Annotated in this window: 37 protein-coding genes and 3 pseudogenes; 26 read left to right on the top strand and 14 right to left on the bottom strand. The window is 52.3% G+C overall.

Annotated features, from left to right (window positions below; translation table 11 throughout):
* Window positions 1–162: 162 nt before the first annotated feature.
* Window positions 163–697 (bottom strand): annotated as a pseudogene (locus FVW27_RS15810) (integrase core domain-containing protein); the annotation flags it as partial.
* 298 nt (window positions 698–995) lie between these two features.
* Between FVW27_RS15810 and FVW27_RS15805 the strand changes: the two are divergent.
* The gene (locus tag FVW27_RS15805) at window positions 996–1,304 is read left to right on the top strand and encodes a hypothetical protein (RefSeq protein WP_167126947.1); all 309 of its coding nucleotides are present in this window, start codon (window positions 996–998) and stop codon (window positions 1,302–1,304) included.
* A 718-nt stretch (window positions 1,305–2,022) separates the two neighbouring features.
* On the top strand, window positions 2,023–4,188 hold the full coding sequence (locus tag FVW27_RS15800) for an AAA family ATPase (protein ID WP_243838509.1): 2,166 nt from the start codon (window positions 2,023–2,025) through the stop codon (window positions 4,186–4,188).
* 296 nt (window positions 4,189–4,484) lie between these two features.
* Here FVW27_RS15800 and FVW27_RS15795 read toward each other — a convergent pair whose 3' ends face one another.
* From FVW27_RS15795 to FVW27_RS15765, 7 genes are all read right to left on the bottom strand, one after another.
* A complete protein-coding gene (locus FVW27_RS15795; RefSeq protein ID WP_167126944.1) occupies window positions 4,485–4,667 on the bottom strand; it encodes a hypothetical protein in 183 nt (60 codons plus the stop codon).
* The gene (locus FVW27_RS15790) at window positions 4,660–4,830 is read right to left on the bottom strand and encodes a hypothetical protein (RefSeq protein WP_167126941.1); all 171 of its coding nucleotides are present in this window, start codon (window positions 4,828–4,830) and stop codon (window positions 4,660–4,662) included. Before FVW27_RS15790 ends, FVW27_RS15795 begins: the two co-directional genes overlap by 8 nt.
* Before the next feature lie 102 nt (window positions 4,831–4,932).
* Complete coding sequence (locus FVW27_RS15785) at window positions 4,933–6,528, bottom strand: cobaltochelatase CobT-related protein (RefSeq protein ID WP_167126939.1); 1,596 nt, start codon at window positions 6,526–6,528, stop codon at window positions 4,933–4,935.
* A 76-nt stretch (window positions 6,529–6,604) separates the two neighbouring features.
* Window positions 6,605–7,630, bottom strand: a complete 1,026-nt coding sequence (locus FVW27_RS15780) for a DUF3150 domain-containing protein (RefSeq protein ID WP_243838508.1) — start codon at window positions 7,628–7,630, stop codon at window positions 6,605–6,607.
* A 45-nt stretch (window positions 7,631–7,675) separates the two neighbouring features.
* The gene (locus FVW27_RS15775; protein ID WP_167126936.1) at window positions 7,676–7,963 is read right to left on the bottom strand and encodes a hypothetical protein; all 288 of its coding nucleotides are present in this window, start codon (window positions 7,961–7,963) and stop codon (window positions 7,676–7,678) included.
* Between the two features lie 76 nt (window positions 7,964–8,039).
* Entirely contained in the window at window positions 8,040–8,336 is a 297-nt protein-coding gene (locus FVW27_RS15770) for a hypothetical protein (protein WP_167126933.1), read from the bottom strand.
* A 104-nt stretch (window positions 8,337–8,440) separates the two neighbouring features.
* Window positions 8,441–9,418 carry an AAA family ATPase gene (locus FVW27_RS15765; RefSeq protein WP_167126930.1) on the bottom strand — a complete coding sequence of 326 codons (978 nt, stop codon included), beginning with the start codon at window positions 9,416–9,418 and terminating at the stop codon, window positions 8,441–8,443.
* Between the two features lie 76 nt (window positions 9,419–9,494).
* Here FVW27_RS15765 and FVW27_RS15760 point away from each other — a divergent pair, with 76 nt between their 5' ends.
* Window positions 9,495–9,734 (top strand): CopG family ribbon-helix-helix protein, encoded by a 240-nt coding sequence (locus tag FVW27_RS15760; RefSeq protein WP_167126927.1) that lies wholly within the window; start codon window positions 9,495–9,497, stop codon window positions 9,732–9,734.
* Window positions 9,724–10,005 carry a type II toxin-antitoxin system RelE/ParE family toxin gene (locus FVW27_RS15755; RefSeq protein WP_167126924.1) on the top strand — a complete coding sequence of 94 codons (282 nt, stop codon included), beginning with the start codon at window positions 9,724–9,726 and terminating at the stop codon, window positions 10,003–10,005. The genes FVW27_RS15760 and FVW27_RS15755 overlap by 11 nt, the downstream gene beginning before the upstream one ends.
* Window positions 10,006–10,008: 3 nt before the next feature.
* Here the strand turns inward: FVW27_RS15755 and FVW27_RS15750 are convergent, their stop codons facing one another.
* The 3 genes from FVW27_RS15750 to FVW27_RS15740 form a co-directional block, all read right to left on the bottom strand.
* Window positions 10,009–10,368, bottom strand: a complete 360-nt coding sequence (locus tag FVW27_RS15750; RefSeq protein ID WP_167126921.1) for a hypothetical protein — start codon at window positions 10,366–10,368, stop codon at window positions 10,009–10,011.
* 2 nt (window positions 10,369–10,370) lie between these two features.
* The gene (locus FVW27_RS15745; protein WP_167126918.1) at window positions 10,371–11,627 is read right to left on the bottom strand and encodes a hypothetical protein; all 1,257 of its coding nucleotides are present in this window, start codon (window positions 11,625–11,627) and stop codon (window positions 10,371–10,373) included.
* Window positions 11,628–11,697: 70 nt separating this feature from the next.
* Complete coding sequence (locus FVW27_RS15740; RefSeq protein WP_167126915.1) at window positions 11,698–12,411, bottom strand: ERF family protein; 714 nt, start codon at window positions 12,409–12,411, stop codon at window positions 11,698–11,700.
* 276 nt (window positions 12,412–12,687) lie between these two features.
* Between FVW27_RS15740 and FVW27_RS15735 the strand changes: the two genes are divergently transcribed.
* From FVW27_RS15735 to FVW27_RS15650, 18 genes and pseudogenes are all read left to right on the top strand, one after another.
* Complete coding sequence (locus FVW27_RS15735; protein WP_167126912.1) at window positions 12,688–13,650, top strand: glycosyltransferase family 2 protein; 963 nt, start codon at window positions 12,688–12,690, stop codon at window positions 13,648–13,650.
* Between the two features lie 30 nt (window positions 13,651–13,680).
* The gene (locus tag FVW27_RS15730; RefSeq protein ID WP_167126909.1) at window positions 13,681–14,553 is read left to right on the top strand and encodes a sugar nucleotide-binding protein; all 873 of its coding nucleotides are present in this window, start codon (window positions 13,681–13,683) and stop codon (window positions 14,551–14,553) included.
* Window positions 14,554–14,566: 13 nt separating this feature from the next.
* Window positions 14,567–15,634, top strand: a complete 1,068-nt coding sequence (locus FVW27_RS15725; RefSeq protein ID WP_167126906.1) for a polysaccharide biosynthesis protein — start codon at window positions 14,567–14,569, stop codon at window positions 15,632–15,634.
* On the top strand, window positions 15,631–16,710 hold the full coding sequence (gene wecB, locus FVW27_RS15720) for a non-hydrolyzing UDP-N-acetylglucosamine 2-epimerase (protein ID WP_167126903.1): 1,080 nt from the start codon (window positions 15,631–15,633) through the stop codon (window positions 16,708–16,710). The genes FVW27_RS15725 and wecB overlap by 4 nt, the downstream gene beginning before the upstream one ends.
* A gap of 282 nt (window positions 16,711–16,992) precedes the next feature.
* A pseudogene (locus tag FVW27_RS15715) lies at window positions 16,993–17,974 on the top strand (integrase core domain-containing protein).
* Between the two features lie 217 nt (window positions 17,975–18,191).
* Window positions 18,192–19,151: an acyltransferase gene (locus FVW27_RS15710; RefSeq protein ID WP_167126900.1), complete on the top strand. Its 960-nt coding sequence runs from the start codon at window positions 18,192–18,194 to the stop codon at window positions 19,149–19,151.
* A gap of 40 nt (window positions 19,152–19,191) precedes the next feature.
* Window positions 19,192–20,429 (top strand): IS3 family transposase gene (locus FVW27_RS15705; RefSeq protein WP_167126897.1). Its coding sequence is split into 2 segments (ribosomal slippage): window positions 19,192–19,537 and window positions 19,537–20,429, totalling 1,239 coding nucleotides; the frame shifts between segments, so codons are not numbered across the junction.
* Window positions 20,430–20,538: 109 nt separating this feature from the next.
* On the top strand, window positions 20,539–22,800 hold the full coding sequence (locus FVW27_RS15700; protein ID WP_167126894.1) for a glycosyltransferase: 2,262 nt from the start codon (window positions 20,539–20,541) through the stop codon (window positions 22,798–22,800).
* A 14-nt stretch (window positions 22,801–22,814) separates the two neighbouring features.
* Entirely contained in the window at window positions 22,815–23,591 is a 777-nt protein-coding gene (locus FVW27_RS15695; protein WP_167126891.1) for an ABC transporter permease, read from the top strand.
* Window positions 23,591–24,928, top strand: a complete 1,338-nt coding sequence (locus FVW27_RS15690) for an ABC transporter ATP-binding protein (RefSeq protein WP_167126888.1) — start codon at window positions 23,591–23,593, stop codon at window positions 24,926–24,928. The genes FVW27_RS15695 and FVW27_RS15690 overlap by 1 nt, the downstream gene beginning before the upstream one ends.
* A complete protein-coding gene (locus FVW27_RS15685; protein ID WP_167126884.1) occupies window positions 24,906–25,739 on the top strand; it encodes a methyltransferase domain-containing protein in 834 nt (277 codons plus the stop codon). Before FVW27_RS15690 ends, FVW27_RS15685 begins: the two co-directional genes overlap by 23 nt.
* A gap of 2 nt (window positions 25,740–25,741) precedes the next feature.
* Window positions 25,742–26,704 carry a glycosyltransferase gene (locus FVW27_RS15680; RefSeq protein ID WP_167126881.1) on the top strand — a complete coding sequence of 321 codons (963 nt, stop codon included), beginning with the start codon at window positions 25,742–25,744 and terminating at the stop codon, window positions 26,702–26,704.
* Window positions 26,701–29,055: a glycosyltransferase family 4 protein gene (locus FVW27_RS15675; protein WP_167126878.1), complete on the top strand. Its 2,355-nt coding sequence runs from the start codon at window positions 26,701–26,703 to the stop codon at window positions 29,053–29,055. Before FVW27_RS15680 ends, FVW27_RS15675 begins: the two co-directional genes overlap by 4 nt.
* A gap of 18 nt (window positions 29,056–29,073) precedes the next feature.
* Window positions 29,074–29,262: a DUF1156 domain-containing protein gene (locus FVW27_RS21270; RefSeq protein WP_167126952.1), complete on the top strand. Its 189-nt coding sequence runs from the start codon at window positions 29,074–29,076 to the stop codon at window positions 29,260–29,262.
* 34 nt (window positions 29,263–29,296) lie between these two features.
* Window positions 29,297–30,441, top strand: a protein-coding gene (locus FVW27_RS15665; RefSeq protein ID WP_341806162.1) for an IS3 family transposase whose coding sequence is annotated in 2 segments (ribosomal slippage) — window positions 29,297–30,380 and window positions 30,380–30,441 — 1,146 coding nt in all. Because the reading frame shifts where the segments join, the coding sequence is not laid out codon by codon here.
* Window positions 30,442–30,491: 50 nt separating this feature from the next.
* The gene (locus FVW27_RS15660; RefSeq protein WP_167126875.1) at window positions 30,492–31,889 is read left to right on the top strand and encodes a class I SAM-dependent methyltransferase; all 1,398 of its coding nucleotides are present in this window, start codon (window positions 30,492–30,494) and stop codon (window positions 31,887–31,889) included.
* The gene (locus tag FVW27_RS15655; protein WP_167126872.1) at window positions 31,890–34,007 is read left to right on the top strand and encodes a sulfatase-like hydrolase/transferase; all 2,118 of its coding nucleotides are present in this window, start codon (window positions 31,890–31,892) and stop codon (window positions 34,005–34,007) included.
* Between the two features lie 540 nt (window positions 34,008–34,547).
* Window positions 34,548–35,601: pseudogene (locus FVW27_RS15650) on the top strand (IS3 family transposase).
* Between the two features lie 23 nt (window positions 35,602–35,624).
* Here FVW27_RS15650 and FVW27_RS20995 read toward each other — a convergent pair.
* Entirely contained in the window at window positions 35,625–35,891 is a 267-nt protein-coding gene (locus FVW27_RS20995; protein WP_341806161.1) for a transposase family protein, read from the bottom strand.
* A gap of 477 nt (window positions 35,892–36,368) precedes the next feature.
* Here FVW27_RS20995 and FVW27_RS15640 point away from each other — a divergent pair, with 477 nt between their 5' ends.
* On the top strand, window positions 36,369–36,581 hold the full coding sequence (locus FVW27_RS15640; RefSeq protein WP_167126870.1) for a hypothetical protein: 213 nt from the start codon (window positions 36,369–36,371) through the stop codon (window positions 36,579–36,581).
* 198 nt (window positions 36,582–36,779) lie between these two features.
* Here the strand turns inward: FVW27_RS15640 and FVW27_RS15635 are convergent, their stop codons facing one another.
* Window positions 36,780–37,376, bottom strand: a complete 597-nt coding sequence (locus FVW27_RS15635; protein ID WP_167126867.1) for a YagK/YfjJ domain-containing protein — start codon at window positions 37,374–37,376, stop codon at window positions 36,780–36,782.
* A 572-nt stretch (window positions 37,377–37,948) separates the two neighbouring features.
* Here FVW27_RS15635 and FVW27_RS15630 point away from each other — a divergent pair.
* The 3 genes from FVW27_RS15630 (at window position 37,949) to FVW27_RS15620 (ending at window position 39,946) form a co-directional block, all read left to right on the top strand.
* Entirely contained in the window at window positions 37,949–39,136 is a 1,188-nt protein-coding gene (locus FVW27_RS15630; protein WP_167126864.1) for an IS256 family transposase, read from the top strand.
* A gap of 193 nt (window positions 39,137–39,329) precedes the next feature.
* Complete coding sequence (locus FVW27_RS15625) at window positions 39,330–39,572, top strand: type II toxin-antitoxin system Phd/YefM family antitoxin (protein WP_167126861.1); 243 nt, start codon at window positions 39,330–39,332, stop codon at window positions 39,570–39,572.
* A complete protein-coding gene (locus FVW27_RS15620) occupies window positions 39,569–39,946 on the top strand; it encodes a type II toxin-antitoxin system VapC family toxin (protein WP_167126858.1) in 378 nt (125 codons plus the stop codon). Before FVW27_RS15625 ends, FVW27_RS15620 begins: the two co-directional genes overlap by 4 nt.
* Window positions 39,947–40,340: 394 nt before the next feature.
* On the opposite strand, the gene FVW27_RS15615 is transcribed toward FVW27_RS15620, so the two are convergent.
* A complete protein-coding gene (locus tag FVW27_RS15615; RefSeq protein WP_167126855.1) occupies window positions 40,341–40,901 on the bottom strand; it encodes a tyrosine-type recombinase/integrase in 561 nt (186 codons plus the stop codon).
* Window positions 40,902–41,126: the final 225 nt, after the last annotated feature.

The raw sequence follows: 41,126 nt of genomic DNA, 5'->3' as shown, positions 1-41,126 counted from the left end.
AAGAATAAAATTACAGATTACGCTATGACTCATAATTTGCCAATGCCTCCTACGAATGTGAAGAATTTACAAGGTCAGAAGTCAAAAAGCAGTGATGCGTAGCTGTGTGAACAAGAAGTGTACAGAGTGTACAGAGATAGTATTTACCTGACACTGCCGTGCCTAGCGGGGTGCTGATCGGGCTGCCTGCTGCCCTTCGTTGTCCTTTTCCGGCTGGCCCTTGGGAAGACCATCAAGGAAGGCTTTGTAGGGTGTCCGACCGTTCATATTCCTGCCTTGGTGCGCCTGCTCGTGATTGTAGTGGTGCAGGTAGGCGTCGAGGTCCTTCTGCATTTCATCCAGGGACTCGTGCCAGTTCCTGCGCCCCTGAATTCTGAATGCTCGTCGAACAATGTCCTGTGCAGCCGCTCCGCGAAGTAGTTCCTTCGCTGGCGTCTGATGCGGGTTGCCGGTGTTCGATGTCTTTCAGTTGCAAGAAAAATTCGTAGGGATGCCTGTCGGGGCGTCCGCAGAATTCCCGGCCATTATCCGAAAGCACCGTGACGACCGGCGTGTCGTGCTCCTCGAATAAGGGCAGCACGGACTCGTTGAGCGTGTGTACCGCCGTAACCGGCAGCTTGCTGGTGTACAGCCTGCCGAAGGCGTAGCGGCTGTGGCAGTCGATGGCCGATTGCAGATAGATTTTCCCCACGCCCTTCCGTGACCTTCTTCCAGTGGTCATGTCGGCCTCCTTGCTAGTGGTTGATGAAGCTTTATGGCCTCATCGCTGCTCTAGGTGGCGCGGCATGACCTCTTTTTTGGGATTGTGCACTGTTTGTTTGTGTAGCTTGTGCTGGCAGATAATTAACGTCTCGAGTTGTTAAAGAATAAATTTTAACTATTATTGCTATGTATTCCACTTATGTGGTGAATAAATTACTTAGATTAAAATTAGTACTTTAATTTTTTAATAAATTATAATTCACTTGCTTTCATTTTTACAGGAGGAGAGCAGGATGAGTGAGATTCTTAACTCTGTGCAGATGGGCTTGCCGTCAATTTTCCCGCGATCAAGCATTGGTGAACTTACGGAGGGCATTATCCATCCCAAAACCTTGGCCAACCTAGACAGTCTTGGCTTAGGCCCCAGCAAGCGTTGGCGCGTGGGACGAAGAGTCTTCTACGAGCGGGATTCGTTCATGGAATGGTTCGCTAGTCGGGTGAAGGTGCCTGAACCCAAAACCATCCGGGGCGGCGAATCTGCCTCCCAAAGCCGGAGCGCTGAGGTGCTTGGCTATCTTACTGATGGTTTTGGAGTAGGCTAAGCGTGCCCTGTGATTGGCCGCGTTGTTCCTAGTAATGCTTTGTGTAGCGCGGCCAATAGACATATCCCAATTCATTCAGGCGAACAGAGTCGATTTTTCGTAGGCCGGTTGACTGCGTTGTCCACCAATGCGGCAGACTTCTGGCTGCAAACAGTCAACTCATGAGAGGTACATATGCATACTACAGAAGATCCTTGCGTTCCCATGGTGTCGCAGGCCGATGTCAGTGCTCTTGCCGAGCGAATCAGGGAAGCTCTCCAAACCTCGCCAGAGGATCTTGCGCAGGTCGAAGCTATCCAGATATCGCTCGTTCCTGTCATCGCAACTCGCATGGATATCACGATTATCCCGAAGCGGTAATTAGCATGGGCTGGGGGGGATACCTCCCAGCCCATGCAAAGGAGTTTGTATGAAAGATTTGAGCATGAAAGATTCGAGCATTGAAAAAATGATCGAGACAGCGTGCAAAACGAGGCAACCGGTAACCAGTTCCTGCATGCTTGGGGAGCCAGCTTTACATGGTGAGTCTCCTGTCATTGACGTTACTCCCCCACAGGCCCCTTCGTTACCGCAGCCCAGTTCGCCCCATCGATGGCAACGGGAGGCCCCATGGGCGCGGTCCCGAACATCACCGGTCCCGCATCTGTCGTATAACAAGCCGAGTTATAAAACAAATACGGATCATGACTTTCCTGTAATATCACCCAAGGTTAAGCGGATGCTGGCCGGGATTGACGGCTCGAATCTGCCGTCTGTCCTCACGGCGGATTCAAATGCGGAAGTATTCAGCTCGCTGGTCGAGTGGGAATTTGCAAAGCTCGCCGCTGACCGTCGCGAGCGCCTGCTTACGGCGCTTGGCATTGACGTTGACAGGCATTTGTTGCTTCGCCGAGGCGGGAATCCCAAGAGTAACAAGGGGGATGAGAGCATCATTTCCCTGGCGTCTTCAAGCCTGAATAGAGGCCCACTCGAAGCGGCTCAGGTCGTGGGAGGGCTGCTCGGCTTGAAGCCGGAATACTGCTTCCGTACGTTTCCGGCTGGGAGCAATACCCCTCCCCCCCTGCCAACGCGCACCAGCATCATTGAGGAGTATATCCCGAAGCAACTCAACGTTCGAGGGCGCTCCTACCAACTCGAAGATGTGGACTATCTGCATGACTTCCGCGGGTTCAAAGAGCAGGCTGTTTGCCGCTATACCAACGGCAATGATGATTTTTTTGTGCTCGCGAGCCGAGTCGAGAGAGACGGCGAACCTGCACTGCGTATCGGCGCGGCTCCGGCCTCTGCCTGGCTGTATTCACGCACGAAGATGGCGAGATATCGGAAGGCTCCCGTGCTGCTCTGCCTTGATATGCGGGTGGCCATGCACTTCCGGGAGAAGGCACGGGAGGGTAGGCTGCTTGAGCGGGCAGGCATCATTGCCTCTGGATGCTTTGGGGGGGCAACCGCATTTGACGCCCTGCACTACAAAGACCTGGCCGGGCATCCTGTCGTGATTATCCCCGACTCCACTCGCGAGGGGGTGAAGGGGGCTGAAGATTGGGCGAAACGTTGCGTAAGGGAAGGCGCCGCGAACGTGAGAGTCTACCCGTGGCCCATCATTGCCCCCGGTGTACCGGCCATTGATGAATCTTGTCCCCCTGAATCGTGGGAAAAGGAGCTGTGGGGGAGGGCGGTGTACCTTGACCGCATTGAATTGCCCTCAAAGTTTGCTCGGGACGTGTGCCATGAGGCTATCCCGCTTGCGGACTATAGGTGCAGGATGAAGTCCATGGGCCTCGTCTCCGTGCCTGCGGAGGAGAGCAATGCTCGCGACTTCTCCATGGAGTTCACCAGATTTGACAACATTGTCGATGAAGGGCGCGGCGATGTACGCGCCTTGACCCTGGGTGTCCTGATCACGCATCGGTACACAACGCTGATTTGGGCACCCACTAATGTGGGCAAGAGTTTTGTCGCTATTCAGTTGTCACTTGCCTTGGCAACTGGGGGCACAGCTTTCGGGCTCCCCGCGATGTCTCCCCGCCGAGTTTGCTACCTGGATGGCGAGGCCGGAGAAGGAGACTTCAAGGCCCGTTGCGAGCAACTCCTTCAAGAGAATTCGGATGACCGAGAGAATGTGGGGCAGAATTTGCGCGTGTTGTCCCTGCCAGGCTCGAACATACTGGAAGAGGCAACAGGGCAGACAATAATCGAACAACTCCGTAACGTGAAGGCTGATGTGCTTGTCATCGACAACCTGCTGGCGTTGGCTCCGAGCGCGGCAAAGAGCAATGCCGATGGACTGTTCAAGTTCGTCCGTGAAGTGCAGCGAGCAGGTGTTGCTGTCGTCATTGTTCATCACTCCGGCAAGGATGGAACAAACTTCAAAGGCCCATCCGATCTCGCCAGTTTGTCCCAGAACGTCATTAGACTGGAGGGGCGCGACCAGTTGGCAAGCCAGGAAGGTCGAAGTGCTGAGGTGGACGAGGCTTGCCGAGCCAGTGGCCTTGTTGTCCGACTGTTCGTCGAGAAATGCAAAGCTTTGCCTCAGCTTGAACAGACAGCCTGCACCTACCACCTTCCGGTAGGTGGTGGGTGGCGTCATATCGAGGGCTTCCTCGCAGACGTCGGGCAATCGCCTATGTCTGAAGGGTTGAGCAGCGAGCCGATGGCAATGGAGTCTCCCGTTGTTCCCACCCGGGATGTTGACATGAGTTCCCTGTCGCCAGACGAGGAAAAGGTGTTCAATGAGTTGAAAAAGCAGAAGAGCCGTAGGTCTGAACTGGAAAAACGGACCAGCCTCAAAGCGGACAAGCTTGGGGGTATACTCCGAAAGCTCAAGAACCGAGGGCTTATCGTAAAGGAAGGCAACGGCAAGGCCACCTACTACCGTTGTGTGTAGTGCTGCTTGCAAGCGATTCCGTCTTGAACGGGTGCCTCAGCATACGGGGCACCCTTCCTTTTTCTGAAATGCCCGGCCATGCGCGGTGCTTTTACCGCGATGCGCCGGGGTTGTGCCGCGAAATGCACCGGTGATTCGGTGGTTATACACCGCAAATCGGTGAAAAATTGAGAGTTAAAAAGAAAAAAATAGTAATGCCAGCATGGTGGGCTAGTGCGTCCGGGGGGGGGAGTGCGCCTGTGACGCTCCCCCTACTCGGTTGTGGGGGGATGACAGTCTCCCCCCTCCTTCATGGACTACTCCTCTTGGGGACGGCCTTCAGGCAGCGCCAACGGTTCTTCCTCGCAATCGTTCGTTTTCGTGGTGCCTGTCTCCGACAATATGGCAGCAGCGAACACGCCAGCGACACCGGCTAGGCAGCCGCCAAGAAACACCCAGACCCTGTTCATTCCCTCGTCCTCGGGTTCGTGGTCAGTCATCGATGCTCTCCTTGACGATGTTAAGTACCGCGATGGCGATGGCGAGGATTGATCCCCAGTTCATATCTTTATCCTCCTTGGGATGCGGACCTTCGGACAGTCCGCAAAGAGGACGCATTCCGCAGGCGGCAGAAGGCACCTCTTCCACGGCCAGAACCGGCACAGGTACATCCAACGCATACGACCTCCTTGTCGGGGTGTTGAAAGAGAAAGGGGAGGCGTGGTGCCTCCCCGTTGTTCGTTGCCGGTGTTTTTCGTAGTTGCATCATGTCGCGCGCCTTCCGACCAGCGCGCCTTGGAGCAGGCCGAACATCGCCGGGGCAAGTTCGGCCATGGTGTTGATCGTCCTGTGCCGTCCCGGCAGGTGCTGCAGGATGTTCACCGCGCCGATGCCGATGGCGTAGACCTCGAACCCCAGCCGTTCCGCATGCCGGATGGCTTCTAGGGCGCATGTCGGCGTATCAGGATCGCCATCGGTCAGCAGCAGAATGAGCTTGCGGGCCTCACACAGGGGCAACATTTCCTGCATCACCCACCACAGGGACTCAGCCAGTGGGGTGGTTCCCACGGCTGCCACCTTCAGTCCCGGATGTACCCGCTGCCCGTGCCGCACCAGGCGGCCCACGGTTTTCTGTTCCGTTGACGCCGGATCATGGCTGGCCGGAAAAGCGGTGATGGCCACGTTGATGCCGATGGTCTCAAGGGCCGAAGCCACGGCATGGCAGGCCGTGCAGGCCAGCCTGATGTTCGGGGTCATGGACCCGGAGCAGTCGAGAAGCAGATGCACGGCGGTGTTGATGCCGACGCGTGTTCCCTTGCGCATGAAGACGCGGGCGTCATCCGTGGCGATGCGGTGGAGCCTGCGCGGGTCGAGTCTCCCGCTCCGTGCCCCGTGGGTCCGGCTGATGGTCGCAGCCTGCAACAGGCCATGAAGCCGCGTCCGCAGGGCCGTTGATGCCCGCCTGGCCTCGACGATGTCATCAGGGTGCAGGTCCGAACTGGCCTTGTGGGTGACGGTGGCTACGCTCACGGGCAACCCTTCCCGGGCAGGACCCTCATGTTTCAGGGCCTCACCAAGGATTGCGCCGAATTCCTGCGGAAGTTCGTCCTCCTGGGCATGCAGCAGGTTCCGTATCCGTTCCCACGGTGATGCCGTGGGCTGGTTGCCATTGCCAGACCCACCCTCCGGATCGCCACCAGTTTGATTGGCGTCCGGATTCCTACCTGACGCGGGTGGCGGCGTTTGCGTGGCCTTGCCCAGTTCTGCGACAATGGCCCGCGCATGGGAAATGGCCTCGACAGTAGATGCACACGAGGTGCGTACCGCCTCGACAACGCAGGCCATGCGGGTAAGCAGGCCCGGACAGAGTTTATCGAGATGTACCGCGATGGTGTCGCGGCGCTTTCCGATGGCCGGGACGTCCCATGCCCTGACCGTAAGCAGCAGCCAGTTCAGGAACATGGCTGCAGGATCGTCCGCAGTCTTGGTCGCCTTGCCGCCGAAGAAATGGCCGATGAGCCAGTCGAAGTTGCCCCGGCAGCCGGGAAAGGCTGCGACCAGCCGGTTCTCAACCCTCCAGTCCTCTAGGGAGTTCCACACATGGTGCTCAAGCGGGGTAAGGTTTGCGGCCTTCAATGCTGCGAAGTCGGTATCCCGCAGGTGGGCGGCCTCATGGTCGATGTAGCCACGGGCCAATGCGAGGAAGGTGTCGGGCACGTCCACCGGCAGTGCGGGGAGATGGATCGCGCTACCGTCCGTGTAGGCCTCCGTCCCCCCGATGGTCACCGTGACGCCGTATTTCCTGCCGAGTACGCTCGCCACCAGCGGCAGCGAGCGCATCACGGAGCGTGTGTCCAGCATGTTGTCCTCCCGCAGGGGCGGCCCGTAGTGGTGGGTCCGTTTGATAGTACCGCCAATGGATGGGGAAATGGAATCCCTACCACAAACCGCAGTTGGGCAGGACAGGTTGCAGGTCGGGCATGACCTCGCGGGGAATGGCGCCGAGCGCAAGCTCGTCCCCAAGGTCGGGCATGTCGTCCTCTCCACCTTCAGGTTCATCCTCGGACGTTACCTGTCCATTTCCCGTATCCCCATCCTGCCGCAGCAAGGCATCCAGCAGATCGGACGGGCGATGCCCCTCGATAATCTGTTGCCCGTGCTCCATGAGCGCGAACGGATCGCGCAGCAGGGCCACCAGCCCTTGCAGCATGAGCAGGTGCGCCCCCTGTATCTTGCCCCGCTTGGGCAGGTTGGCGAAGGCCGTACCGATGAGGTCCGCCACCGGGGCCACCCTCGGTTCCACGAAGGTCAGCCCGGCCAGCTTCTGGTGGATGGTCCGCAGGGGAGATAGCGCCTTGTGGGTCACTTCGCTGCGGCCCGCATAGCACTTGTGCCAGGCCTCGGTGGCGGCTTTGGCTACCTCGTCGAACAGGGTCCGGCCAAGCCCGCTCACCTCTTCAGCAAGCCCCTGGGCCACCGGCTCCACATCGTTCTGGGTGGGCGGCACGATGCGGTAGACCTGCCAACGGAAGCCCATGCGGCTGCGCACGTAGTCCGCGCTGACGGTGGAGTCGGCGATGATGCGCTCCCACTCGCCGTGCCGGGCTATCCAGTCCCGAACGGCGTCATCGTACCGGGTGAGGAAGGTATCCCTGGCCGCCAGGAATTCGGCCCGAATGCGGTCGAGTTCTTCCACAAGAATGGGGGCTTTTTCCTCCGGAATGCCCCAACCGCCAAGAAAGCGTACGCCGTGGCGATCGAGCAGGTTCACCGCTCGCGCCTTCAGCGTGCCGAAGATCTTCAGTTCCTCGGGGTCGCAGATGCGCTTGCTGCCGAGCGAGGCAAGTTCCTCCGGCGGCAGGTCCGCGCCGCCGAAGTCCGCCGGGGTCAGCTTGCGCCGGGCGGTCCAGATGTTCACGTCGAGGTTGATGGCCATGAGGCAGTTCAGGATGGTGTCCTTCATGTGCGTGCTCCATAAAAGCGGAACGCCCCTCGGGGGAGGGGCGTCCTAGATTCCGTTGTGGAAGTGGTAGTGGTCCTTTTCGATCTTTTCCACGGCCTGTCGCCACATTTCCTGCACCGGGTCTTCGTCGATGCACCGGCCCCACCCGATGGTGTGGACCGTGATCCGCGAGGGATGGGGTTCCTCGTCATCCCCGGTCCAAGTGCGGACCTTGAGGAGGTAGAGTTCCGCTTCCGCCTTCCAGTGGTGGCGGACGCCGTTGGTGTGGATATCCCGGACGAGGTGGATGCTGCGGGAGAAGGGGAAGATGCGCATGGCGGATGTCGCTTTCATGAGTGTGTGCTCCTCGTGGGTGCGGTGTAGGTCGGAGTCGTTCCAGAATGCGGAATCGTCGGGAGGGAAATCGCGGTTACGGGAGGGGGCCGTATGACGAGACGAGCCGGTAGCCTTCCTTGAGCTTGCCGAAGACGCGTGACCGCGCTTCGCGGATGGGGTTGCCTCGGTTGCACCGGGTGATGGCTAATGCAAGCCGTTGCCCCTGCGTGTTGCGCTTGCCCCAACTGAGGTCGATGCCGTGCTCCTGGATGGTGCAGGACCAGAACTTGCCGCCGGAAGGCGTGTCCTTTTCGAGGCGCAGCCAGGGAGGCGAAGGGAGGGAGGCGAAGAAGGCGGGATCAAGAGACTGACGGGCGAGCAAGGAATCCATGAACTGGAGCACCAGGCCGGTATTGCAGGGAATTCGGGGAGACGCGGCATCTTTGCCGAGGGTGTCCGGATCGGACGTGTTCGGCGCGGTAGCGGCGTCCCCGTTCACTCCCCCGTGGGGAACATGCGCTGGGCGATCTCATGGAGAAGCGTTCGGGTTTCCCGCGTGGCCTTGAAGCCGAGCGTCCGGTCGAGGGCGTAGGCCACGGGCTGGATGCCCTGCCGGGCCAGTGGCTGGAACCGCTGGGTCAGGTCGGCCCAGCGGATCAGGGTGCGGGTGGAGAAGGTCACCTCGATGGAAGCGCCATGCGCCGTGCCCGATTCGCCCATGAACAGACGCCGGACCTCGTTGGCGTAGTCGATCATGGTGCGCCGCAGGGGTGCAGGGAGTTGCGGCGCGATGCGTTCCAGCAACCGTTCTTCCGCTGCGGGTTCGGGGTAGCCCATCTCGCACAGCCAGAACCGGTCGAGGAAGGCAAGGTTCTGGCGCAGGGTGCCCTGGTAGAGGCCCGTTTCGTCGGAACCGCCGTTGGTGTTGGCCGTGGCCGCGAACCGGAACATGGGATGCGGCGTGATCAGTTCGCCGCCGTTCTCCGGGATGCACAGGGGCTGGCCGTCGAGGATGCCGTTGAGCCCCGTGGCCGTAGCGGGTTCCAGTAAATCCAGCTCGTTGAGGAGCAGGATTCCTCCATGCTTCATGGCCAGCGCCAGCGGTCCGTACCGGAACTCCATGGAGCCCTGATGCACGGACAGGTGGCCCATCAGGTCGGGGAACTCCAGCCTGCCGTGTCCGGTGACCTCGAAGACCGGGTAGTTGAGCCGGGCGGCCAGTTGCCGGATGGCGCTGGACTTTCCGCTGCCGGTGGGGCCGAACACGTAGAGCGGATCGGATGCGGTCATCAGCCAGACCACGATGTCGCGCGTGGTCTCGTGGAAGATGTAGTCAGGGTCGGTCTTGGGGGTATACGTCGAGGGCTGGCGGTAGCCCTTGATCATGCGGCCCGACGGGGTGCCGCTGAACACGGCGCCAGCGTCGAGATCGACGGGCTGCAACACGTGCAGGCCCGAATCGGTATGGGGCATGGGGTGCTCCTTATGGAAGAGGGGTTTTGACACGCTTGTGTGCAATGCGTACATTGTCTGCGTAAGGAGGTGCGACATGGCGACGGTGACCACGAGACTCGACCCCGAAACGCACGACAAACTCGAAGCGTTGGCCAAGGCCATGGACCGTTCACGATCCTGGTTGGTGGCAGATGCCGTGCGTCGGTACATTGAGGAAGAGAATTGGCAGATTGCCGCCATTGCGGAGGGCGTCCGTCTGGCGGATGCAGGCGACTTCGCTTCCGATGAGGAAGTCAGGCAGGCATTTGGCGAGTGGGGTGTGAATGTCGACTAGGCAGGTACGCTGGCTGCGCAAGAGCTTGCGTGACCTGAAAGACATTGCAACCTTCATTGCGAAGGATGATCCGGAGACCGCGCGGAACGTCGCCTCACGCATCTGGGAGGCTGCTCGTTCCTTGGCTGTGGCTCCAGAGCGTGGGCGGGTTGGTCGGTTGTTTGGCACGCGCGAATTGGTTCTGCCCGGTCTGCCCTACTTTCTCGCCTATCGTGTCCGCGATGGCGAGGTGCAGATATTGCGCGTTATTCACCAGCGACGGCAGTGGTAGCCCCTAGCCGAAGTCGATGGTTCGGAACAGCCGCGCGTCGAAGGGGTTGTCCCACCAGCCGCCGAGAATCTCGGCATCGTCAATGTCCTCACCGATGCGCAGGAAGAGGTAGTCGTCAACGTCAAGTTCATCCATGATGTCGGTGATGAACCGCACTTCCTCGAAATCTGCGTACCATTTGACGCCTTCCCAGTAGTACAGCACGCCCTTGGAGTCCGGCGCGTCCTGCCTGAGGCCGTTTTGCAGGAACAGTTCGATATCGCCGGGGTTCGTGGCATGCTGCCGTGCCTCGTGCATCGCGGCATCGAGCCGTGCCCGCCCATTGTCGGACAGGCACAGGGCGACTTCGCTGTAGTATCCCATGGTCATTCTCCTTTTCCGTTGATGGGGCTGATAAACAGCCGTTCATAAGGCTGGCCGGTCTTGCGAGCCCGGTCCAGGATGTCCGTTGCCGTTTGGGGATCACCGGTCAGGGCCTGCAGTTCCTCCTGCAGGGCCGCCTGGTCGATGGTCTGTCTGCCGGGCATGGATGCCACCCGAAAGCGGTGCCTGCCCGCGGTTATCCAATCCCGGGCCATGCTGTCGCTTACCGCCGCGATGCGCTGGAAGGCGGTGCGGATGCGCCCTTCAATCGCTGCGATATCGCCCTCGATGGCGAGTTTGCGCTCCTTCAGGCTGGCGAGATGGTCGAGGTCCGCCGCATGGGCGGGGCCAAGGTCCACGGGCATGCCGTCAACCCGCATGGGTCGGAACTTGGGACAGGTGGCGTTGGCGTCGCACCAGTCGCACAGGGGGTGAAACCCTTGGCAGTACGGGAGGTCGTCAAGCGTCAACTGCCCTGCCTTGACGGCGTTGACGGCTTGCCAGAGGTCGGCGGCAGTGTTGCAGCAGATGCCGAGCATGGTCCGGTTGGGCGTGTACGGTCCGAAGGCCTTGGCGTCGGCCATGGAAATGGAGAGCACCCAGCCTTCAATGGTCACGCCTTCCGGAGTGTCCGGCAAGTCGATGCCGAAGAGCAGCCGGGCCGCCTCCGGGAAGGTCTTGCGGGTGAAGACCGGCTGGCCGTCCTCGTCCCGAAGCGAACAGCACGGGCGATGCCAGGTGCTCTCCAGCAAGCCGATCTGCCCGTAGAGTTGCACCTCGTTGGAGGTGTAGAGGGTTTCGGGCAGGTGTTCGTTGCTTTTCAGCTCCAGCACCCGGATGACGGGTGTCGGGGCTTCGTGGACGAGGGTGATGTCGAGGTGGGCCTTGATGGGCACGCCGTGGAAGGAAGCGCTGATTTCCAGTTGCGGGATGAGGCGGTGGCCGCTTCTGGTGAGGGCGTCGGTGATCCCGGCTTCCTGCCAGTGGCCTCGGTGCAGGGGGAGATGCCGCTTCAGGATGGAACCGACATGCTGAGGCGGGATGGTGTGGGGCTGGGTGCCGGGTGATATCAACTTGCGGGCAACCGCCGAGCGCAGGCATTCCGCTGCGGCGCCGATGTCGGACATGCCGACGTAGGTGCTTCGGTCGCCCAGTTGGGACTGCGTGGTGTGGACTTCGTGCGCGAGCAGGGATTCGGCGAGGAGGGAGAGAGGATCCGGCAGTGCCGGAGACATGGTGGATTGCGGGGGCTTTGTCATGGGGGGCTCCATCGAGTGGACGAGGCTCCCCCATGGCGGGGGAATCTCCGCCCTTGGCGTGGTGGGTGGGTCAGGCGGTCTCGGCGTACCGCCACCAGACTTTGCGCTCGGCGTTCCATTTGAACCCGGCAGCCGAGAGCAGTTGCTTGCGGGCAGACGTGTTGCCCGACGCCAGAATGCAAAGACGGCCATCCTGGGCGGTGGCCGTCGTGTAGCTGACTCCATCCAGCCGTGGCAGTGACGCCAGGGCTGGATGTGCTGTTTCTGCGGGCTTGGGCTGAGGTGGAGGGGCGGCGGGCGTGGCTTGTCGGGCTGAGACGACTGAAGGCTGCTGAGACCGTGGCTGGCGAGGCGTTCTCTGCCGTGCGGGCCTGTCACGGGATGCAGCCTCCCCGTCATCATCTTCTTCCGTCACCATGCCGAGCATGGCCGAAAGCGCATACCGACGGGCATAGGTCATGGCGCTGCCGTATCCCTGCGGGTCGGCCTTGGGCAGGGGCATGACCAGCAGCGACGACTGCCACTGGCCGGATTCCGCGTGCGTGAGTTTGGTGACGAGGCCGAGGTGCCCAGCCTCTGCCGGGACCGGGTACTGGGTCACCCAGATGCCGTTGGTCAGTAGCGCGTCGCGGCAGGAATCCATGACGGAGTTGAGTGTGGCGTAACGCGATTTGGCGAACGGATTCTCACGGTCCTTAATGGCCGGTTGCAGGGTGTGCTGAACGGCGATGAGGGCCTTGGCGAGGTCGATGACCTCTGGGGAGGTGTACTGAAGGCTGTCCATGGCTACTCCTTGGAAAGAGAAAAGCCCTGACAAACGCGGAATCAGGGCTAGTGGCGGGAATAATTCCCTAGGTTCATTACTGTAATATATATCTGAAAAAATGATGAATGATGCTCCTCACGACAATGGCGCTTTGAAAATCCAGAAATTCATCCTGACCTATAGGAATTCGGATTCCTACCACTGACTTACTTGACACTTGCCTCATAAAGAGCTTTTTATGCAACATAAATGTTCTGAGCGTACCCCGTTTTAAGTCGACAAGGAGTCGTTTGTGTGAAAATTGGCGTTGTTATCCTCAACTACAATGGATGGCAGGATACGATCGCCTGCGTCGAGTCTGTGTTGGCTAGTAGAACATCTCCTGCCTGGATTATCATCGTTGATAATGGATCCACCAATGACTCTGCGCGCTGGTTACGCCATTGGGCCATAGGCAATATGGAATTTGCTCTTTCCGAATTGGGAGTTTTCTCACCCTGTGTCAAGCCTGTGGCATTGCACGATGTAGATGAAACGGAATCGTTTGATATTCCCCTGGGCAGTGTTGTGCTGCTGCGCCTGAAGCAGAATAACGGCTATGCTTCCGGCAATAATGCTGGGATACGTTTGTTGAAGCAAGCGGGTGCAGATGCTGTCTGGATTTTGAATAACGATACCGTGGTGGATCAAAATGCGCTGGGGGCCATGAGCAACAGGCTTTTTTCCAAACCCCGCCCAGGCCTTTGTGGGGCATTGGTCAGCTACCTTGAAAGTGATGCCATTGTGCAATGTCGGGGAGGTGGATTCACCAACAAGTGGACGGGGTTGTCAGTGTTGGACGGGAACAAGGAAAACCTCACTACTGCACTTTTGGCGGATCCGGATGCTGTCGAAAAACGCATCAATTTTATCTACGGTGCCAGTGTCATGGTAAGCAGGGCTTTTATTGAAAACGTTGGCCTTATGGATGAAAGGTATTTCTTGTACTGCGAAGAGCAGGACTGGGCATACAGTGCTGCCGGGAAGTTCGACCTTGCTTACGCTCCTGATGCCCTAGTGTACCACAAGGAAGGCGCAAGTACGGGCTTTTCGTACAAAAAATTAAATGTCCGTCTTTTATGGCATCTCACCCGTAGCCGATTGCTGCTCACTTGGAAGCATACTCCTGAGGCTTTACCCACAGTTTGCCTGAGCATTGCTTATGCCGCCTTGCGCATGGCGTGGCGTAGAATTGTGGGCGCAAGGTCTGTCGCATAAAATTTAAATCAGTAAATTCAGGATCAAGCCGTGAAAATATGCATATTGGGCGCGTCCGGAATGCTGGGCCACATGTTATTTTATGAGCTGCAAAGAATGGGCTTTGATGTATACGGGACCGTTCGTAGTTCTTCATCAATGATTCCCCCTCTGCAACGTATAGTTGCCGGGGTTGATGCCACAGACTTTTCGAGTGTTTTACAGGCATTGGACGCACTTTCTCCTGACGTGGTCATCAATGCCATTGGGCTTATACGGCATCTTCCGGAAGGTCGCGATCCTTTGTGCTGCATCAAAATTAATGCAGAATTTCCCCACAAGCTTTTGGAGGCATGCCGCAAAAGGAATATGCGTTGCATACATTATAGTACGGATTGTGTTTTTGATGGTAAGCTTGGACGGCCTTACACGGAGCAGGATCGCCCTACTGCTTCTGACATTTATGGTTTGACCAAGTTTTTAGGTGAAATTGCAGGCGAGGGCGCGCTGACCATCCGCACATCCATCATCGGCCCAGAACTGCGTGGCAGACATTCGCTTGTGGAATGGTTTCTGGCACAGCAAGGTAGCGTCAAGGGATATACAAAGGCCATTTATACAGGTCTTCCGACCAACGAACATGCTACCATTTTGGCAAAGCATATACTTTCCAATCCCGGCATTCATGGGCTGTATCAGGTTTCGGGAGAACCTATTTCAAAATACGATCTTTTGCACCTGATTGCCGCAGTTTATAGAAAAAAAATTGATATAATTCAAGACGATACCGTCGTCGAAGACAAACGTCTTTCTGGAGCAGCATTCCATACCATCACTGGCTACCAAGCCCCATCGTGGGAAGAGATGATACCTGCCATGCGCGAAGCGCATTTGTATGTATCTACTCAAAATTTAAAAGCATAATTAGGAGTCAAAAATGCAAAATGTGTTTAAGGACAAGTCAATCTTTATCACTGGTGGAACAGGTTCATTGGGCAAAACTCTCACACGTCAGTTGCTGTCAGGAACCTATGGATTGCCCCGAAAAATAATTGTTTTTTCGCGTGATGAAGCCAAACAGCACTTTATGCGCGTGGCCTATTCCACGGTGAAGAATCCTACTGATGAAATTATTTATGATAACTTTCGTCGCTTGCTGACGTTCCGCATCGGTGATGTGCGAAACTATGCTTCCCTTTGCGGGGCTTTGCATGATGTAGACATTATCATTAACGCGGCTGCGTTGAAGCAAGTACCTTCTTGCGAATACTTTGTTAATGAAGCCTGCCAGACAAACATCACGGGCGCTGCCAATATTGTGCGTGCCATTGAAGAAAATCGTCTGCCCGTTGAGACGGTGGTGGGCGTGACCACGGATAAGGCCTGCTTGCCCGTCAATGCCATGGGCATGACCAAAGCCTTGCAGGAACGCATGTTCATTGCGGGCAATATTTCTTGCCCGGATACGCGTTTCATCTGCGCCCGTTACGGAAATGTGCTGGCCTCGCGTGGTTCTGTGATTCCCTTGTTTTACGAGCAGATAGCATCAGGCGGCCCTGTTACCATTACTACCACGGACATGACCCGCTTCCTCCTGCCCTTGTCCTATGCAGTAACAACCATCGCCACCGCCGTTAAAAATGCCTATCCTGGTGAAACATATATACCAAAAATTCCTGCGGCACTCATTACCGACGTTGCCAAAGCCATTATCGGTGACAGAGCCATTGACATGAAAGTTATTGGCATTCGTCCCGGCGAGAAGATTCATGAGCTGATGATTTCCTACGAAGAGGGTGTACGTGCCTATGATCGTGGGGATTTCTATGCCATTGCCCCCATGCTGCCCGAGATACAACGCAAGGAAGAAACCGCGCCACGCGGCAAGTCATACGGCTCCAATGACAGTGTCATGACCTACGCAGAGACGGAAGAGCTGCTACGCAAGTATAATTTGCTCTACTCAGAAGGGCGCACTGAAGTTGATGAGGAATTGCTGGCATGAAGATAGTGACTGTTCTGGGCACTCGTCCGGAAATCATACGCCTGTCGCGTGTCATTGCACTGCTTGATGAACTTTGTGAACACGTATTGGTGTTCACCGGGCAGAACTATGACGCCAATCTTTCAACACTGTTTTTTGATCAGTTGAAAGTGCGCAAGCCAGATTATTGGTTTGACACCAAGGCAGACAGCACATGGGCGCAGATTGGCAACATTCTTGCTCAAACCGACGCCATACTCGCCAAGGAATGTCCAGATCGCTTTCTGGTGCTTGGCGACACCAACTCGGCCTTGACTGCCCAATGCGCCAAGCGTCGCGGTATCCCTGTGTATCACATGGAAGCTGGCAATCGCTGCTATGACGATCGCGTACCTGAAGAAGTCAACCGTCGTGTGATTGACCACTCCTCGGATATTCTGCTGCCCTACACAAACCGCAGCCGAGATCATCTGTTGCGTGAAGGCTTCCACCCCAATCGTGTGTATGTGACAGGCAACCCCATCAGGGAAGTGATGGAGCATTACGCGCCACAGATTGATGCCAGTGATGTGCTTTCACGTCTTGGCGTTACCTCTCAAGGGTATTTTCTGGTGACACTGCACCGGGCGGAAAACGTGGACATGGCCGAACGCCTTCACTCATTCATGGACGCCTTTGGTGCCATGAGCGAACGCTATGGCATTCCAACACTGCTTTCACTCCATCCTCGAACGCGGTCACGCCTTGCGGATGGCAATTATAAGGTCAGTGAGGCGGTGCGCTTCATCGATCCGCCGGGCTTCTTCGACTTTGTGCACCTTGAAAAACATGCGAAAGCCCTGCTTTCAGACAGTGGCACGGTGCAGGAAGAAGGCTGCATCATGCGACGTCCCACTGTAACCTTGCGCGATGTAACCGAAAGACCAGAAACCTTGGAGTGTGGCTCAAACATACTCAGCGGTTGCGGTCGTGAGGAAATCCTGCGCTGCCTTGCCTTGGTGCTTGGCCGTGAAGGGGAATGGAGCGTGCCTGCCGAATACGACGAAACGCAGGTCAGTAAGGTTGTGGGGAACTTGTTGTTGGGGTATCGGCGTTGAGCACATTTATGTGATGTATAGTGTGTCAATGCTACCCCGTTGCTTATCCGGTAGCGAATTGCAAGTCATAGAAATAGACAGTTGTTTTGCCACGCTAAGGCGAGTTGCGCCAAAGAGTCCACAGAAAAGCTAGTTATTTTAATTAAGGCCGATGGCCTACTGAGTGTGCTGAGCTAGTTATTACCTGACAGTTGGCCCTTCAAAAGGAAGTGGTCATGCCGTTCCCGACTGGGGTAGCGATGAGGTTGCGAAACTTCATCAACCACCAGCAAGGAGTCCGACATGACCACAGGCAAGAAGGTAGCACGAAGGAAGTTGAGCCTGCTAGAGCTTGCAAGCGAACTCGACAACGTGAGCAAGGCGTGCCGCATCATGGGATATTCGCGGCAGCAGTTTTATGAAATCCGTTGCAATTACCATACGTTTGGCGCAGAAGGGCCTGTGGACCGCCTGCCGGGGCCACGAGAACCGCACCCGAACCGGGTGGACGAGGCGACGTCGGAAAGGATTCTGGCGTACAGCCTTGAATTCCCGACGCATGGCCCTGTCCGCGTGGCCAACAGTTGGTTTTGCAAGGTGTTCAGGTCAGTTCCGGGGGCGTGCGGGGCGTCTGGAGCCGCAACGGGATGCTGACCCGACATGAACGGCTACTGCGCCTGGAGCGGCATGTGCGAGATACCGGAATCGCCCGGAATGACGACCAGGTTCGCACCTTGGAGCGATTCAGCCCGGAATTCCGGGAGCGCCATATCGAAACCCGGTGCAGCGGCGATCTGGTGGCCGTGGATACGTTTTTCGTAGGCACGCTGAAGGGCGTGGGGAAAATCTAGTTACGGCGGTACACATGCTCAACGAGTCTGTGCTGCCCTTTTTCGAGGAGCACGACACGCCGGTCGGCACAGTGCTTTCGGATAATGGCCGGGAATTCTGCAGGCGTCCTGACAGGCACCCCTACGAGCTATTCCTGCAACTGGAAAATATCGAGCATCGGACAACCCGCGTCAGACGTCCGCAAAGCAACGGCTTTGTGGAGCGGCTGCACAGGACATTGCTCGACGAGCATTTCAGGATTCAGGGGCGCAGAAACTGGTACGAGTCCTTGGACGAAATGCAGGCAGACCTGAACGCTTATCTGCACCACTACAACCACGAGCGTGCGCACCAAGGCAGAAACATGAACGGTCGGACACCCTATCAAGCCTTCCTTGATAGCCGTCCCGAAGGGCAGCCGAAAGAAGATAACGAAGGACACTACGCAGCCTGATCAGCGCCCCAGCCGGGTACGGCAAGTGTCAGCTGAATACTATCTCTGTACATACTGAGATTACTTGGAGCGTTTAATTTGTAGCGCTCCAAGTAATCTCAAGTTCACTGTAAATGAGCGTGAAGCTAAAGTTGTGGTTACCTCTAATTGCCATTGAAACAGTTGTATATATTTTAATATGTCAATGTTTACTTTGGCTTGCATCAGGAGCAACGTTATGCAACGAATAGAATTTTTAGATGACGTGAAAGCTTTAGCTACAGTGATGGTCGTATTTCTACATAGTTATTCAGTTTTATGTTATCAACAATTAAGCATTACAACTTTTGATTGGTCTGTTGCTGTTTTTTACGACTCTATGGTTCGTCCTGCAGTCCCACTTTTTTTGATGGCAAGTGGCGCAGTAATGCTTGCGAAGGACTATTCGCTCAAAACTTTTTTTATCGATAAAGTACTATTACGACTTTTTGTTCCGTATTGCTTTTATGCTTATTTTTATTGGAATGCCAACGCTTCATTGTCGAATCCGATGTCAATATGCTATCACTTTGCATTTGTTGGTATTATAATCACAATATATTTGCTGTATCCATTATTTAGGCAATGTGTTGTTGCAATGGAACAATCACCATCGTTGCTGGTTTATTTTATCTGCCTTTGGTTTCTATGTGTCCTTCTGAGTAATTTTTTTCCTCAAGTTACAATTTTTAGCAATAATCCCTACTTCTTGTATATGGGATACCCTGTTGCAGGGTATTTTTTGAGAAAAAATACCATCACAGCAACATTTCCTGTAAAGAATCTTTTTGTGGCATACGTATGTGTTGTTGTTTTTACATATGCAATGACAATATACCTTTCGCTAAAAAAACAAGTGTTCGATGAAACTTATTTTTCATATCTTCATTTTAACGTAGTTGTGATGAGTATATTAGCATTTGTAATGCTAAAACACTTTCAGGTTTTTTCTGTTTTAAATTCACAAAGTGCTCATAGAATGAAAATGTTCTTAAGTCAGCATAGTTATGGGATATTTTTCATCCACCCTTTATTTTTAGAGCAATTGTACGGGCTGCATGGTTCACTCAATACTCTTGTTTCTGGGGTTGCGATTTGCTTTTCAGCCTTGTGTGCCAGCGCAGTGTGCATATATATTCCTGGAGTAGCCCCCATTTGAACCGGACACCCCGCCAACGATAGGAGATAGGTCTAGCCCTATGTCCAAGCCTAGTGCTAACGGGGGAGCAGTGGTGGAAGTGTTGACCACAGCCCAGCGTCGACGTTGGACGGTGGCGGAGAAGGTTCAACTGGTCCAGGAGTCGTTGCAACCGGGGATGAACGTTTCGTACGTCGCCCGCAGAAACGGCCTCTCTCCCAGCCAGTTGTTTCGCTGGAGGAAGCTCATGAGCGACGGAGGCAAGACCGCTGTCCAAGCGGATGACCAGGTCGTCGGCGCCGGGGAAGTTCGGGCGCTCAAGAAGCGTATACGCGATCTGGAGCGGATGCTGGGCAAGAAGACCATGGAGGTCGAAATCCTTCAGGAGGCGTTGGAGATTGCGCGCGAAAAAAAACTGATCTCGCGCACTCCGTTGCCCTGGGAGGACGGTTCCCGATGAAGCGTGTCGCCGAGGCGCTGACGGTCTCGCGCTCCAGACTAGCCGAACGGGTGAAAGAGGCCGCTCGGGGACGTCCACCCCACTACTCCAAGGCTGAGGACGAGGTGCTGTTGCCCCTGATTCGCGACATCATCGACCATCGGCTGACCTACGGCTACCGCCGGGTCTGCGCGATGCTGAATCGTCGCTTGGTCCTAGATGGTCATGCGCGCGTCAACCACAAGCGCGTGTATCGGATCATGCGCCTTCATGGCCTGCTTTTGGCCAGGCACAAGGGCTACCGGCCAGACCGCAGTCACGACGGCAAGGTCATCACCCTCAAAAGTAATCTTCGCTGGTGTTCAGATGGGTTTGAAATTCATTGCGACAGTGGCGAGGTGGTGAGGGTAGTCTTCGCCCTTGATTGCTGCGACCGCGAGGCCATGGGGGCAATTGCGACCACGGCGGGCATCAGCGGCCAGATGGTGCAGGACTTGATGCTGGAGTGCGTGGAGAAGCGGTTTGGGGCCGTGAAGGCCCCACAGCCCGTCGAATGGCTCTCGGACAACGGTTCCTGCTACACGGCCAGGGAAACAGTGGCGTTTGCGACACTGCTAGGCCTGCTTCCGCGCTTCACGCCGGTGCGCAGTCCGGAAAGCAACGGCATGGCCGAAGCCTTTGTGAACACCTTCAAGCGGGATTACGTGCATATACACGCCCGCCCTGATGCGGCAACGGTTCTGGCCCAGCTTCCCGGCTGGTTCGAGGACTACAACGAGAGGCACCCTCACAAGGGCTTGCGGATGAAATCCCCCAGAGAATTTATCCGCGCATCAGCAACCGCAGGGTGTCCGGTTTAGCAGGGGCAACTCCAATTCCACTTAAAGTCACTGCCCGCCTTCCAAAAGTTAACAAGATTCTTTCGGCGCTGCTCGGATAACTATATTACAAACTATAGGTGCATGTAAGATGAAATTTACAATTATTACTCCGACTTATAATAGAGCATCACTTTTGCCAGAAACGATTGAATCCGTATTAGCACAAACATTCACGGATTTTGAATATTTCATCATTGATGATGGTTCAACCGATGCCACTTCTCAGGTGATTAAGCCTTATTTATCGGATAGTAGAGTAAGATATTACTATCATGAGAACAGAGGTGAGGCTGAAACCGCGAATAGAGGATGGGAACTTGCTCAGGGCGAATATTTTACTCAGATAAATTCTGATGACCCAGTATATCCAAATTTTCTGGAAACAATGTTAAAAGTTCTTGACGATAACCCCAGTAAAATTCTTGCCTATCCAGACTTTGATTTTATTAATGAAAATGGAGAGATCACGCAAACTACAAAGGGACGTGCATGGGATTTTTTGCGAAATCTATCCGAATTTAGCTGTGAAGCTGCGTGTCCTGGGACAGTATTACGGCGATCCGCACTTTCGCATCTAAAAAACATTAAGAGAAAGGGGTATAAGCATATAAACGATGTGGAAATGTACTGGAACCTTGCGTTGCAAGGAGATTTCCTGCATGTGCCACAAGTGCTTGCCACATGGCGCATGCATCCTGGGCAAATCTCGGCAGCGAGACATCTTGCTATTCCAGAGTGTGAAGATTGGTTCCAAAAGTATTTTTCACAGTCCACGCTTGCTCCCGAAGTGGCAGCGGTCAAGTCAAAAGTCAGAAAGCGGTTAAATGCATATTATAATGAACTTTTGGACAATTCAAATTTATCACTCTCAGATAAAAAAAAATTAAAAATTAAACTTTCAGACAGAAAAATAATAAAGGATGAGAAGCTAACCTGTATGCAGTTAGGTGATACTGACTTAACAGGTAATAAATTCAATGGTCATGATTTGAGCATTTATTTGAATGAAAATGGTATAAAGACTAGTCACTTTGTAGCAAACAAGCAATCGTCAAGCAATATAACATATCAATTTGATAATACATCTAGCAACTCTTTGCTTAAAAGTGTTTTTTTTACAAAGCAATTTGCTGAATCAGACATTTTACATTTGCACCTTATTCATAATACAAAGTTTGATATTCAACATTTACCATTCTTATCAAAATACAAGCCCGTAGTATGGACACTTCATGACCCATGGAGCTTGGGAGGTCGCTGCATTTATCACCATGACTGCATAAAATGGAAAAGTCATTGCGGTACCTGTAGATACCTTGATGTTCCTTTTTCCATCAACGAAGACTCAACCGCTTTCGAGTTTGCTATAAAAAAGACGGCGCTTTCAAACGCAAACATCAGAGCAATTGTGGCTTCAAAGTGGATGCAGGCCAAGGTGGAAGAATCTCCCATTTGGCGTGGCAAAGAAGTCTCTTTGATTCCATTTGGTATTGACCAGGGTATTTTTAAGCCTTGTGAAAAAAATATAGCTTGTGATGAATTGAAAATTTCGCCTTCGGCCTTCGTCATCTTTGCGCGCACCCAGCGTCATTTTAAGGGGCTTCATATATTGCAGAACGCGTTGAATCGATTACAGCTAAGCGGCGAAGTGGTGTTGCTGACTGTAGGAGAAAATGGCCTGCTTCACGACTTGCCGAGTCATTTTATACATAAAGAGTTTGGTTGGTTGCAGGATGATGGCTTGCTGGCAAAGCTTTATCAGGCATCGGATATCTTTCTTATGCCCTCTGAACAAGAAGCTTTTGGATTGATGGCTATTGAAGCCATGAGTTGTGGGAAAATGGTTTTGGCACTTGGTGGCACGTCACTGCATGATGTTATAAATGCTCCGTTTTGCGGCATAACAACCACAGAAGAAAAGTATGCTGATGAACTGCAAAGGATTTGTAGCAACAAGGATGAGCTGCGTGAAAGAAGTATGCGTTCTTTAGAGTTTGCGACAAAGGAATACAATAAAGATATATATATCAAGCGAATTATAGGTGTTTACGAGGAGGTGATTGCTCAGTTCGAACAATCTGAAGAAAAAATGCATCTAATGGATCAGATTTATCAATTCGGATCAGATGCGAGGGTACAGCCCGAAGTTTTAAATGCTGCAAGTGTAAATTGCCGTTGCACAAAGAAAAGCAGAATAGAAAATGTATATGCAAAGCTCAAAACTTATTATGATGCAGATGGGGTTAAAGGGGTGCTAGATAAGTCCATTGATTCTGCTCATAAAATTGTAGCGCACTACAAGTCTCATGGGGTTAGGCAAACAATAAAAAAAATAATCACGAAATTTTGAGAAACAATAAACACATGTTAAACAAAAAAACATTGAAAGTCATTCTCCGCCAAGCTTTGATGGACTTGAAAAAAAGAACTCTTGGCACGCTCCTTGGTGGCATATGGGCGATTCTGTCGCCCCTTACTACGATTGCACTCATTTATTTCGTTTTTGCCTTTGGCTTGAAAACAGGCATGATGGGAAATGTTTCATTCCTCAATTGGTTTGTCCCTGCCATGCTGGCATGGTTTTTTATCAGCGAAGCAATCAGCCTTGGATGTAATTCAATTTTGGAAAGCAGCTACCTTGTTACCAAGGTCGTTTTCCCTGTATGGACCTTGCCCATTGCCAAGGTATTTTCGGCCTTGCCTGTGCATTTGTTGCTTATGTGTTTTTTTCTGGTCACGCTGCTTGTGGGTGGCGAGGGAGATCCTAGGACTTGGTTGCAACTTGTGTATTATTTGTTTTGTGCTTGTATCTTATGCACTTCAATAGCCCTTCTCACTGCTACATTGATGGTATTTGTGCGGGATGTCATGAATATAGTTGGTGTAATTTTACAACTGTTGTTCTGGGCCACTCCCATATTTTGGAATCCTGCCTTGATTGCCGAGACCAAGTTTCGCTGGCTGCTTTTGAGTCCATTCAACTATATATTGCAAGGATATCGTGATTCGTTGTTTGGCGGTATATTCTTTTGGGAGCGCCCGCTCGAAACTTCTATTTTTTGGCTCTTTGCCATGCTAATGAGTAGAGTTAGTGTTTTGCTGTACAAGAGAACAAGACCACATTTTGCGGATGTGCTGTAATGAGTGAAACTATCATTTCTGTCCAACACCTGACAAAAAGTTATCGTCTATACACAAATCCGTCTGACCGGCTCAAAGAGGCCATTTGGCCTTTCAGGTCCAGACACACCCTCTTTCACGCTCTGGCAGATGTTTCTTTCAGCGTACGCAAGGGGGAGCACTTGGGCATTATTGGCGTCAACGGTGCCGGAAAATCAACTCTATTGCAGATTCTTACAGGTGTACTGTCTCCTTCTAGTGGCTCTGTTTCGGTAACAGGTCGTGTTGCAGCTCTGTTGGAATTGAGTGCAGGCTTTAACCCTGAAATGTCAGGTCGGGAAAATGTCCGCTTTCTCACATCGCTTCTGGGCTTTGATGACGCACGCAACGAACAGATAGTGCGTGATATTGAGGCCTTTGCTGAAATCGGAGACTTTATAAATCAGCCAGTGAAGACTTACTCCAGTGGTATGTTCGCACGCCTTGCATTTGGGATGAATGTCTCGCATACACCGGATATTCTGATCGTAGACGAAGCATTGGCAGTTGGTGATGTTTTTTTTCAACAAAAATGCTTGCGGAAGATGCATGGATACAGGGAGCAGGGAACTGTACTTTTTGTGAGTCACGACACCGCATCGGTCATGCAGCTATGCACCAATGTTCTTTGGTTGGAGCATGGGCGTGTAAAAGAGTTTGGCCCGGCAAGAGAAGTTTGCGAACACTATATGGCTTCAAGCTACTCGTCAAATTTTGCTGATGAAAATGCAATCCGCGAAGAAGTAGCCAAGGAAGTCCAAGCTGATGCATTTCAGGAAGTACAGGGAGAGACTGATGCAGGGATACGTGCAAAAGAACACATTCATGAAGTCTCTCTTTTAACGGAGTCTGATTTCTCTGATAAAGATAACTTCGGCGATGGCGACGCAGAAATCATGCGCTGTATTGTTGAAAATACGACAAAAGATACTGTTATATTCACATGTGGTGATGTATGTCGATTGACCATAGTGTTTAGGACACGCAAACAGTTGAGCAATGTTATAACTGGATTTATTCTAAAAGACAGAATGGGAAATAGTATTTTTGGTACTAATTCGTACCGGACTGTAAAAAGCTGGGCGTGTGACGCAAATAAAATATACGCAGCAGTTATGGAGTTTTCATTTCCAGATCTGCTAACGTCGGAATATGTCGTCACTTTAGCCATTGCTGAAGGTACGTTAAAGATGCATCGGCAACTACATTGGATTCATGACGCATTTGTTTTGAATTTTGTTTCATCTGAAAATGATGGAACCATTGTGGCTGCAAAGTGTACTCGGAGTTTATTATATGGAGGCAGTTGTGTTAAATAAAAAGATTAAATGGTATTCTGTTGATTCTTTTTGGGGCGAAGTTGCAGCACATATTGAGCATACGGATGTTGTTCTTGATGTTGGATGTGGTATTGTGCCAATGAATTATTTTCGGCCAGCACTGCACATTATGCTTGAGCCATATAAAGAATATTCAGATATTTTGCTTGAGCGCCATAAAGACGATAAAAGCATTCTTGTTTTATGCGGAAAAGCACAAGAGACGCTGAAATGCTTTAGTGATAATTCTGTGGATACGGTATTTCTTCTTGATGTTATTGAACACTTTGAAAAGCATGACGGTTTTGATGTATTGCGCCACTTGGAGCGTATTGCTCGAAAACAAGTCATTGTCTTTACGCCACTAGGATTTATGCCCCAGCATGCAGAAGCGGGAGAAACAGACGGATGGGGGCTTAGTGGTGTGTCATATCAGGATCACCTTTCGGGATGGCTTCCTGAAGATTTTGGTGAGACATGGGATTTTCATATTTGCGAGGATTTCCATAGTTATGATTTTCGTCAGCGAAAACTGGATCAACCATACGGAGCCATGTTTGCCATTAAAACGTTCACACACAAGTTACAGCCAAAAGCTGAAAATATTATCAATATTCGACGCCCTCTTCCTTCAGAAATTGAACTCGACCGTGTGACTTCTGTATTAAACATTACCCAAGCCGAGCTTGCCGCCACCCAAGCCGAGCTTGCCACTACACAGGCAGCTTTTGCTGATGCACAGCTGGTGCTCAATAAGCCTATTATTCGGGTGCAACGCAAGCTCTGGCGGCTCGTGAAGTTTTGGAAATAATCATGTCCGAGCATTTGGTTTCCATTGTCATTCCAGTATACAACGGGGCCAACTATCTGCGCGAGGCCATTGAATCGGCGCTTGCACAGACCTACCCACACTGCGAAATATTGGTTGTCAATGATGGCTCCACCGATGGTGGAGCCACCGAAGCCATAGCCTTGTCCTATGGCGAGCAAATTCGCTATTTTGTCAAGGAAAATGGAGGGGTAGCCTCAGCACTGAACATGGGTATTGAGAACATGCGTGGCGATTTTTTTTCATGGCTTTCGCATGATGATGTGTACATGCCTGAAAGGTTGTCACATCAGATCGATTTGCTCAGTCGCCTGTCGTCCCCCCCCGAACAAGCCTTTGTGTTTTCCAATTTCGCCTATATTTCGGCCCAAGGTCAGCACTTGTGGCCTGCGCATGAGGGCACAGTGCCCCAAAATATACATCCCATGCTGGCTGTTTTTCAACAGTGTATCAACGGCTGTACCGTGCTTATTCATAGAGACCTGTTTTCCAGTGTTGGACTTTTCAAAGCCCTTCCCACAACTCAGGACTATGACATGTGGTTTCGCATGGCACGTAGGGCAAAATTCATATACTCTCCTGAAATAACCGTATTATCACGTTTGCATGACAGTCAGGGTTTTCGCACGGAAGCGGCACGGCAGGAGGCCGATGTGCTTTGGTTGCGCTTGTTGCATGACATTACTCCTCAGGAAATATGCGCTTTTGAAGACTCAGAAGAGACTTTTTTTGCACATATGGGAAAGGTGTATGGGAGCATGGCGTGCAGGGCTGCCTACTGCCATGCATGGTCACGTGCCACAGCAAGAGAGCGCTGGCTTTGGCGCTTGAAGCCACAGGTTTTGCTCAAGGAAATCATGTATCACTGCGGCATTTTGTATAAAGTACAAGAGTGGAGATCAAGAAGAAGAATTATTGCGGAAAATGAGCGTGGTGAGCGTAAATGAAGCATTGTCTTTGTATTACGCATATCATTGAAGCGGCCTTTGGCGGGGCGGAAACTGTTGTGCAGACTCTTGCCCATACGCAACATTTGCAAGGGCATGATGTGCTGTGTGTCCTCATCCTTGCTGCATCCAATCGCCATAATGTGGATTTCTTTATTCAGGCTGGAATACCCCATGTCGTTGTAGAAAAGAAGCAGGGGGTATTGCCATGCAACGTGGACGGAAAAATTCGCATGGCGCGTTGCATCGCGGCAGAGCTACGCCCGCGCCGCCAGGGGATTGTTCATCTTCACTTGCCTCTTGCGGCTCAGGTGGGGCGGGTGGCAGATCTGATGGCCTCCTGCCCGTACGTGGTCGAAACAATTCACGGATACGCAGATTTTTATACTTCCTTTCTGTGGAAACGCTTCTTGTTTCCACTAATGCGCCGCTCTACAAAACAATTTTTCTGCGTCTCAGCCTCTTTGCAAGAGCGTATGCGCCAGGTTGCAAAAATTTCCTCCGCAGTAATTCCCAATGCCATGCGTTTGGTGGATTGTCCGCTTTCGGCCACTGATGCAAGGCGCGCTTTGCACATTCCTGATGATGCCTTTGTAGTCGGATACTGTGGTCGGTTGGAGCCGGAAAAAAATGTTACAACATTGCTTCGTGCGATGGCGCATGTTCCTGACGCACTTCTTGTTATTATTGGTGATGGAAGCCAGATGGATGCACTGCGCAGGCAATCAGCCGATATGGGAATTGCACCGTGCTTTGTAGGAATGTTGCCCAATGCAGCACGCTATTTTAAAGCTTTTGACGTTCTGTGCCTGCCGTCTCTTCATGAGGCCCAAGGTCTTGTGCTATTAGAAGCCATTGCCTTGCATGTGCCTGTTATTGGCAGCAATACGCAAGGCATAGCAGAAACACTTGAGCACGGACGTTACGGTTTGCTGCATGATCCACTGGATTTTATGCATCTTGCTGAACATATCAATTTTGTGAAGCATAATCGGGCATCAGCAATTGCAAAAACTGTCCTCGCGCACAAAAAACTTTCGCTGACCCTGCAACCGCAGCGCCAGGCACAGCTCTATGCTGAAGGTTATAGCGCTGTTCTTCATCCTCAAAAGCCCAAGGAGGCCCTGTCGAGGTTGAAGCATGCTGTTGCAACCTCCGGATACTATGCCACTTTCATAAAGGCCAGAGCTTACGTGAAACGCGTTTTGGGCAGAGTACGCCGCATGCTTCTAGCTTCGTCGGCTGTTCCGCGGAGCATCCCTTTCAGGGGACATGCTCCACTGTGTGTTATTATCGATCATGATGCTGGTGGCGGCGCCACAGCCTATCGTCAGCGCATGACAGAAAGCCTTTTGCAGCAAGGCCATGCAGTGCTTCTTTGGCAGTATATGGTGGGAGTTGGGGGCTACCTTTTTACATGGCGTTTGCAGCAGAAAGTGTGCACCTTTCGCGCACGACACCTTGAGCAAGCTTTGCTTTTTATTGAAGCCGCTACTCCCGAAAAGATTTTTTTTAACAACATGGCTGGTTGGCCCAGATTGGGCGATACGCTGCAGGGCGTGGTAAACTTATGTCGTGGCTCGACACAGTTGGAAATATTTCTCCATGATTATTTCATTTTGTGCCCTGCCTATCAGCTTCTTGATGTGTCTGGAGCATTCTGTGGAGTGCCTTCGGATATGTCTCGCTGTGACACATGTTTGCCCTGCCAGATTTCTGCAATGGCCCACAGGGACACCAGAATCGAAAAATGGCGTGCTATGTGGGCTCCCTTTCTAGATAAGGCGCAATGCATCATTGCTCCCGATGCCAGTGTGCAGGCATTGTTTGACAAGGTGTACCCGAACAGTGCGGAGCGAATCCTTATTGTGCCGCATTCTCCTTTATGCGATTGGTTGCCCCTTCCAGAGCAGAAAATTAAAAAAGAAGCTGTGGTGGGGGTGATTGGAAACATTACAAGGCCCAAGGGGGCGGGACTGGTGGAAGACTTGGTACGCCTCATGGAGCAGCAAGCAGTACCCATGCGCGTGGTTGTCATAGGAGTGCTAGAAAGCTCCTTGCGTCATCCCCTATTACACGTGACAGGGACTTATAATCATGATGATCTGCCGGACTTGCTTATCAAGCACGGCGTTTCCGCATGCCTGGTACCTTCTCCCTTACCGGAGACCTTTTGCTATGTGGCGCAGGAAATCGAGATGCTGGGACTGCCCTTGGTTTGCTTGGATTTGGGTGCTCAAGCAGTGAGGGCGCGTAACTATGTCAAGGGGCTGATTGCTCCAACCCCTGATGCTGCCGGCTGTCTTCAATCTCTCAGGAATTTGCACAGATTTAGCCTCTCAATTAGTTGAACTTATCGAAGTTGCCTCCTGCTGGACAAAATCAACGCGGCTGCCCGTGAGAAATCCATTCGTTATGGGCACCCCAACACATTGCACATCTGGTGGGCATCCATTAGTGATAGGCAAGCGCTTTTCTGGATACGCCAAAGTTGCGTATCGCGGGTCGATGAAAAATGCACATCGCTTTCATGTCCTTTTTGCCAGTACAAATTGTAGCCCTCCCCTAGAATAGGTCCATTGAAAAATAGAGATTTCTGATCAAGATTGCCTCACGGAGGGCACGAGGAAGAAGTCTCGATTTTCAGAAAGCCAAATCATTCGGATTTTGAAAGAAGCCGAAGGCGGTCGCAAGGTCGTTGATATTTGCCGTGAAAACGGCGTGAGCCAAGCCAACTACTACCAGTGGAAGGCCAAGTTCGGCGGCATGGAAGCTTCGGATATCCGCAGGCTCAAGGAGCTTGAAGAAGAGAACAGCAAGCTCAAGCGCATGTTCGCCAATCTCAGCCTCGAGAACGAGGCCTTGAAGGACGTCATTGCAAAAAAAGCTTTGAGGCCAGCCGAGAAGCGCGATCTGGCGGATTTCATGCACAGCGAGCATGGCCTCAGTGAGCGGCGGTCATGCGCTGCGCTGGGGCTTAGCCGGACAGTGTACCGGTATGAGCTCAAACCGAGAGATGATTCGCCGATCATTGAAGCGCTCCTGGGACTGGCCGACAGGTATCCTCGTTACGGTTTCGGCAAGCTGTTCGCGGTATTGCGCCGACACGGTTTTCGCTGGAACCATAAACGCGTCTACCGGGTATATTGTCTTTTAAAGATGAACCTCCGGCGCAAAGGCAAGAAGCGCCTGCCCTCGCGAAACCCGCAACCACTGGCGGTTCCGCCATGCGCGAATGTCTGCTGGTCCATTGACTTCATGCATGACGCATTGGCTAGCGGTCAAAGGTTTAGGACTTTCAACGTGCTGGACGACTTCAGCCGTGAGTGTTTGACGATCGAAGTTGATACGAATTCGCCAGCGGCAAGAGTCTTGCGGGTTTTGGACCGAATAGTGGCTTGGCGCGGGCTGCCTGCCAAATTGAGAATGGATAACGGGCCGGAGTTGGTTTCCGTGCTGCTGGCCGACTGGGCCGAGAAGGACGGCGTGGCATTGGAGTTCATCCAGCCAGGCAAGCCCACACAGAATTCGTACATTGAGCGGTTCAACAAGACCTATCGGGAAGAGGTTCTGGACTTCTACCTGTTCAAATCCCTTACAGAAGTGAAGGAAATTACGGAGAACTGGCTGCGGCAGTACAACGAGGAGCGACCCCACGAATCTCTTGGCGATTTGCCCCGGCAGAGTTCCTCATGAAAAATTCACCCAAGGAAGTCTCTACTTTTGCATGGCACTAACTTGGGGAGGTTTACAATACTTTTAACTTTTTCATATACGGATAATCATAATGTTTAATAGCACTCAGCGCATCTGCAAACCCCATCCAGCTTCGTTTCGTGACCCTGATGGATATGTTTTTGAACAAAATGGGATCTATTATCGCCTCGTGTCCGCTTCATATGCCGCAACTTATACCGCATTGATGGAGAGTGGCTGCTATGCAGCATGCATTGAACAAAAACTTTTGCTTCCCCATGAAGATGTAAGTGTTGCATTTGCGTGTGCTGAGGGTGAAAAAGTTTTGCTCCCAGAGCAAATTTCCTGTGTCAGTTATCCTTATGAATGGAGCTTCAGCCAACTTCGATCCGCTGCCCTGTGTACGCTCGAAATCCTTCAGTTGGCCCTTGCGCATAACCTCACACTGAAAGATGCATCCGCTTATAATGTAACCTGGCATCATGGTCGCATGATCTTTTTGGATACACTTTCATTCACGGTTTATAATGAAGGCCAACCTTGGGCAGGTTACAGGCAGTTTTGTTCGCATTTTCTTGCACCACTTGCGCTGATGCACCATACAGATATGCGGTGTAACTCCTTATTTTTGCGACACCTAGATGGCATTCCTCTTGATTTAGCTGTCAAACTGTTGCCTTGGCATACAAAACTATCCCCATCGCTGGCTTTGCATATTCATGCCCACGCTTCGTTACAAAGCAAGAATGCAGATACCAGAAAAAAAGTCGCTGTTACTGTCAGTAAGAAAACGCTGAGTAACCTTTTTGAGAGCCTCCATCACCTGATTCTTGGTTTGAAAACACCAAAGGTGAAGACCGAGTGGAGCAGCTACTATAGCGATACTAATTATTCAGAGGCTCAAGCAAATCAAAAACAAACCATTATAACTGGATGGTTGCAAAGGTTAAATCCAACGCGAGTGCTAGATTTGGGTAGTAATGACGGTTTCTATAGCCGGGTTGCAGCAGACCATGCCCAGGAAGTTCTGTCTGTCGACATCGATCCCATAGCCGTTGATGCAAATACACAGCGATGCTTTGCAGAAAGTTCCACGCGCATTCACCCTGTTCTTGCAGATATTACCACACCATCACCGGGCATTGGATGGAATGGTGCTGAGCGTGCATCGTTTTTTGAACGCATGCAGGCCGACTGCGGTATGGCGCTAGCCTTGGTACACCATCTCGTTGTTGGCAACAATGTTCCGCTTACTAGCGTCTTCAAGTGTTTACGCCGCTTGGCTCCAGTATGGATTGTAGAATTTGTGAGCAAGGAAGATTCGCAGGTGCAACGATTGCTGTGCAATAGGCCAGATATTTTCCCGCAATATACACAACAGGGCTTTGAACAATGTGCCCAAGAGTTTTTCACCATTGAATTCTCACATCAGATAACCGACGCACACCGCACACTCTACCTTTTACGTGTGTGCGCAAAGGGAGAGTAAATGTTGCATAAGTCTTACGAACGAGTGCCTGAATGGGTTCGCCTATTTGCTCGCCTTCTGGGCGTGGCGATACCGCTTTGCTGCCTATTTACGGTGTTCAATCCAGCATTAATCTTTTTTCAACAAGACTTATATCCCCTTGCAGCTTCGTTCTGGATGAATTTGCTGGGAATAGGACTTGCAACCGCGCTGGGTTTGTCTGTAACTCTTCTTCCTTTACAATTTGGCCTGTATCGATGGAAAGGCAGGGCTGTAACGCATGTTGCCCAAGCATTCCTGTCAGCCTGCTTTGTTGTTTTTTTCTTTGCAACAGTTTTTTATCCTCAAGCCAGCCCTCTACAGGATGGTTCCACAGCGACCGAGCCAACTGTTCTTGATATGCTCTCGTTGTACATTGGATATGGCATCGCTATTTTTGCAACCACCGTCTTCGCTCTTAAGCAAGCGGCTCTGCTCCGACGCCTTGCGTTCATGGCTGGTTTGTTTTGTTTTGGCCTGAGCACCTATGTAGCTGCAATAACAGTTTATCAGGAAAGCCAAATCACCTACCTTTCTGAAGAAACAGATCTTTCTTTTGGGAGCAAAAAAAATATTATCGTTATTGTAGCGGATATGCTTCAAGGCACATCAGTGGAAAAAGTTCTGGAGTTGTATCCAGAGTTGAAAGAACAACTCCCCGGCTTTACGGCTTATACGAGGGCTATAAGTCCCTTTCCTTTTACAAGCTTCGCTCTACCGGCCATCCTCAGTGGCAAAGTATACGCTTCTGACGAAGAAGTGCCCACATTCAGAAAAAATCTTAATGCCGCACACGCAGATTCCTTTATCACGGATGCGCAGAAGGTCGGTTATGATTTGCTTGAACTTGGCTTTATGCACTTATCACATATCCGGGTAAGAAGCGAAAATCCTTGGGAATTAAGCTTCGAGTACCTCGCACATGTGATTGATTTGAGCATGTTACGTAATTTCAGGAAAAAATTTTTCAGATTTGATGCTTTTAGTATACGCATTTCATCAGAAGTGCTTAAATGGAAAGAGCAAGGTGCATATGGCTTCAACAAACTTCTAAAGCAATCGATCGGACATGTCGAAAATAAGCTTATATTCCAGCACAACCTTCTTCCACATGCTCCAAGCGTTATATGGGAAAAGGCCAATGGAAGAGTGACTTGGCAACCAGCACAGCAAGAGGGACAAGAAACTTACATCCAAGAAATCCGCTTTTTTGTACAGCAACTTGGTGATCTGTGTTCTCACCTCCAGCAACTTGGGATTTATAACGATTCTTTGATTATCATTGTAGCAGATCACGGAACGTATCTCAAATATGCTGGCATTACATCAACAGACGACTTTGATGGCGAAAAAAACGTTTTTTGGAGACAGCCAGGCCAGCAATATAACTCTGCTATATTTGTCAAGCGTCCCGGCGCAGAGAATACACCTGCGAATCTTTCGCGAAGCACACAAACAACTTTAGTTGCCAGAAAGATTATCCGAAAGGAGCTTGGTTTGCCCGAGATGCCCCTTGAGAATGCCGGGATTCCTGTAGTTGCCTTAATAGATCCTAACGCAAAATTGTCTCCTTTCTTCTCTGCTGCAAGTCATCATCTTACGGAGGTGGTAGATGGCTTGAGCTCTCTTCCAGCGCTGATGTGTGATCCAAAACGCGCAATTATCGATTACACAAGAATTGCGCCAGCCCAAACTCTTCCATTGCAAAACATCCAAACCTTTTCAGGATTGACTGCGAAAGAACCCGGCGGTGCGTGGATTCACGGCGATCGTGGCGACATGGCTCTGGATCTTTCCCAACACCCCAAAAGCACTGATGCCATACTGGCATTTTCTATCGAACCATTGGTGAACCCACAACACCCAATGCAACGACTTCAGGTTGAAGCAAATGGAACCTCACTCGTGGAGATGCGCGTTAGTACTGGGATGACAAAAGCTCAAATCACGCTTCCCTCTTCTATACTCGAATCTGCACAAGGGAAAATATTGTTAACTTTCAAAGCCCTTGATGCTGTTTCGCCAAAAATTCTTGGAATGTGGGATTTTGACGGCAAAGTTAGTGTCTTTTTTAGAGATGTGACCCTACTCAGCAACTGATGCACCTCTGTCACAACGTAAGGCAGCTGATAAAAGCTTCACAAAATACAGGAGAATAATATGCCTACTCTCGCTTTCAAATCTACTGTCTACGCCGTTGCGGCTTGTTTTGTCATGGCAACACCTGCCCACGCGTACATTGACCCTGGAACGGGTAGTATGCTGTTGCAGGGCTTGGCTGCGGGCTTACTTGGGGTAGGCGTCTTTTGGAGAAGAATTGTAGCTTTTTGCAAAGACATTTTTCAAAAGCGTTAGCCTGCGTCGACAACCTGTGTGACATAGCACGGATTATTGCTTCGCCCCCCCTGTGGAGAATTGTTCACTGACCTGCATGAAGTCAATGAATCAACAGACATTCGCGCATGCGGACTGCATCGTGAACGATTGGAAAGATGATCTTGCCGCCCGCGTCGAGAACGGCCTTCATCGCATTGTCGCATATCCACGAAGGGAGGAATGAACTTGCCCACTGACCTGCCCGGCACTTTTCAGACCGGCCGAAACTTGAGATAGTTTTCTCCCTCAACCACGAGGGAACCGATGAAAAAGGGACGATTTTCCGAAGAGCAGATGGTCGGCATTCTGCGAGAAGCTGACCGTAGTCCAGTGGCCCAGGTGGCCAAGAAGCATGGAATCAGCGAGCAGACGATCTACGCGTGGCGCCAGCGGTTCGCAGGCATGTCCGCCGATGACGTGAAGCGGCTACGCTTGCTGGAACAAGAGAACACGCGGCTGAAGAAGATACTTGCGGAACGGGACCTTGAAATCGAGGTCATGAAGGAAATCGCTGCAAAAAAATGGTAGGCCCACCCGTCCGACGCATCCAGGTGGCATACGCTAGGAGTCGCGGACTTTCACAACGCAGGAGTGTGCGCTGTCATCCACTTCCCGGTCGTCGCTCCACTGCGAGTCACGGCTGGAGGCTCGGGACAAGTCCCTGATGGCGGCGATGTCAGGTCTAGCTGCGACGTATCAGCGCTTTGGATATCGCCGGATCAACGTGTTCATGGAGCGTCTGGGTCATGTCATGGGTGCCGACAAGGCGTTCCGGCTTTGGTGCAAGGCCGGGTTACAGGTACCCAGGAAGCGGCCTCGGAAGCGGATTGCAGCGTCCCGTCTGCGACCACAACTGCCGATGGGTGCAAACGAACTGTGGGCGTACGACTTTGTCTACGACGCCTGTGCAAATGGTCTGCAGATCAAATGCCTGACCGTGGTGGACGAATACACTCGCGAATGCCTGGCCATAGACGTTGCCGGGAGCATCAGGTCGGGCCGGGTGATTGAGGTGCTGTCCCGCCTGTCGAAGGCTCTGCTCAAATGGGCGGCTCGGGAGTCTCTGAATCTGGCTCTGATTGAGCCTTGCAAGCCCTGGTAGAACGGTTTGAACGAGAGTTTTAACGGCAAATTTCGCGACGAATGCCTGTCAATGGAATGGTTCCGGTGTCGGGCCGAGGCGTGCGTAGTGATCGAGGAATGGAGGCGGCACCACAACTCCGTTCGCCAACATTCAAGCCTGAACAACATGACGCCCGAACACTTTTGTCGGCAGCAGGGAAAAAACCTGAACCGTGGGGAAACCCTCAAGAATTGAGTGGTCCGAAGAAACCCGGCAGGTCACCCGGTGATGCGCAGGATGCGCCGAGCTCCCGTGACGGTTGCGCATTCGGTCAACACGTTGATGCTCAACAGTTCCATAAGCAAGGAGAAACGGCCTTTGCTCTCAGCCCATGGCACTTTGACCTGCAGCACGCCGTGCTCAGGGCAGTCCACTCGCGGAATCCGTGTGCTCAGGAACGTCTTGAACTGGCACGTGTCCAGATGACGACAGGTCCGTGGCTCGGCATGGTCGCGGCAAGTCAGACCCCGTCCGCAAATCGGCACGCATATCGGACTCCATGGCTGCGCTCAACTCGGATGTCCACCCGGCCTTCGAACGTGTCCAGTTTAACAGCCTCGACAAACCATGGCTCGGCCAAGCCGAGAATCCGCGAATACAGGACTGTGTCCTTCATGGGAGTCCTCCGTGGAGGACTTTAGCCGGTCAGCTACCCACGGAAAACCCGGAAGAGCCAGATTAAGGGCCATGAGTTGAAATTCCCGCGACAAGAGCAACCGATTTCTATAGGGTTTTCTGGCAAGCTAGCTACATGATAAGTCCAGAAAATCAGCTACAAGCCGAAGTGGTGTAAATACAAATGCAACAAGACGTAATCGGTGTCACGTTCGATGTGCAAATCAATAGCGGTACAATATCTATAAAGCCACAGCGCGCTCATTTTTGGCAACGTCCTTACGCATGCTGTACCTTCGCTTCCATGGTTTCTCGCCACGATAGCCATGTGCGTATAAAAAACATTAATGCACGATGAATATCTTAATATTGCCTTTGTGTACGACGTCATTGTCTTTGACCATGGTGACATCGTGAGCATATGTTCAAAAAACAAAGTCACACCAATCGATGAAATGTCAGATATAATACATGTGTATCATGTAGAAAATAAAGAAAATTTGGCTAAGAAGATTAAAACACTGCTTGAAGATGCATACGGCTGGGCACATATTGGTTGATTTTTGCATCTCTTCCAAAAGCGACTCTCGGCCCGCACAGCATGCGCTGGAAGTGTTTCTCGCCGATTTGTCATACTTGTTTCTCCATTGAGTGCCAAAGTGATTGAGGCCTGCAACTAGACAGGCTTATTTCAGCATGTATGCAAAGTGGGTCCTGTTGACCTTGCCCTCGCATGGGCTTTTTTCGGTTGTTCACCATTAAGTTGGCAATGAACTCGCTCCCCATTCTCTCACGTTTAAGGGGGCATAGCCCTTGGTCCTCGTCTTGGCCAGATAGCTGGCCCACTCCACGCATCTCTCGATGTCTCGTTCATAGCAGGCATCATGACGATCCAGGTGGATGAAGTCAGGATGTGAGCTACCATCTCTGCTTCTGTTGCATCTCTTTAATAATCCAGGATAATTGATCCCCAATGCTCTCTGCCAAAGGGCATCAGCCTTCTCCATGTGGTTCCAGCTGTGGCATGTGAGATTTCCATTTAGCAGCAGCATTACGTGGTAATGCTGGTGTTTTTCTCTGGATTGTTCACGTGCCCAGACGTACTGGAAGGCTATCCCCTTGCGGGATAAATAGCGTGTAAAGCTGTTGAAAAAACGCTGAATGTCGTCATTTCCACGGGATGAATAGAAGTCTCTCGGATATCGTAAGTCAAAGCGAATGAAGAGCACTCTGCTGAATCTACTCGTCATGTATTCAATGCGGTCAATGATGGCATCGAGGATATCACGACGACAGGGTTTGTCGTCATATGCTTGAACTGGGTAGCCTCTGTAGGTATTTTCTGTGATAAACAAGGTGTACTCCTTTGTTTGGCTATTGAATTAATGAGATGTGTTATTTGTTACACAAAAACAAGCCGACACTTGTGATGTCGGCTCTTGCTATGGCTAGATTTGGCTAGCTGTTGATGTGTTGATATTGCTTGGGATTAGTGCGTGTGTTTAACTGCTGATCATTGTTTATATGTATATGTATGAGTGTTGATATTTTTATGTATGTGATAATGGTAAGTTGTGTTTATGTATTAAGTAAGATATGTAATTAATACTATTAATAATATATAGATATAAGAGAGATAATACCATTTTAGCATGTGTAGTTGTGGAATATAAAATCGATATATTTGGTGTTTATGTGTTTAAAATAGATTGCTGCTGAAGTTTTTGTATGATGGTTTTTTGTCAGACTTATTTTTTACATACTGTGTATACAGAGATGGTATTCGCCTGACACTGCTGCCGTGTTTGGTGTAACCCCCAGATAACGTACAGAATTTTTCGCACATTCAAAAAATGGAAGTAGCCCGCCAAGTTGGTAAGGTTGGTCAAGACCAATCAACCACCATACCACCAAGGAAGGCTACGAGATGAGCAGTACCAAGGAGCAGGGTAAAAAGAAACTGTCCGTGCTCGCCGTGGATGAGGCAGAATTGCGGGGGCATGTGGCTGAGGTTGTCCGGCAGAGCGTGGAGGACACCCTGAACGGCCTTCTTGATGCTGAGGCCGACGCCTTGTGTCAGGCCCGGCGCTACGAACGCAATGCGCAGCGGGCCAGCACCCGGTCGGGAAGCTATCAGCGCGAACTCCAGACCACGGCTGGAACCGTCCGTCTCAAGGTGCCCAAGCTGCGCCACGTGCCGTTTGAAACCGCCATCATAGAGCGTTATCGACGCCGTGAAAGTTCCGTGGAAGAGGCTCTGGTGGAGATGTATCTGGCAGGCGTTTCCGTGCGCCGGGTCGAGGACATCACGGAAGCTCTGTGGGGCAGCCGTGTCAGCCCGAGCACCATAAGCGATCTGAACCAGAAGGTTTTCGAGCGCGTGGATGCCTGGCGCAACCGCCCGCTGGTTAGCGAATACCCGTATGTCTTCGTGGACGGCATCTGGCTGAAGCGCTCATGGGGTGGCGAGGTTCAAAATGTGTCGGTCCTCGTGGCCATCGGCGTCACGACCGACGGATATCGCGAAATTCTTGGCGTGGCCGAAGGGGCACGAGAGGACGCCGAGAGTTGGCGACAATTTTTGCGTGGTTTGCGCAGTCGCGGCCTCACCACGATCCGCTTGTTGGTGTCCGACAAAAGCCTTGGGTTGCTGGAGGCTTTGGGCGAATTCTATCCCGAAGCGCAATGGCAACGTTGCATCGTGCATTTCTACCGGAACGTGCTGCACACCGTGCCACGAGGCAAGGCCAAGGATGTGGCGCGCATGCTCAAGGCCATCCATGCCCAGGAAGACAAGGAGGCCGCACGGCAAAAGACCGCGGAAGTCGTAAACAAACTGCGTACCATGCGGCTTGAAAAGGCATCCCGGATCGTGGAAGACGGATGCGATGAAACCCTGCCGTTTTACGGATTTCCTCCGGAACATTGGCGCCATATCCGCACGAACAACCCTCTGGAACGCCTGAACCGGGAAATCCGACGCCGCACCCGCGTGGTTGGCAGTTTTCCGGATGGTCACGCCGCCCTCATGCTTGTGGCGGCCCGATTGCGCTACATGTCAGGCCAGAAGTGGGGCACGGAACGATACCTCAATATGCGCCTGTTGCAGGAGTGAAAAGAAGAGACAACACCGCGCCAACTGGCGGCTACTGAAAGTGCGCAAAATTCTGGACACTACCAACCCCCACCGGAGGGTCGATAGCTATTTTGGGCTTGCTGACTCGTCCGGCACCGGGAGAGCTTTTCTTGACTTCGGACTAAGCTCTAGCTAAGTCTAAATGGACAAGGAGTATCGTATGGAGGTGGCTATGAATATCGTCCCCATGCATCAGGCCAAGAGCTCTCTGTCGCAGTTGGTAAAACGTGCGGCAGGTGGTGAAACCATTTTCATCGGCAGCTATGGTCGAGCAGAGGCCGTCCTTAAGTCGGCCGCAAGTGCTAAGCCTAAAAAGCGCCTTGGTCTTCTGAAGGGCAAGCTGAAAGTCCCCGACGATTTCGACACTCCTCTGCCGCCGGAACTTCTCGCGGCGTTTGAAGGGAGCGAGGAATGAGACTGTTGCTGGACACCAACGCGCTGCTCTGGGCGTTGACCGATTCCCCGCGCATTGAGCCTGTTCGGGAGCTGTTGCTTGCTGATGAGAACGAGGTCTTTGTCAGTTCCGTGTCTTGGTGGGAGATCGCCATCAAGACACGCATCGGCAAACTTGATGCCGAGTTGTCCGTGCTTCGTGCCGCAGCGCAGGAGAGCGGCTTCCTTGAGCTTCCCCTTCTTGGTGCGCATGCAGAGATGCTCGCGACCCTTCCGAGGCACCACAACGACCCCTTTGACCATATGCTGGTCTCCCAGGCTATGGCCGAACCCATGCGGCTGATTACCGGCGACACGGTGCTCTCCAGTTACACGCCGCTGGCGCTCCAAATTTGAAGGCGTTAAGGGGGACGTGCCTCTCGCTGAGCGTGCGGGGGGCATTCACTTGCCCCTGTCTTGCCTGTGGGAAGCCGGACAAGCAATTGGGGGGGCAAAGGACCGGAGGTGTGTGGTCCGCAGGTGATGCCATGTTGCCACGTTTGACCGACGAGTTGACGGTGTCGAGGCGTGGCAGGCAGACTTGACGAGTCGTGGGTTCTGTTGGCTGTATCTGTAATTTCAGTGTGTTAGACGTCTTGGCAGGGCTTGGCGTCATGGGTTGAGTATCGTTTCAATTTTTCAATGAAAACGCTGTGTTGGGAGTTTTTGGGTGTGTCTAGCTAGAGCCTTCCCCTTTAGGGGAAGGCTCTAGCAATTGGCAGGTAGGTGCGCGGGTAAGCCGAGGAGGGGGCTATTTGCTGAGTCTGCCCTGTAGGCTCATCGCTGCGGCCCTGATAGTATCGGGGCTGAGGTGCGAGTAACGCTTGGTCATCTCAAGCGTGGTATGCCCCATGAGTTCGGCGACGGTATACAGCGGTGTGCCGCTTTGCACGAGCCAACTGGCGAACGTGTGGCGCAGGGTATGGAAGACCACGCGTTGCCTGGTGTCGCTGACCCCTTCGTTGAGACCAAGTTGCTCGACGACGCGCTCGAAGGTGTCGGATACCCAGTTGCGCTTGGCTCCGTTCTGGGCCGGGAAGACGTACTCTGTGCCGTTCGGGACCTGGGAGCGCTCCGTGAGCATCGCCCGGACCTCGTCGGTCATGTACGCATGCCTGCTGTGTTTGTTCTTGGGGTCGCGGATGTAGATGGTCGCTGCAGTGAAGTTGAGGTCCGTCCAGGTGAGCGCATGGATTTCACCGGCCCTGAGGCCGCAGAAGAGGGAGAGTAGGGCGCTGTCGTGGGTGTCCTGCGATCTTTTCTTGAGCTCCGCGAGTAGGGTGCTTGCTTCGGATTCCGTCAGGAAGCGCATCCGCCTGTTGTCCTTGCGAGGTTTCTTGATGCGCGTGCAGGGGCACTCTCCGCTCACGATTTCATGATTCCGGGCCATGCCCCAGACTTGGGAGATAAGTAACCGTCCAGACAACCCCACCTTTTCAGGCGAGCGGTCATCAAGTAGACATCAGTGAACTGGCTTAGACCGGGTTGTTCTTTGACATGCCTTGCGGCAGCAGGGCCTTGAGGTCGTCCTGGCTGC

Source organism: Nitratidesulfovibrio liaohensis, assembly GCF_011682075.1.
Classification (GTDB): domain Bacteria; phylum Desulfobacterota; class Desulfovibrionia; order Desulfovibrionales; family Desulfovibrionaceae; genus Cupidesulfovibrio; species Cupidesulfovibrio liaohensis.
This window is presented reverse-complemented; position numbering and strand designations above follow the sequence as displayed.

Coding starts and splice junctions, on each gene's coding strand:
- FVW27_RS15805 (WP_167126947.1), top strand. CDS start 996: ATGAGTGAGATTCTTAACTCTGTGCAGATGGGCTTGCCGTCAATTTTC.
- FVW27_RS15800 (WP_243838509.1), top strand. CDS start 2,023: ATGCTGGCCGGGATTGACGGCTCGAATCTGCCGTCTGTCCTCACGGCG.
- FVW27_RS15795 (WP_167126944.1), bottom strand. CDS start 4,667: ATGACTGACCACGAACCCGAGGACGAGGGAATGAACAGGGTCTGGGTG.
- FVW27_RS15785 (WP_167126939.1), bottom strand. CDS start 6,528: ATGCTGGACACACGCTCCGTGATGCGCTCGCTGCCGCTGGTGGCGAGC.
- FVW27_RS15780 (WP_243838508.1), bottom strand. CDS start 7,630: ATGAAGGACACCATCCTGAACTGCCTCATGGCCATCAACCTCGACGTG.
- FVW27_RS15775 (WP_167126936.1), bottom strand. CDS start 7,963: ATGAAAGCGACATCCGCCATGCGCATCTTCCCCTTCTCCCGCAGCATC.
- FVW27_RS15770 (WP_167126933.1), bottom strand. CDS start 8,336: ATGGATTCCTTGCTCGCCCGTCAGTCTCTTGATCCCGCCTTCTTCGCC.
- FVW27_RS15765 (WP_167126930.1), bottom strand. CDS start 9,418: ATGCCCCATACCGATTCGGGCCTGCACGTGTTGCAGCCCGTCGATCTC.
- FVW27_RS15760 (WP_167126927.1), top strand. CDS start 9,495: ATGGCGACGGTGACCACGAGACTCGACCCCGAAACGCACGACAAACTC.
- FVW27_RS15755 (WP_167126924.1), top strand. CDS start 9,724: ATGTCGACTAGGCAGGTACGCTGGCTGCGCAAGAGCTTGCGTGACCTG.
- FVW27_RS15750 (WP_167126921.1), bottom strand. CDS start 10,368: ATGGGATACTACAGCGAAGTCGCCCTGTGCCTGTCCGACAATGGGCGG.
- FVW27_RS15745 (WP_167126918.1), bottom strand. CDS start 11,627: ATGACAAAGCCCCCGCAATCCACCATGTCTCCGGCACTGCCGGATCCT.
- FVW27_RS15740 (WP_167126915.1), bottom strand. CDS start 12,411: ATGGACAGCCTTCAGTACACCTCCCCAGAGGTCATCGACCTCGCCAAG.
- FVW27_RS15725 (WP_167126906.1), top strand. CDS start 14,567: ATGCAAAATGTGTTTAAGGACAAGTCAATCTTTATCACTGGTGGAACA.
- wecB (WP_167126903.1), top strand. CDS start 15,631: ATGAAGATAGTGACTGTTCTGGGCACTCGTCCGGAAATCATACGCCTG.
- FVW27_RS15710 (WP_167126900.1), top strand. CDS start 18,192: ATGCAACGAATAGAATTTTTAGATGACGTGAAAGCTTTAGCTACAGTG.
- FVW27_RS15700 (WP_167126894.1), top strand. CDS start 20,539: ATGAAATTTACAATTATTACTCCGACTTATAATAGAGCATCACTTTTG.
- FVW27_RS15695 (WP_167126891.1), top strand. CDS start 22,815: ATGTTAAACAAAAAAACATTGAAAGTCATTCTCCGCCAAGCTTTGATG.
- FVW27_RS15690 (WP_167126888.1), top strand. CDS start 23,591: ATGAGTGAAACTATCATTTCTGTCCAACACCTGACAAAAAGTTATCGT.
- FVW27_RS15685 (WP_167126884.1), top strand. CDS start 24,906: ATGGAGGCAGTTGTGTTAAATAAAAAGATTAAATGGTATTCTGTTGAT.
- FVW27_RS15680 (WP_167126881.1), top strand. CDS start 25,742: ATGTCCGAGCATTTGGTTTCCATTGTCATTCCAGTATACAACGGGGCC.
- FVW27_RS15675 (WP_167126878.1), top strand. CDS start 26,701: ATGAAGCATTGTCTTTGTATTACGCATATCATTGAAGCGGCCTTTGGC.
- FVW27_RS15660 (WP_167126875.1), top strand. CDS start 30,492: ATGTTTAATAGCACTCAGCGCATCTGCAAACCCCATCCAGCTTCGTTT.
- FVW27_RS15655 (WP_167126872.1), top strand. CDS start 31,890: ATGTTGCATAAGTCTTACGAACGAGTGCCTGAATGGGTTCGCCTATTT.
- FVW27_RS15640 (WP_167126870.1), top strand. CDS start 36,369: ATGCACGATGAATATCTTAATATTGCCTTTGTGTACGACGTCATTGTC.
- FVW27_RS15630 (WP_167126864.1), top strand. CDS start 37,949: ATGAGCAGTACCAAGGAGCAGGGTAAAAAGAAACTGTCCGTGCTCGCC.
- FVW27_RS15625 (WP_167126861.1), top strand. CDS start 39,330: ATGAATATCGTCCCCATGCATCAGGCCAAGAGCTCTCTGTCGCAGTTG.
- FVW27_RS15620 (WP_167126858.1), top strand. CDS start 39,569: ATGAGACTGTTGCTGGACACCAACGCGCTGCTCTGGGCGTTGACCGAT.
- FVW27_RS15615 (WP_167126855.1), bottom strand. CDS start 40,901: ATGCGCTTCCTGACGGAATCCGAAGCAAGCACCCTACTCGCGGAGCTC.